Origin of the sequence: Flavobacterium sp. (genome assembly GCF_027484705.1) — a bacterium.
GTDB lineage: Bacteria > Bacteroidota > Bacteroidia > Flavobacteriales > Flavobacteriaceae > Flavobacterium.
This window is the reverse complement of record NZ_JAIXSL010000016.1, coordinates 1-57,671: the sequence shown is the minus strand read 5'-3', so window position 1 is coordinate 57,671 and position 57,671 is coordinate 1. Positions and strand designations below refer to the sequence as shown.

Below are 57,671 nucleotides of genomic sequence, written 5' to 3'. Positions count from 1 at the left end.
CTGGTCCTGAAGAACAGAAAAAGTCGACACGTACATCATTCATATCAATTTGAACGTCGAATTCTTCAGCTTCTGGCAAAACCATTACCGTAGCAGCAGAAGTATGTACTCGCCCTTGTGTTTCGGTTTGTGGCACACGTTGCACACGGTGAACGCCTGCTTCAAATTTGAGCGTTCCGTAGACATCTTCACCGGTCACTTCAAAAATAACTTCTTTAAATCCGCCTGAAGTTCCTTCGTTCATATCCACGACAGAAGTTCTCCAGCCGCGCGCTTCGCAATATTTGGTATACATACGAAACAAATCACCAGCAAAAATCGAGGCTTCGTCTCCACCCGTTCCGGCGCGAATCTCCACCATGACATTTTTAGCATCTTCCGGATCTTTGGGAATCAGCATAAATTTGATTTCTTCTTCCAACTCTGGCAAACGACCTTTGGCTTCATCCAATTGCATTTTGGCCATTTCTACCATTTCAGCATCGGAACCGTCGGCAATGATTTCGTTAGCTTCGGAGATATTGGCCACCAACAAAACATATTCATCGCGTTTTTCCATCAAGCCTTTGAGGCCTTTATATTCTTGATTGAGTTGCACATAACGTTTCTGATCGGCAATGATATCAGGCTGGATAATCAAGTCTGAAATTTCGTCGAAACGCTGTTTTACATATTGTAATCTATCTAACATGGTATTATTTCCTTTTTTTGGTGTGCAAATTTAGAAAAAATAGTTGATAGTTGTGAGTTCTTGGTTGATGGTTTTTTTGAGGAGCTGTTCAGGCTATACGTTCCCAATCTTTTGCGCCGAACAACGCCGCAAAAGGATTTCCACTGCTATCCTGGCTATGGCTTTTTTTCCTAATATTGTATCGGTAAAAACAGTAAACCTTCTTCTCATGAAAAAAACCTTGATCATTCTAGCTGCAATCTCGCTTTGTGTCTCGTGCAAAAAATCCAAAAAGGAAAACAAACTCGAATCGGTGCAATGGCTCATCGGCACTTGGGAAAACAAATCCGACGAAGGCGACATGATCGAAACCTGGAGCAAAACCAACGACAGTTTGTATTTGGGTGTAAGTTATTACATTAAACAAAAAGACACTTTACATTCGGAAAGCATTGAACTCAAGCAAAAAGGAGAAGTTATTTTATATGTACCAACGGTCAAAGGCCAGAACAACAACCAGCCGGTTACATTTCAACTGACAGCCCAAACGCCGAAACAATTGGTCTTTGAAAACCCAAAACACGATTTCCCTCAAAAAATTGTTTACCAGCAGATCACCGCTGACAGTTTGGTAGCTACGATTTCAGGAATGCAACAAGGAAAAGTAAGTTCGGAAAGTTATCCGATGAAGAAAAAATAAAACCACTACCAAAGAAAAATGATAGTGGTTTGATTGTATTTTAAAGTTGCGATTTACTGAACCGCCAACAATGCATTGATATTGCCATAGCCAAATTCAGGGTGTTTATTCGGATAAAAAGCTGCCGATTGACGCATTTTTGTGAGTACCTGATCTCGTGTCCATGTAGGATTTTTGGCCCACACCAAGGCAGCAATTCCAGCTGTGGTTGCTGTAGCGACTGAGGAACCTCCAACATAATCCGATTGGCTGTTATAATAACTATTCACTGGAACGCTGTTCCCACTTCCGAGACGTTCCATAGCTACGGTAAAATCAATTTTATTTCCGGTGTGGCAGACATCACATTTTTGATAGGTGCTTCCTTCTTTGACACCGGTAACAGCAACCACTTCAGGCATCCATGCGGGAAAAATAACCCCTACAAAAGTGGTGAAGCTTGTTGAAGTTCCGCCGGCACAAAAGATCAGTTTTCCTTTACTGTAAGCATATTTAATAGCATCTTCAATTTTTCCAACCGAAAAAACATAACCCATCGACATCGAAATGATTTTGACGTTGGCATTATTTCCTAAAGCGGTAAATGCTTTTTTAACGCCTTCTTGCTCCTGATAACCATCAATGACGACATTAGAAGCGGCTCTGTAGGTTATTAAATTTGCATTATAAGCAACACCAACCGGCAAACCGTTATTGTTTCTTGGCGCCGTGGCTACCGAAGCCATGCTGGTTCCGTGTCCGCATAGGTCGTTAGGTCCGTCGGTAGTCGTACTCCACGGCCAGACGGAATCAACATAAACACCAATTTTTTGTACGGTTCTTCCTGAGGAATCGCCGGTATTAAAATTGGACCCCAATAAGGTTTGATTGGGTGAAATTCCGGTATCGACAATACCGATAGTAATTCCTCTCCCGGTACTATAATTCCAGGCATTGGGAATGTTGTGCTGATAAAACGTCCAGGGTGCTTTGGCATTGGGTGTTACCACTGTATAATCGGAAGTGCTTAAGGTTTCAGATTCGTAACCACAGCCTGAAGATCCTGAACTCGATGCCGAACGCATTTGCGCATTGCTTATCGAAACATATTTATAATCGGCGGGTTCTATATATCGTATGTATTTGTTTTTTCTCAAAGCGATAATCGTTTCTTGTTTGGTAATGATGACGTTGATAATATTCAAATACCGGTCTGAAGAAACTAAGATTTTATCTTCGTCGAAGCCTTCGTACTTTTTAATGATTTGTAATAATTCTTCCTGAATGGCTTGATTGTTTGCTGATTTGGAACGGTCAAAATCATCTTTTGAATTTCCAAAACCGATGGTAATCAAATTATTCCCATGAACTGCAGCACTCCAAATGACATGGTTTGACGCATTTTTCCAATTGAAAGTTCCTTTTGTTTGCATGGTTTCATCAATAGTAGCATTGATTTCATTGGTAGTCAAAGGATTTTTTTGGGCAGGACTGACCGAGATACTTTCCTGTTCCGAATCATCTCTGGAGCAGCCTACAATCAGCAATAAAAAAAAACATAACTTTAATAATTTCGTCATCATAACGTCTTGATTTTTAAGGTTAGTACAACGAATATAATAATAAAAGTTCTTGATTTTAAAAATGTTAATAAAAAGAAAAAAGGTCATTATCAAAAAGATAACAACCTTTAATCTTCGGTCAACGAATCAACCAAATCTAACAATATTAATTAAAACAAAAACTTAACACCTACCTGCAAATCGCCCAACATTCTATCGGCAACAGAGTTCATCGGATTTGCATTGAAATTAAATTTAGTGGTTTTGTCGCCAGTATCCGGAGTAATCGTAGTGCTGCTAACATTAAACACCGTGAAAGAAGTTTCAACCGTCAACCATTTGTTAATCACATAATCAAAACCTGGAGCCAATTCTAACCCTACAGACATTGATTTTGAATCAGAAATTTTCTCTTTACCGGACATGATTGGCAAAGCAGCCTGACCATAGAAAAACAAACCACCTTTGATGTTCCAATATTTTCTGATTAATGGTTTTACTACAAAAGTATTACTGTCTTCTGTAGTCACACCGGCCGCATTATCTTTTTTAGAACCCATCGTTCCGATTCCGACACCCGCAGTTACCGATGGAGCAAAGAAGTATCCTACGATAGGCAAAATCATGGTTGAAGTAGATTTTTCATCTCCAGTTTTTACCGAGCTTGTAGAAAGTTGTCCTGCAACCCACCATGTTCCTTGTAATCCTTTGTCTTGTGAGAAACCTTTGAAGCTCAATAATGCGATTCCGGCAATCAATAAAAGTTTTTTCATTTTGTTTTCAGTTTTAAAATTAATGATAGTTTAAAATTTATACGACAAATTTATTGTGGTACTTTATCATAAAAACTGACTTAAATCATAGTTTAAATATTTTTTTCATCCCTTATTGGGTAAAAAGGCGCACTTTGAATCGACATTTTTATACATTTGCCACGCTATGCTAAAAACAGTCAACATTCTCAATAAAAGGGCGCGTTTCGATTATGAAATCCTCGAAACCTACACGGCAGGTATTGTGTTATCCGGAACAGAAATCAAATCAATCCGTTTGGGCAAAGCCAATATCACTGAAGGGTTTTGTGAATTTAGCAACGGCGAACTCTTCGCCATCAACACTTATATTGAAGAATACGCTTTCGGAAACCAATTCAACCACAAAGCCAGAAGCGAGCGCAAATTGTTGCTCAACAAGCGAGAATTGAAAAGTCTTTTCAAAAATGTTCAGGTTAAAGGATTGACGATCATCCCGATAAAATTACATACTACGGAAAAAGGATTGGCAAAACTTGACATCGCTTTATGCCGCGGAAAGAAAACCTACGACAAACGCGAATCTCTCAAAGAGCAAGATACTAAGCGCGATATTGACCGCATCAAGAAAAGTTTTTAGGGTTGTTTTGTTTCTTATTTTATGACTAGATTTGTCATATAAATAATCTGAATATGAAAGCGCTTCTTAAAAATGCCCGCGAACAAAAAGGGCTCAAAACGCGTGAAGTCTCGAAGCTGTTGTCTATCGACCAAGCATTGATCAGCAAATTTGAAAGTGGCCAACGCCAACCGACCAAAAAACAAATCTTGGAGTTAGCCCAATTGCTGGAAATAGATTTTGAAACTTTGATGGTAGCCTGGCTCAAAGAAAAAATCCTAAATCAGATTTCAGGGGAAGAATACGGTTTTAAGGCGCTCGCAGAAGTGCATCGCGAACTGCAACCCCAAATCACCAAAGATTCGATTGATGATTTATTCTCAGAAATGGATCTTTTAAAAAGCAAAATGGAAGCTTTCAGAAACCGACAAAATCCTTAATTTTTATTCTCCAACAAAGGCACGAAGCGGAATTCCCCAAACTCATGTTTCTCAAATTGCGTTTCATTTTTGCGAATCAGCAAAGTCATAATCTGATGTTCCTCGCCCAACGGAATCACTAGTCTGCCTCCTATTTTGAGTTGTGCCATCAACGGTTTTGGGATGATCGGCGCACCCGCAGTTACAATAATACTATCAAATGGCGCGTGGTTCGGCAATCCTTTGTAGCCGTCACCAAACGACAAATGTTTCGGACGAATCCCTAATTTCGGAAGCAATACGGAAGTCTGTTTGAACAGTTCGTTTTGTCTTTCTACACTGTATACTTTTGCGCCCATCGTACACAATACAGCGGTTTGATAACCCGAACCTGTGCCAATCTCAAGGATTTTTTGGTCTTTCTTCACTTCGAGCAACTGACTTTGGAAAGCTACTGTATAAGGTTGCGAAATCGTCTGGCCCGCACCAATCGGAAACGCTTTGTCCTGATAAGCGTAATCCTCAAAACCCGAATTCAGAAACAAATGTCTTGGGATTTTTTTAATCGCTTCAAGAACGGCTTTATCGGTAATGCCTTTTTCTTTGAGCAAAGCGACGAGCTGGTTGCGAAGGCCTTGGTGTTTCGATGTATCTTTCAAAATATTGGAGGTAAAATTTTCGGTAAAAATAAGAAAGTAATTCTCTATTCTGAATTTTGCATTATAAATTTTGAATGGGCTAAATAATTGTCAATTATCAATTATCCATTATCACCCGAGGCGCAGCCGAGCTGTGCTGAGACATAAAAAACCTTAGCGATAAAATAGATTGTACGAAGCAAATTTATTTCTATTTTTGTTCAAAATACATTTTATGCTAAAAGTGGGTGTTTTAGGTGCTGGCCATCTCGGAAAAATACATTTGAAATTACTGCAACAGTCCGAAAAATATGAGCTCGTGGGCTTCTACGACGAAAATCTCGAGAACGGAAAAAAAATCGCTGAGGAATTCGGATACAAACAATTCAACACCATCGCAACGCTGATTCATGCTGTGGATGTCATCGATATCGTGACGCCGACGCTTTCGCATTACAAATGTGCCAAAGTCGCCATCAAATCGGGCAAGCACGTTTTCATCGAAAAACCGATTTCGAATACCGTCGAAGAAGCTGAAGAAATCATCGCACTGGCTAAGGAATTCAACGTCAAAGGTCAAGTCGGACACGTAGAACGCTTCAATCCGGCTTTCATCGCAACCAAAGATATGATCGACAATCCGATGTTCATCGAAACACATCGTTTAGCGGAATTCAATCCGCGTGGGACTGATGTTCCGGTGGTTTTGGATTTGATGATTCACGATATCGATGCGATTTTGAGTGTCGTCCATTCCAAAGTAAAAAAAATCAATGCGAGCGGCGTTTCCGTAATTTCGGATTCTCCGGATATCGCCAATGCGAGGATTGAGTTTGAAAATGGTTGCATTGCGAATTTGACTTCAAGCCGTATTTCGATGAAGAACATGCGCAAATCGCGTTTCTTCCAGAAGGATGCCTACATCTCTGTTGATTTCCTTGATAAAATCTGTGAAGTCGTCAAAATGAAAGACGCGCCTGAAGTTCCCGGCGATTTCGATATGATCCTTCAAAATGCAGAAGGCGTCAAAAAACAAATCTATTTCGCGAATCCTGAAGTCGCACCGAACAATGCCATTTTAGACGAACTCGAAACTTTCGCCGATGCGATCAACAACAATACTACACCAATCGTAACTTTAGAACAAGGAACAGAAGCACTTCGCGTTGCTTATCAAATTATAGATTGCTTTAAGAACTAATTAATTCACATATATGAAAACTATAGCTGTCATCGGAGCCGGAACCATGGGCAACGGAATTGCACACACTTTTGCACAAAGCGGATTTACCGTAAAACTTATCGACGTTTCAGAAAAATCACTCGATAAAGGCATGGCGACCATCGCCGGAAACCTTGACCGAATGGTTGCAAAGGGAACGATTACCGAAGCCGACAAACTCAAAACCATTGGCAACATCATCACTTACACGGACATCAAAGATGGTGTCGTTGGTGTTGATTTGGTAGTCGAAGCTGCGACTGAAAATGTAGACTTAAAGCTCAATATCTTCAAGCAACTCAATGAAGCTTGTTCGCACAATACGATTCTGGCCACGAATACTTCTTCGATTTCGATTACACAGATTGGTGCAGTCGTGACGCATCCGGAACGCGTGATTGGAATGCACTTTATGAATCCGGTGCCGATTATGAAACTCGTCGAAATCATACGCGGTTACAACACTTCTGATGAAGTCACCAAAACGATCATGGATTTGTCGGTCGCATTAGGAAAAGTGCCAGTGGAAGTCAATGACTATCCGGGATTTGTCGCCAACCGCATTCTGATGCCGATGATCAACGAATCGATTGAAACGTTGTATAATGGCGTGGCTGGCGTTTATGAAATTGACACCGTGATGAAATTAGGCATGGCACATCCAATGGGACCGTTGCAACTGGCTGATTTTATTGGCCTTGATGTTTGTCTGGCGATTCTGCATGTAATGTACGACGGTTTCAAAAATCCTAAATACGCTCCTTGCCCATTGCTCGTGAATATGGTTCGCGCCGGCAAATTGGGCGTGAAATCGGGAGAAGGTTTTTACGATTACAGCGAAAGTAAAAAAGCCGAGAAAGTCGCCAAAATGTTTCAGAAAAATTAACGTCGCAATTCATTGCAAAAATCATCAATTATCACCCGAGGCACAGCCAAATTGTGTGGAGCGTAGCGGAACAAATTATCAATTATCAATTATCAATTATCAATTAAAAAATGGCGACAATAGTTCCTTTTCAGGCAGTCCGGCCGACACGCGACAAAGTGTGTCTGGTGACCTGTCGCTCTTACGATGAATATGTCAATGCGGAACTCGCGGCGCAACTCGATTTCAATCCGTTGTCATTCCTGCATGTGTTGAAACCGGCTTTTGTCAACCAACAATCGATTGCTTATGAGAAACGCTATCGTCAGGTACATCAGAAATACCAGGATTTCAAAAACGAAGTGATATTGGTAAAAGATGATAAACCTGCGATCTACATTCATAAAATCATCACCAAAACTGAATCTTATACAGGCATTATCGTCGGAACTTCCGTCGAAGAATACCGCAACAATATCATTCGCAAACACGAAGACACGATTGCGTTCAGGGTTCGATTGCTCAAGGAATATATGAAATATTCGGAATTCAACACCGAACCCGTTCTGATGTCTTATCCCGATAACAAAACGATCGAAAACTGGATTTTCAACTGCACACAGAAACTGGCTGATTTTGAATTTTCGACGACCAAAAAGGAAACGCATTATTTATGGAAAATCGATGACCAATTAGAAATTAATTGGCTGCAGAATATTTTCAAAAAAACCGATCATCTTTATATCGCTGACGGCCATCACCGTTGTGAAGCCGCTAAATTGCTTGCCGAAGAAAACGACGATCCGAACAACAAAGCTAAAGATTATCTGTTGAGCTATTTAATTTCCGAGAACAATGTCAAAATTTATGAATTCAATCGGCTCATTAAGGATTTGAACGGTTTGTCCAAAGAAGCCTTCATCAAAAAGCTCGCTGACGACTTCATCATCAAAAGTTATGACGACCATCCGTTCAAACCGGCAAATAAGCATGAATTCGGAATGTATCTTGACCATCAGTTCTACAGCCTGACTTTAAAAAACAAACATTTTGACTCGATTCTGAATGCTTTGGATACGCAGATCCTATATGATAAAGTGCTGTTGCCGATTTTAAACATCGTAGATTTACGCAACGACGAACGCATCGAATACGTTTCCGGAAAGCAATCGCTGCAGGATTTGAAACAAAAAATTGACGATGAAGAATTTGAAGTCGGGTTTATCCTTTTCCCTTCAGACATCAATGAAATCAAAGCTTTGGCCGACAACGATTTGATCATGCCGCCGAAAAGCACTTACATCGAACCGAAATTCCGCAGTGGTTTGGTGATTTATGAATTATAGCAAAACCATGTCAATACAAGATAATCTATTACAAATCAAACAATCATTGCCTGCGCAAGTGACACTGGTAGCGGTTTCCAAAACCAAACCAGTAAGTGATCTGATGCAAGCCTATGAGGCCGGACAACGCATTTTCGGGGAAAACAAAATCCAGGAAATGACCGAGAAGTACGAGCAGATGCCGAAAGATATCGAGTGGCATATGATTGGGCATGTGCAGACGAACAAAGTCAAATTCATGGCGCCTTTTGTTTCGTTAATTCATGGCGTTGACAGTTTGAAACTGCTCGAAGAAATTAACAAACAAGCACTCAAAAACAACAGAATCATCGATTGTTTGCTTCAAATACACATCGCTGAAGAAGAAACCAAATTCGGACTCAACGAAGCAGAACTTATCGAATTACTGCAATCCGAAACCTTCAAAAATTTACACAACATCAAAGTAGTTGGCTTGATGGGCATGGCAACGTTTACCGAAAGTCAATCTCAAATCCGAAAGGAATTCCAACATTTGAAAACTATTTTCGATACATTCAAAATTCAAAATTCATCATTCAAAATACTTTCGATGGGTATGTCCGGCGATTACCAATTAGCGATCGAATGTGGCAGTACGATGGTTCGCATCGGAAGTAGTATCTTTGGCGGACGATAATTCCCCTTGACTGCGCTCGGGATGACAATAACTGAACACTAACTTACTGAACACTGATTACACAATTTGTACGCAATACTCGACATAGAAACCACCGGAGGACAATATAATGAAGAAGGCATTACTGAGATCGCCATCTACAAATTCGACGGTCATGAGATCGTAGACCAATTCATCAGCCTGGTCAATCCTGAAATCCCGATCCAGCCTTTCGTGGTCAAGCTCACCGGAATCAACAACGCCATGCTGCGCTCGGCTCCGAAGTTTTTCGAAGTGGCAAAACGAATCATCGAAATCACGCAGGATTGTATCATCGTGGCGCACAACGCTTCGTTCGATTATCGCATTTTACGCACAGAGTTCCGCCGTTTGGGTTACGATTTTGAATGCAAAACGCTCTGTACCGTAGAACTTGCAAAAGTGCTGATGCCTGAACAACCTTCGTACAGTCTTGGTAAATTGGTTCGCGCTTTAGGGATTCCGATGGCCGACCGGCACCGTGCGAGCGGCGACGCATTGGCAACCGTAAAGTTGTTTAAAATGCTGTTGGAGAAAGACGTCGAAAAAACCATCGTCAAAGAATTGGTGCAATCTGAAGTCGTGAAAGGCATTGCTCCGAAATTGCTCGATATTGTGGATCAATTGCCTTCAAGAACCGGCGTTTATTACATCCATCGCGAAGACGGATCAATCATCTATATCGGTAAAAGTAAGAACATCAAAAAACGTGTAAACCAACATTTTACCGGAACGACAAACAAATGCAAAAAGATACAACTCGAAGTGTTTGCCGTGACTTTTGACGAGACTGGAAGCGAACTCATCGCGCTCTTAAAAGAAAGTCAGGAAATCAAAGTCAATCAACCCGTTTACAACCGTTCGCAAAGAAAAAGCATTTTTCAATGGGCTTTGTATGACGAGATAGACGAGAACGGTTACATCAATTTGAAACTCCAGAAAGCCGATGGACGCAAAAAAGAAATCACTTCGTTCACGACTTTTCAGGAAGGCAAAAATGCGCTGTACAGAATTTCGGCGGCTTACCAATTGTGCCAGAAACTCAATGGGATTTACGACACAAAAACGCATTGTTTTCAATACACCATCAAAGAATGTGACGGTGCCTGTATTGGCAATGTTGCTCCTGAAGTTTATAATTTACGAGTGCAGGAATTCATCGACAAAAACTTATTTGACAACAAAACCATCGTACTCACCGATCGCGGACGTACGATTAATGAGCGTTCAGCAGTTTTGATTGAAAACGGAATCTATAAAGGTTACGCCTTTTACGATTTGAATTACCAGATCAGAAACATCGAAATTCTCAGAAACATTTTGGTGCATATGCCGAGCAATCGCGATACGAGAACGATTATTCAGAGCCAAATCAGAAGAAGTAAAAGTTTGAAATTGTTGTATTTTTAGAAGCTGTTTCCCGCTGTCCATTAAATCTTTTGCGCCGAACTCCGGCCCAAAAGGATATCATTGCCATCGGGGCTAAACCTCATCACTGCATGAAATATCTGATTACCATTGTCGGCCCGACTGCTATCGGAAAAACAGCACTGAGCATTCAGTTGGCGAAGCATTTCGGTTGTGAGATTGTTTCGTGTGACAGCCGGCAATTCTATCAGGAAATGACTATTGGCACAGCGGTTCCATCAGCAGAAGAATTGGCAGGCGCGCCGCATCATTTCATCCACAACCAATCGGTATTTAAAAACTATACTGTAGGCGAATTTGAAAAGGAAGCCATTGCTAAACTTGACGAATTATTCTCCAAAAATGATTACGCTATTTTGGTTGGCGGTTCGGGTTTGTATGTGGATGCCGTACTGAAAGGTTTTGATGATTTTCCTGAAATCCCTAATGTAATTCGAGACAGCGTTAATTCACACTATCAAGAATTTAGGATAGATTATCTTCAGCAGGAATTGAAAAAATACGATCTGGATTATTACGAAAAACTATCTGCTGAAAATCCGCAAACCTTGCAGAATCCTCAACGTCTGATGCGCTTTGTAGAAGTTTGTCTGGGAACAGGAAAACCGTATTCTTCGTTTTTAAACCAAAAACAAAATGAACGCAGCTTCACGCCTATTGTGATTGGTTTGGAAGCGGAAAGAAACGTTTTATATAATCGGATCAACCAACGCGTTGATTTGATGATGGAAGCCGGATTGCTTGAAGAAGCCAAAGCATTATTTCAACATAAAGAACTAAATGCGCTGCAAACCGTAGGCTATCGGGAATTGTTTGATCATTTTGAGAACAAAATTTCCTTGCCCGAAGCGATTGAAGAAATTAAAAAAAACACGCGACGTTTTGCCAAACGACAACTGACGTGGTTCAAACGAAAAGAAAACACCAAATGGTTTGATTTCAATGTGAAGACAGAAGAAATCATACAATACATAGAAACCGAAAAAGATGCCCATAGCACCCGATTTTAAGTCGATACATTCTCAGGATTGGGAAATCAATTTTATGCAATGCACACCTAAGGGCGATTTGCGTTATACCGAATTGTGCAATCTGTTGCAATTGACCGCTGCCGCACATTCGGAATCAGGTGGTTTTAGCTTTGTGGACATGCAGGAATTCGATCAGGCTTGGGTACTCAGCAGAATGCGGTTGGAAATTGCAAAACTCCCAAAATGGAAAGATAAAATTACCATCAAAACCTGGATCAACTCGCTTGAGAATTCACGCTCGGTGCGGGCTATGGAAGTATCAGTCAATGGTGAGAAATATATTGGAGCAGAAACCTTCTGGGCGGTTTTCAACACCAGAACTCGCCGACCTGAAGGCATGGCATTAGTACACGACCATTGCGAAAAATATCCGTATGATCGGGCTACTTTGCTTCCGTTCTCTAAGATTACTATTCTGGAAGAAAAAGAAAAGGTATTTGAACGTAAAGTGATGTTGTCAGATTTGGATATTGTAAACCACGTGAATAACGTGAAATATTTAGAATGGTGCCTTGATTTGGTGGATGAGAATTATATATTGGAGCAGAAAATTGTTTCACTCGAAATGAATTTCCTTAAGGAACTTTCGTTGAAAGACAAGGTGGAGATTCACCAATTTCAACTGAAAAACAAAACTACTTTCAGCATTACTAAAGATGCTAAATCGGTATTTGCTTTGGAATTGAATTTTAAATAAGGTTCTGCGATAACGTAATGTCATAGCCCGGATAGAAGGGAAAATCCTTTTGCTTTTTTCTTTAAAAAGCAAAAGATTGGAATGATAGCCGGAATAGCTTCTCATAAAAAAAGCCCCGATTTCTCAGGGCTTTGTGTTTTAACTGGCGATTTTGTTTTTGACTACCAAACGGAAACCTTCGCCATGGATGTTGAGTATTTCTACGTCTTCATCGAGTTTGAGGTATTTTCTGAGTTTGGCAATGTAAACGTCCATACTTCTTGACGTGAAGTAATTATCGTCTCTCCAGATTTTAGTGAGCGCTAATTCTCTTGGCATCAAATCGTTTTCGTATACTGCGAGCATTTTAAGCAATTCGTTTTCTTTTGGCGAGAGTTTGATCGGTTCCTCGTTTTTGAACGTCAGGAAACGCAATTTTGAGTTCAGGTGGAAATTCCCAATCTGGAACTCGAATTTTACGTGATCGGTTTTGACATCGTTGGCTTTTCGTTGGATGATGGCTTTGATTTTCATCAGCAATACTTCCGAATCGAAAGGTTTGTTGAGATAATCGTCTGCGCCTACTTTGTAGCCTTTGAGCACATCTTCTTTCATCGATTTGGCCGTTAAGAAAATAATCGGCACGTCTTTGTTTTTCTCGCGGATTTCTTTAGCTAATGTATAGCCGTCTTTATAAGGCATCATAACATCCAGGATGCAAAGATCGTAAGTGTCTTTTTTGAATTTTTCGAAACCTTCCATGCCGTTCTTGGCGAGCGTGACATCGAAGTCATTGAGCATGAGGTAATCCTTTAGTATGGCGCCAAAGTTCTGGTCGTCTTCTACTAAGAGGATTTTTTTGTTGTCTGTTTCCATAGCTTATAGTTTAGTTGATTAGTGGTAATTTAATAATAAATGTGCTTCCTTTTCCTTTTTCACTTTCTACAAATATCTGACCGTTGTGGTCTTCTACAATTCTTTTGACGTAGGCTAATCCTAGTCCGTGTCCTTTGACGTTGTGCAAATCGCCGGTATGTTCGCGATAGAATTTTTCAAAAATTTTCTTTTGGGCCACTTTGCTCATTCCGACGCCTTGGTCTTTTATTTTAATGATAACGAAATCTTTAATGTTTTCAGTATAAATATCGATTCTTGGCGGTTCGGTTGAGTATTTAATGGCGTTGTCCAGTACGTTTACAATCACGTTGGTAAAATGGACATCGTTGAGCAATACTGTTGTTCTGTTGGCGTCCAAATGCGTTTCTATCGTTCCTTGTCGATCTTCGATGATCAGGTTGACATGTTCTATAGCTTCTTCGATGATATCGTGGATGCTGTAGGATTCTTTGGTGATTTCCAATTCTTTTTTCTCAAGTTTGGAAATCCTTAGAACATTTTCAACTTGCGCGTGCATGCGTTTGTTTTCATCGCGGATCATTTGCAGGTAACGTTGTATCTTTTCCTTATCATCAATGACTTTCGGATTCTTGATCGCATCTAAAGCCAAGTTGATCGTGGCAATCGGCGTTTTGAATTCGTGCGTCATATTGTTGATGAAATCGGTTTTGATTTCCGAAATCTGGCGTTGACGGATCAGCTGATTCAAAGCGCTGGTGTAAGCAATCACGATAACCAACGTGAATATGATCGACAACAATGTAATTCCTACCAATTCTGAGAATAAAAACTTTTCTTTGTGTGGAAAACTTACGAGCAACTGGTATTTGTTGTTGCCTTCATTGTCCGTAAAAACGGGAATCGAATACGTATTGTCTTTATCGAACTTAAAACTCTCCGATTGGATTTTGGTTGCTAAGCCGTTGCTATATACACTGAACTCAAAAGGCGTTTTCACGTCGTATTCATCAAGTTCGATTTTCAACAACTTGTATAGCTTTTCTTTTGAAACGCGATCCTGCAAAGGTTTTGCGGCTGCGATGTCTTTAAAGAAAATTTCAAACTGCGCATTGTCGAGAATTTCAAGTTTACCAGCTTTACGGATTTTGATGTCGGGTGTGATTTTTTGATCCATGCCCGATTTATCGATATTGCCGTTGTTGAAAACTTCCGTAACCCTTTTGGATGAAAAGTTTTTAAGTTTTATACTGTCGGATTTCTTATCAAAGAACGAAGATGAAATATTGTAATCCTCAGAAATAATATTATTGGAATAGATAATGGTTTCATTAGTGCGGGAATCTCTCTGATAGTAACCGAACTCCAGAAAATCGCTTTTCTGAGGTTCTTTTCCGATACTGTCTTTTAGTTTTTTGTATTTGTCAATAAAACTAAAAGCTTCTTCCTTTTGTAGCTTGTCAGCGACATTGCCGATGACTTGCTTGACGTGAAACCTGAACTGTTCTTCATTATTCTTAAACGAAGTGTTGAACCAATAAACCTGAACGAGAATGATGCCTATCAAGGACAAACTCATCAACAATACAAGCAGTCGGAAAAACAATTTATTCATCACATCAAAATTAACATTTTAACATTTAAGCCATTAATACATTAACCAAAGATTAACATCAAAAGTGAATTTTATGGATTTGTCAGTTTTTTTAGAATTTTATCCACTTGCTCTTTCGCATTAGAAAGGTCATTATTTTCAATAACAAAGTCACTTTTGGCGATTCTCATCTCGTCGGTCCATTGGTTTTTGATTCGATTTAAAACAGCTTCTCTGGTCGTTTTATCTCTTGAAAGCACTCTTTGAATTCTTGTCTCCAATGGAGCTACAACGGTAATAATCTTATCACAATCCAAATAACTTCCGCTTTCAAAAAGAATGGCCGCTTCTCTAATAACAATCGGATTATTCGAATGTTGCACAAACCAATCTTTAAAATGTTCCTTTACTGCGGGATGAATGATGCCATTTAAGACCTTCAGTTTTTCAGGGTTTTCAAATACTACCGAAGCTAGTTTTGGTCTGGATATAGCTCCATTTTCAAACACAACTTCTCCGAATGTTTCTTTAATTTCCTTTTGAATCGTCGGAACATCAAGCATTTTTTTGGCTTCATCATCAGCTATATAAACCGGAATACCCAATGATTTGAAATACTGCGCTATGGTAGTTTTCCCACTTCCTATTCCTCCGGTAAGTCCGATAATTTTTGTCATGGCTTAAAAAATAATTCCGGAAAGGCTGCTTCCGGTTTTTGTTTGAGAACGTTGATCTTGATGAAAGATTGCATAAAACCGAGCCCATACCCGTGGAATTGCTTCCATGTTGCTACAATGGCCAGCCATCCGATTTTTATACTTCTGTTCTGAATAGTGGCTACAATAAACAAAACGAAAAAATATAAACAATATAATTTCAATACATAATCCTCTGCAAAAACCAATAAAACTATTGAAGCGTACAATCCCAAAATAAATAATGACGGAAAAAAATAAGTCAGTTTGCCATGCTCAGGATACCAACTGTTCAGAATCGGCCTGGCCTTCCCGAATTTATTGACCTGAAGCGAAAACTTACCCCAATCGATTCTACGTTTATGGAATACATACGCATTGGGGAACAATTTGGTTTCAAAACCTAAATTCCACAAACGGATCGACAAATCAGGATCTTCGCCGGGGTGAATATTTCCAAATCCGCCTGAGGCTTCAAACGCTTTTTTGGAAATGCCCATATTGAAACTTCTGGGCTGGAACTTATTAATCGCTTCCGAACCACCTCGAATACCACCGGTAGTGAGGAAAGAAGTCATGGAGAAATTGATGGCTTTCTGTACGTCTGAAAACGAATCCAGAGCCTTATCAGGTCCACCGAAACAGTCCACATAATTGATTCTGAATGCTTTTTCAACTTCGGTCAAGTAATTTTTGGGGATGATACAATCCGAATCAAAAAGGATGAAGTAATCACCTTTGGCATGCTTCATCCCGAAATTTCTAGAATCCCCCGGGCCGGTGTTGTCCTTAAAGTAATACGAAATGTTTAATTTTTCCGCATACTTTTCTATCACTTTATCTGACTTGATTGCAGATCCATCTTCAACTATGACGATTTCAAAGTCGCTTTCAAATTCTAATTTCGACAAACTGTCCAAGAGCTCGTCAGTTTCGTCCGGTCGATTGTATACAGGAATAATAATTGAAAAAAACATACTGTATAATTTTAACAAAGATAAACTTTATAAAAAACAAAAACCACCGTTTTTGGGTGGCTTTTGATTATTGATTTGTCGTTTATTTATTCTCTAATCACTTTTATCGTTTGCTGCTGCTCATTGGTATAAACCTTTACAAGATAAGAACCAACAGGCAAGCTACTCATATCCATTTTGCTTTCTCTGGATTTTGGTTCTTGAGCAAAAACTTCTTGCCCTAGCATATTGTAAACAATTATCTTAATGATAGGTTGCGTGTAGGAAAGATTCAGATAATCTTTAACTGGATTCGGATAATACTTAAAAGTCGATTGATCGAAACCGGCATTAGCAAGTGTGGCACTCCAAGCTGAAATCTGGAAAGCATCGTGAACATTATTACCATATTCCCATACTCTTGCATAGATTGTCTGGCCAGAAGTCAAACCTGTTAAGTTCAACTTTGAAAACGAACCGATTCCTTCATCATCACTGCAACCGATAGCAATTAAATTATCACAGGTTCCGGTAAACACTGTCATTCCTGAATCTGTAAATAGTGAGCCTTGATTTGCCTGAACTTCTATAGTAATCTTTCCGTCCGCTGGAACAATCGTACTAAACCAAACATCACCTCCAAAGCCCAATGAGGCACAGGTAGGATTCGGTGGTCCGATAGACTTACTAGCCCCAACATTACTACCCACAATAGCATGTTCGCTGAAACTAGTACCGGGAACCAAAGCAATCGCATTGTTGCATTCATCATTAGAGATGGCCGGTGGAAGCGTCATGAAATTATACGGACCGCTCCAATCACTGATTTGATTATCTGCACATAATGATCTTACATAAAACTCATAACCGGTGAGTTCAGTCAAATTTGTTACCAACAAAGGGCTTGTGGCATTTGGATGTGAAGGATTACCAACGGGTAAACCACTGCCAGCCAATCCGACATGAACATCAAAACCAATTGGGTTGCAAGCAGAAGCCCAAGTAATTTCCGCATTGGTGGCATTGACAGATAGTGTTCCTAAACTAAATGGTGCTACACACACAATACCATCTTCAATCGTAATAGTGTAGTCCTCGGTTTCTCCATAGGTATAATTGGTACAAGGTTCTATTCCTGATGAAAGAGTATTCCATACATCGCGAACCCTCATTCTGTGTAATCCGGGAATAGCGTTACAATCTAATACTATTGAAAAAATTCCTGTTCCATTGGCTCCTATTTCTGCACTGCTGCCTACCCTTTCGTTAGCTGCAAAAATTCCATCATCATCGTAATCAATCCAAACAGTAACATTTTGTTGAGCAAAAGTTCCTACTGTTACATTTACCTCATAAGTTTGTCCGATATGTAGTGAAGCGGTATAATTGGGCTGACCTGCAAAATAATTGTAAGCCGAACCAGCTGTTGAAGTTCCTGAATTATTAGCCAAAGTAGTATCCGTAATTACAACATTCGAAATCAAATCTCCTTGCGTTATGCCATTGGTATAAGTTGGGACACAGTAACATAAATTTATATCATTCATAGTGACTTCAACAGGATTACTTGTGACACTCACACCGCTACAGGTTACGATACATTGATATGTTGAAGCAGTATTTTGGAATGTAATATATATTGGATTTGTTGCTCCTCCGATATCTGTGAAACTTATACCATCTGAAGAAATTTGCCATTGGTAACTAACACCAAATCCAGATGTTTGGTTTTGAAGGCTTAAATTTAATGGATAATTATCACAAACACTTGCGAAATTTGAAATTGTGTTACCGGGAACTGGTGTTCCTTCACAGTGACTCCCTGGTGCAAATGTAAATTTCTGACCTAAAAGAAACTGGCTAGTGGTTATACCGTTATTGGCCGTTAGAAATGAGGTTGTTGCGGTTGATGAATCTGGTGAAACACTTAAAAAACTATTCAGATCATTTAATCCTATGGAAGCCGTTAAATTACCAGCCAGATTCATTGTTGGTCCGTAGACGAATTCGATTGCTCCTGTCGTTTCGTGCAACCTCATTTTAAACGATCCGAAAGCAGTAGTACTTTGAGCTCCTCCTCCACCTAAATTGATGTTGTCCCATCCTATTTCTAATACTCTATCAGGCGCCGTTCCTGAAAGTAAGTATTGAATGGATCCGGTACTCCTGTTATGATCGTCCCAAAAAGGAGCAATTAAAGGGCTTTGAGGGGCAGTAATCGCTAATATATTGGTATAAGATTGACCGGCGACTCCATTCCCTAACCGAATAAAACCATTGGTACTAATACTGAATGTGGAATAAGTACCACCGCCATAACTGAAATTAAAACCTATAGAGAGGATATCTTCTGAGCCATCATCCCCAACAGCAGTAGAATTTATTCCAGCAACCGGTGTATATACTTCCGTTGATTGGGTGAATATATATTCAGAAACTGACTGTGCCTTACCAATAAATGCGCATAAAATAAAAAAGACTAATGTAATTTTTCTCATAGCTTATCGTTTTATTAATTTTTTTTCTAAAGTAATAAAAAATACGGTGCGAAAACATTCCACATAAAAAAAGCCACCCGAAGGTGGCTTAAAAATGACTATTTTTTTTAAAATTATTCTTTGATAACCTTAATGGTTTTCAACTGATTGTCAGCGGTAACTTTTACTAAATAAGTTCCTTTAGCCAGATTTGACATATCAATTTGTGATAAGTTGGCGCTAGTAGACTTAGTCATTACTTCTTGTCCTAACAAATTGAATACTGCTACAGATGTAATGTTTTTGTTATAAGACAATGTCAAAACATCTTTCACAGGACTTGGATAGTAATCAAAAGCAGCATTATCAAAAGTGTTCGTGGCCAATGTAGGATCGAATGCTTTCACAATGAACTCGCCATCTACGCCGGTTCCTAAACTGTATCTCCATACTCCGATCAATACGGTATCACCCGCAGTTAATCCTGTCATTTCAACAGTTGAAAAGTTATCTGCAGCATTATCATCGTCACAACCCACTTCTGTGAATGAGCCACATGAACCTGTAAATACGCTTAATACTGAATCGGTCATAGCGGTTCCAGGAGCTGGATTAGTAGTTACCGTTAAAACTCCTGAGGCTGGGACTTGAATGCTGTACCAAACATCATTGGCACGATTTACCTGACATGAAGGTGTTATTCCTAAAGCCGTAGTAGTCGCACCCGCTGTTGTTCCAGTTACCTCAGTATTTAAGGTTAAAGCTTCTGCACTTCCACAATCATCATTTGCTGGAGGTAGAGGCGCATCGGCACAAGTAGCAGATAAGTCAAAAACAACACCCGGATTACCGTTGATGTAGTTTCCGATTTGAACATAATATGTTGTTCCAATAGTCGAAGGGAAAGTTACATTAACTGTGGTTTCTCCTGTTCCTGCGCTAGCAAAACAAGTTCCTGGTGTAAATCCAGCACAAGTTCCATCAGTACTTTCGTAAACCTGAATCTGTGGAAATTCCGAAGAAGCCACAGCAGTCAATGTGATCAATTGTCCATTACCTGGAATACTATACCATATATCATTTCCGATAGTTCCGATACAAGAGGTAGCCGTTCCACCTGTTGCTGATAATGTTGTTTGTCCGCTTAGGGTATCTCCACAAGTTAATGCTACGGCACCATCACATTCATCATTAGCAGGTGTTGGAGGTAATGTTCCTATACAAACATTAAAAGTACTGGTTTGCAAAGGTAAATCAGTATAAGAATAAACTCTTAAATAATAAGTTTGCCCTACTGTTAGTCCTGTTGGAATACTGCTATTAGCATCAGAACAAGAGTTTGGCACTAATGTCAAATTAGCACAATCACCTGTCCATAAAGAGTGGTATAAATCTGTATTTCCGGTTACATCATTAAGGCTGATCGAGTGTACTACTTCTGTGGCTGTGAATGAAAACCAAACGTCATCGTCAGCGGTTCCAAAACAAACACCATCAACAAGCGTTGAGCCTGTTGCGCCAGTTAAATCTCCAGCCGTAACTGAAGTACAAGTCAAATCTGAATTCACAGTCACAGCATAGGCGCCTGTACAGTCATCATTCGCTGGTGGAGTTGAAGGAGTTTGACAAGTTAATGCCAGATCAAAAGTAATGGCCGGATCACCATTAATCCAATTTCCGATATGAGCATAATAAACCGTACCATCTGTAGACGCAAAAGCTACTGATACAACCGCATCTCCTGTTCCGTTGCTTGCAAAACAATTACCCGGAGTAAAACCAGCGCAGCTTCCGTCTGTGCTTGCGTAAACTTCAACTTGTGCACCATCACTAGTACCCAAAGCTGTAGCTGTCAAGGTGTAGATTTTTCCGTCTCCAGTAAAGGTATACCATATATCGTCTCCAATAGTTCCAACACAAGAAGTAGCACTACCACCAGTAGCTCCTTCTGTAGTTTGATTAGTCAATACATCACCGCAATTCAATACAATCGCAGTATCGCAAGTATCATTGGTCGGAGGACATGCATTTACAACTTGAGCCTCACTTACGAGATTACAAATTGAGTTTTGATCATTGGTCGCAGTAAATACTACAGAAGTACCGAAAGCATATGGGCCAAAACTTACCAAACCTGTTGAAGAAACGGTTTGTGAAGGACTTCCCTGATCATCAGTTACTGTAACAGAAGCCGCATCGCCTATACTTGTGATGTTTGCATCAATGCCAAAATTTGAATTTCCACAATCAAAGGTTTTGGTGAATGTTACCATTGGAGCTATACATGGTGGAACACCACATATAAAAGATCTGGTTCTTTCATTCGTATTTCCGCCACAAGCATCACTAACATGCGTATAGAAACGGGCTACACCAGTGAAGTCAGAAACCCACATAAGTGGCGTTGCACCAAAAGTTGCAGCAGTTGCGCCATCATCCGTACTGATGGTGATGTAATCCGTAGCTATTGAACTTTTGAAAGTATAAGTTTCGCCCGCTACAAGTTCCACTGCAGAATATTCGCTCGCATAACCAAATGCTGTTGCAATTGTTGCAGTTAAGCCATCACACGTGGCAGCAGGTACGGGGTCAGTCGGCCACTGTCCGTTGGTTGCCACTAAACATTGGGAATTGGCATACGCGGAGAGCAGTAATGCAAAAACCAGTAAAATTTTAAAGGTAATTTTTTTCATATAAATAATTGTTGATAAGTTAATATTTCATAAAAGTAGAAAAAATAATCTCTAAAAAACAAAAAAACCACCCGAAGGTGGTTAAAAATTACAAACAGTTTAAAAAAGATTACTCTTTAATAACTTTAATCGTTTTTATTTGATTGTCTGCTGTAACTTTTACAAGGTAGGTACCTTTAGCTAAGTTAGACATATCAATTTGTGATAAATTAGCATTTGCTGATTTTGTAATCACCTCTTGTCCTAACAAATTGTATACTGCTACGGCTGTAATGTTTTTGTTGTAAGACAAAGTCAAAACATCTTTCACAGGACTTGGGTAGTAAGCAAAAGTTGTATTATCAAAAGTATTCGTTGCTAGTGTAGGATCAAATGCGTTCACAATGAACCTTCCATCTGCAGTAGTTCCATATGTCCATACTCCAATAAGTACTATATCGCCAGGAGTTAAACCTGTCATTTCTACTGTAGAAAAGTTGTCTGAAGTATTATCATCATCACAACCCACTTCAGTAAATGATCCACAAGAACCAGTAAACACACTTACTACTGAATCAGTCATAGCTGTAACCTGAGCTGGATTTGTTGTTACTGTTAAAGTTCCTGAAGCTGGAACTTCTATACTATACCAAACATCATTCTTACGATTTGTTTGACATGAAGGTGTAATTCCTAAAGTTGTTGTTGAAGCACTAGCTGTTGAACCAGTTACCGGAGTATTCAAAGTCAATGCTTCTGCGCTTGCACAGTCGTCATTCGCTGGTGGTGCTGGTGGTGTTCCAATACAAACATCAAAAGAAGTAGTTTGTCCGGCAGTGGCTGTATAAGAATATACTCTTAAATAATAAGTTTGACCAATGTTTAATCCTGAAGGAGAACTGCTGTTTGGATCAGAACAAGTGTTTGGAACCAATGTTAAACCTGAACAATCACCTTCCCATAATGAATGGAATAAATCTGTAGTAGAACCTGTAACATTAGATAAACTAATTGTTTGAACGGTATCAGTAGCAACGAAAGAAAACCAAACATCGTCATCTTCTGTTCCGAAACAAGAAGTGGCATCAGTGGCTGAAGCTGTGGCTGAAGCAATTGTCCCTGATGTTACAGCTGCACAAGAATCATCTGGGTTTACAGTTAAAGCAATCGCAGCATCACATTCGTCATTGGCTGGTGGTGGTGGTGGTGTTCCGATACATACATTAAAAGTAGTAGTTTGTCCGGCAGTAGCTGTATAAGTATTTACTCTTAAATAATAAGTTTCTCCAGCGGTTAAACCTGAGATAGTACTAGTGTTGGGATCTGAACATGAATTTGGTACTAAAGCTAAACTAGAACAATCAGCTCCAGTCCATAATGAATGGAATAAATCTGTTGCAGAACCCGCTACATTAAGCAAGCTTACAGTGTGAGTTGCACCAGTTGCTACGAATGAAAACCATACGTCATCATCTTCTGTTCCGAAACAAGCAGTAGCATCTGTTGCAGAGGCAGTTGCTCCAGCCACAGTTCCGGCAGTGATATTTGCACAGCTAAAATCAGGATTAACTGTTAATGCAATCGCATTAGTACATTCATCATTTACAGGAGGACAACCTGCCAACAATATAGTTGGACTAACTAAAGCACAACCTGGGCTCTGATCATTGGTTACTGTTAAAACTACAGAAGCTCCAAAGGCATAAGGTCCGAAAGTAACAATTCCTGCCGAGTTGCTTGATTGTGATGGGCTACTTTGATTGTCAGTAACCGTAACGGAGCTAGCAGATGCTAAACTTGTAATATCAACGTTGATTGTGAAGTTGTTGTCAATACAATTCGCAACACTTGCAAAAGTGGCTGCTGGCAAACAGAGTGACGGATCAGATAAACTTAAGGTAAAATCTCCTTGTTCAGCACCATTACTCCATACCTGAACATAATAAGTATCACCTGGAACTAGCGTTGTTAATGATTGCGTAGTTGCTGCTGTCAAATCAATACGGCAGGCTAAACTGGTCAATGCATCACATGCTCCTGAATAAATAGCAAAATTAGCAGATGTCATAGTTCCTTTAGTTACCGTACAATTTACTGTTGCAGATGGGGCTACGAATGAAAACCAAACATCCTGAATGTTACCAAAAGGATCGCAAGTAGTTTGTGTCGGGCTTACATCTCCGTATGAATTATCGGAACTAATGATGGAAGCATCAACATCAACTGCTAAAGCCGACAAACACGTTTGATTGCTGACCGCTGGAGGGTTAACCGCAGAACAAGTTACATCCATTGTGAATGCTCCTGTACTTGTAACATTATACCCTTCGATAGCAATATAATATGTTGTTGAACCATCTGAAGTAAAACTTACTCTTGAACGAGTAGTTGCCGGAAATACACCACAAGTAGCATCATCGTCATTACCCGCTACTAAAGTCAAGCTTCCTGAAGAACCTGTATAAACTAATACAGAGCTGTCATAAGAAGAACCGCATAAATTAAGGGTAATGGTTTCCTCTGCACCTGAACCTGTGTAGGAGTACCATACATTCGGAGCATCCATGTCTGCTCCAAATCCGTCAGGAGCATCGTTCTCGTCGAGCGTTGCCGCAGCGGTAGATCCTGTATAGTTATTTCCGCAGGAAATAGCTTCTGCATTGGCAAAATTGTCATTGGCTTGAGCTATAATTCCCGATGAAGACAATAGCAAAGCAACTCCAAATAAAAGATTAAATGTAATTTTTTTCATTATTTATTTTTTAAGTTAATAACGTCAAAAGTAGTAAAAATAAAATTGTAAAAATAAAAAAACCACCTCTTGATGGCTTTTTAACAGAATGCTTAAATTATTGTTTGACCATTTTTATTGTTTACACTAGATTATCTAATACCTTCTTTACCATCTAAGCAGTTTTATGAACACATGAAAAGGCAATTTGTGAAATGGCGCCCACAGCATTTTATTCTTTTTTCATAAACTATCTATTTATTCGTTCTCTTAGTCTGGTCATAGGCATTTCAAAATACTTATACAGTAAAATGGAAAACACAAACACCAGAATCCAGTATAGGAAATATTGGACAAAGCAAATGGCATATTCGGAATCCAAAAAAAGCGTCCATTTGATTTTATTGACTATGCAGCGCTGAATAATCGAAAAATTCAATAAATACATCGAATAGGAAATTAAACTGGTGTATGTAACGCCGCGGTAAATCCAACCTTTACCTGTTCTGAGTTCTGACAAAAACGGAAGCAGGAAAAGTACCGCCAATGAGACCACTGTAAACGAAAAAACACAGGAGTACATTCCTCCATAACTGATGAATAAGCGTGAAAAAAAATGGGTGGAGCATATTAATAAAATCATGCCTGCAATCAGCAACTGAAACTTATAACGAATCCAACTTTGACGGTAATAAAATTGAAAATAGGAACCCAATACGCCAAACATAATACTGTCAAGTCTCGTGCATACTTGTTTCCTGTAATACATATCCCAATCACCGTAATTAAGAATGATTGTGTTCTCAAACCTTATATATCTAAATAATGTGATGGTTGCAATAATTAATATGACCGTTGATAAAACAGCCTTTTTCGGTTTTACTTTTAGAAAAACAATCAGTAAAAAAATAATGACCGGTATCAGCAGATAGAACCATTCTTCAACACTTAAACTCCAGGCTTCCGGAAAAAAACCTTCAGGTTGTGGTTCGAATAAATTCTGTGAAAAAACAAAATACTTTGCCAGATTGCCAAGCGCAAAACCATCATCAGTATAATAGCTAAAAATACAGAGAACCGTTAGAATCAGAAAGTAATTGGGTAAAGTCCTGAACCATCTTCGCACCCAAAAATTGATTAAGTCCGTTTTGGTAAATGTTGCTTTTTCCAGGTTTTTGATCAGAATTCCGCCGAGCAGAAAACCGCTGAGCACAAAAAAAATAGAAACCCCATCTAAAGAAAAAAAATAACTGGCCATTTTTAACCGTTGCGGAAGCAAAAAACCACCATGCGGAACCAATACAAAAAAAATCGCGGCAGCCCGGAGCACATCAAGTCCGTATATTCTATCGGGATTGAATTCGATTTTTAATATGTTTCTCATGCCTTGTTAAGACTGCATACCGCTGGTAAAAATTTAATATTCAAAAGTTCCGTATTCGCTGACAATAGTGAGTTTTTTATGTTGGCTCGCCTCTACCCGACCGACAATTTGTGCGTCCACACCAAAAGATTTCGAAATGTTGATAATCTCTGACGCGATGCTTTCCGGAACATACAATTCCATGCGATGGCCACAGTTGAAAACCTGATACATTTCTTTCCAATCCGTTTTCGATTGCTGTTGAATCAGTTGAAACAAAGGCGGAACAGGAAATAAGTTATCCTTAATAATATGTAGGTTTTCTATGAAATGTAAAATCTTAGTCTGCGCACCACCGCTGCAGTGCACCATGCCATGAATGTCTTTTGATGAATATTTTTCTAGTATTTTTTTGACAATCGGCGCGTAGGTTCTCGTGGGCGAAAGCACCAATTGACCCGCATCAATCGGAGCATTCTCAACAGCATCCGTCAATTGCATCTGGCCTGAATACACCAAATCATCGGGCACAAGATCATCGAAACTTTCAGGGTATTTTTTAGCCAGATCGTGCGCGAAAACATCATGGCGTGCTGAAGTCAAACCGTTGCTGCCCATACCGCCATTGTATGATTTTTCATAAACGGCCTGACCGAAAGAAGCCAAACCGACAATCACATCGCCCGACTTGATATTGGCATTATCGATCACATCAGAACGTTTCATTCGTGCCGTAACTGTGGAATCAACAATAATCGTTCGCACTAAATCGCCCACGTCAGCTGTTTCTCCACCCGTGGAATGGATCGTGACGCCGTGCTGTTTGAGTTCTTCGATAAGCTCTTCAGTACCGTTGATGATGGCTGAAATCACTTCGCCCGAAATCCTGTTTTTATTTCTACCAATGGTTGAGGAAAGCAAAATATTATCAGTAGCGCCAACACATAATAAATCATCAATATTCATAATGAGTGCATCTTGCGCAATGCCTTTCCAAACTGAAATATCGCCTGTTTCTTTCCAATACAGATAAGCCAATGATGATTTTGTTCCGGCGCCGTCGGCATGCATGATCAAGCAATACTCTTGGTCATTCGTCAGATAATCTGGAACGATTTTACAGAAAGCTTTCGGGAATAATCCTTTGTCGATGTTTTTGATGGCCTGATGCACATCTTCTTTAGATGCGGAAACGCCGCGTTGCGCATAACGTTTGGAAGTAGCTGAACTCATGGATTGTTGTGTTGTTGTCCGGCAAATATAATGAGATTGTTCCGTTTTAACGGATAAGATTTTAGGATTTTAAAATCAGTTCTCAAGCACCAAAATTTCTACACGGCGGTTTTCATCTTCCTCAAATTCCGATTTTTCAGGAATCGGATAAATGGGTTCGCTGGTTCCCAAACCTTTATAAGACAAGCGTTTCCTGTTAATTTTTTGGGTGACTAGATAATTGTAAATCGCCCGCGCCCGCATCACCGAAAGGTCATTGATGTCAAATCCTCTTTGACAACAAATGTGCCCACGGATTTCTATTTTGAGTTTGGGATTGTCTTCCAAAGCGCACAACAATTCAATCAAAACCGGTCTTGATTTTGGAAGAATCCTTGGCGTCATATTATAAAAATAAATATTTTTCAACCGGATTTTATCGCCCGTTTTGGCTTGTTTGAATTGTTCGGCTAAGGGCAAACTGTCTTTGTTCTCCATAGCCGATTTTGAAGTTTCCTCTTTTTTGAATTCATAAACGATGAGGACTTTACGGTTTTCAGACTGCACTTTCGATTGTTCAAAATCTTCGCCAAAGCCTTTAATTTCATAACCTTCTTTAACTTTGATATTCTTTTCTTTGAAGTAATTAAAAACCGTATTGACGCGTTTCAACGAAAGCGAATCGTTGTAGTTATTATTGCCTTTCCAATCGCAGAAACCGTATATTTTAGTCACTTCAATTTTAGGATTGTTGGCGATCCAGGTTTGCAGTTGTTGGAGGGCAGTATCATTGAGGTTGTGTTTGTCAAAATCAAAAAACACCGTCAGTTTTTCCTGCGCAGAAAGTCCGAATGCAGGCAACAGCAGTAATAAAATAAAGGCTAAACTATTTTTCATTGCTATTGAATGGATTTGATTAACGCGATACAATCAGAATTTCTACACGGCGGTTGGCGGCACGTTGCGCTTCGTCTTTTTCGGGAATCGGATAAATCGGCTGGGTGCTTCCGAATCCTTTGTAAGTAAGCCTTTTTTCATTGATGCCATTAGCGACTAGAAAATTATTGATGGCTTTGGCGCGTTGTGTCGATAAATCCAAACGATCATTGGGCATGCAACACAAATGGCCTTGAATTTCAATGACCAATTTCGGATTTTTCTGAAGCACGACGAGCAGTTCATACATTTTTCCTCTAGATTCGGGCACCACTATAAAAGTGTTGATTTTAAAGTTCAGATTCTCGATCTTAAGCTTCTCTCCTACTGCGGCTTCACTCATTTTTTGCATGAAAGCCACATCGAGCTTGTATTCAGATTTGGTTCCGTCAGGGTTATCGAAAACCAATTTTTCGGGATAATGAATGATTTCCTTAAGTTCTTCGATCGGTGCAGCCGCCACTTCCTTAATGCCGAGAATCTCATTTTCTCTTGGAATATCTTTCGCTTCGATATAGAACAATGTCACTTTGCGGTTTTCAGCTTTGATTTTGGAAAGCTTGTGCAGTTCGCCAAAACTTCTGGTCTTGAAATCTTCCCTGATTTTGATTTTGCCTTGAATCGCATTGAAGATAAAATTGATCCTGTTTTTGGCCAGCGTATCATTGAAACCGTTGCTTCCATCTTCATCAGTAAATCCGTGGATACCGACTACTTTTACATCGGCATGTGAAGCCATCCATTGGTTTAAGCTGTTTTTTTCTTTTGGCGTCAATTCGAATTTATTGCTGCCAAAATAAACGGAGAATTGTTCCTGAGCGGAAATGAAAGTGGCAGAAACGACGCAAAATAGAATAAGAAAAACAGCTTTCATGGGGTATTTATTTGGAGTACGAAAGTTAGTGAAAAAAGTTGTAGGTTATAAGTTGCGTTCTTTGCGACGGAATGCCCTAGCCCCGATAGTAGTGAAAATCCTTTTGTGGCGGTGTTCGACACAAAAGATTGTAACGGATAGCGGGAACAGCTCCTGACTTAAAACCTACAACAAAAAAACCCGCTTCAATCGAAACGGGCTTTTCATATGCTATCACGAATTATTTCGTGAACAACAGTTCTCTGTATTTGGTCAGGGTCCAGATTTCGTCATCGACCAAAAGCTCCAATTTATCGCAATGCTCGCGGATGATTTCGAAATAAGGTTTTACTTTTTCGCAGTAAGCGTCAGCCATTTTTGCTCCATCAGTCAGCGCGTTGGCTTTTCTTCTGGCTTCGGTCATTTCCTCTACTTTGGTGTTGATGCCTTCGATATGTGAAGAAATCTCTTTAATCAAAACGATTTGCTCTTTGGCGATTTTCTCGAAGTCTTTTCCGAAGATTTCTTTGAGCCCGCGCACGTTTTCAATCAAAGTATTTTGGTAACGTATTGCCGTTGGAATCACGTGATTTCTGGCAATATCACCTAACACACGACCTTCAATCTGAATTTTCTTGGTGTATTCTTCAAGTTCGATTTCGTAACGCGCTTCCACTTCTACATGGTTCATGATGCCCATTTCTGAGAATAAATCCAACGCTTGTTTTGATGCTCTTGCTTTCAAAGCTTGCGGAGTGGTTTTGAAATTGCTCAACCCTCTTTTTGCTGCTTCTTTTTCCCAAGCATCGCTGTAGCCGTCGCCTTCGAAAAGGATATTTTTAGATTGTTTGATGTATTCGCGCAACACATTGAAAATGGCTTCGTCTTTTTTCAAATCTTTCTTATCAATCAAAGCATCGACTTCTTTTTTGAAATCTTTCAATTGCTTAGCTACGATAGTGTTCAAGGTAGTCATCGCGTTCGAACAGTTTGCAGAGGAACCAACCGCACGGAATTCAAATTTATTTCCTGTGAAAGCAAATGGTGAAGTTCTGTTTCTGTCAGTATTGTCTAACAATACATCCGGAATTTTCCCAACGACATTCAATTTCAAATCTGTCTTTTCTTCCGGTGACAATTTCCCGCTGGTCACGCCTTCAAGTTCTGCCAAAACTTTTGTCAATTGTTCTCCGATGAACACGGAAATGATGGCTGGTGGCGCTTCGTTGGCACCCAAACGGTGGTCGTTGCTAGCCGTTGCAATCGAACCTCTTAACAACGCTTCGTATTCATTGACCGCTTTAATGGTATTAATGAAGAAGGTTAAGAATTGTAAGTTGCTCATTGGTGTTTTGCTCGGGCTCAACAAATTGACTCCTGTATCAGTAGCCAATGACCAGTTGTTGTGTTTTCCGGAACCGTTGACGCCTTTGAATGGTTTTTCGTGCAACAAGACTTTGAAGTCGTGGCGTTCGGCTACTTTCGACATGATATCCATCAATAGGCAGTTGTGGTCTACCGCTAAATTCGTTTCTTCGAAAATCGGTGCCAATTCAAATTGGTTCGGCGCTACTTCGTTGTGACGTGTCTTTACCGGAATTCCGAGCAACATACATTCCTGTTCCAAATCTCTCATATAAGTAAGTGCACGCGTTGGAATCGAACCGAAATAATGGTCGTCCAATTGTTGTCCTTTGGCTGAAGTATGCCCGAGTAAAGTTCTTCCGGTCATCATCAAGTCCGGACGCGATTGCGCTAATGATTTATCAACCAGAAAATATTCTTGTTCCCAACCTAACGTGGCGGTTACTTTCTTGACGTTCTTATCGAAATATTTACAAACTTCTGTAGCAGCATCATCCATCGCAGATAAAGCGCGCAACAATGGGATTTTGTTATCTAAAGCTTCTCCGGTATACGAAATGAAAACCGTCGGAATACACAAAGTAGTTCCGAAGATAAACGCTGGAGAAGTCGGATCCCAAGCGGTGTAACCTCTGGCTTCAAAAGTATTTCTGATACCTCCGTTCGGAAAACTTGACGCATCAGGTTCTTGTTGCACCAATTGTCCGCCACCAAATTTTTCAAGCGGATCGCTGCCATCGTAAGAAGTTTCAAAAAACGCATCATGTTTTTCGGCAGTAGCGCCAGTCAAAGGTTGAAACCAGTGTGTATAATGGGTTACACCTTTAGACAAAGCCCATTCTTTCATGCCCATCGCGATATAATCCGCAAGTTTTCTGTCGATTTTTGTGCCGTGCTGTACTGCATCTCTTACGCCTTTGAAAGCATCTGAAGTCAAAAACTGCTTCATTGCTTTGTCGTTAAAAACGTTCGATCCGAAAATCGCTGATTTTTTTCCGGTTTCTTCAAATTTAACCGGGGTTCTGTTGGACGATTCTTTTAAAGCTTGAAAACGTAATGTAGCCATAAATATTTATTTTTGATTTTATACCCTATTAATTCGAGGCAAATATATAAAAAATTGATACTTAAAATAAATATACCCTATTTTTTTATGGGTCAAATTGATAAATTAGATGAAATGCAAAAAATTATAGACTAAAAACAATATTCGTTAATGTTTCTTGTTGTTGCAGTTGTAAGAATTATATTTGTAACTGCACCTTTAATATATGATATGATAGTCTGGACGTTGTTTTTGGTTTTAATATTAGTGTTTCTGGCTTTGGATTTAGGCGTTTTCAATAAAACACCACACATCATCAGCTCGAAAGAAGCCGGAAAATGGACGGCCATTTGGGTAACTTTGTCTTTTATATTCTCAGGGGTTGTTTATTGGTTGTATCAATGTGGATATATTGCCAATCCGGACCAACTCAAGCCACATACGGCGATGATCAAATATATTACGGGTTATTTGATCGAGTTGTCGTTGAGTATTGATAATATTTTTGTCATCGCTATTATCTTCAGTGCGTTTAAAATTGCTCAAAAATACCAGCACCGCATTCTGTTTTGGGGCATCATTGGCGCCATCGTCTTTAGAGGATTAATGATTTTCTTCGGTGTGATGCTGATCCATAAATTCAGCTGGACGACTTATTTGTTTGGAGCCTTTCTGATTTTCACCGCTATAAAAATGTTGTTCACCAATGAAGAAGACGAATTTGAACCTAAAGAATCACTAGTCTATAAAATCTTAGGAAAGATTGTCCCTATTACTTCCGATACTGAAAAAGGACATTTTTTCATTCAAAAGGGTTCCAAATCTTATGCAACGCCTTTATTCGTTGCTTTGGTGATTATTGAAGTGATGGATGTTTTGTTCGCAGTCGATAGCGTTCCTGCGATATTGGCGATTACTTCCGATCCTTTTTTGGTGTTCAGTTCGAACATTTTTGCGATTTTAGGCTTGCGTTCGATGTATTTCTTTCTGGCGAACATGCTCGAAAAATTCAGTTGTCTGGAATACAGTCTCATTGCCATTTTGACTTTCGTTGGATTGAAGATGTTATTGCATGATTACATCGAATTGCCGGAATGGGCTTCATTGAGTTTTATTGGATTGTCATTACTTGTTGGTATATTAGTTTCTTTGAATCGAGATAATACTAAAAAATAAGTCATAAAAAAACCGCCTAGTGAGACGGTTTTTTATGACTTATTTTTTCTAATTGATTCGTTTGATTTTACTTTCATCAATTTTATAAGCTTTTATGATAGCGTTGTAATCGCTTAAATCGATATTGCTTTTAGTTCCTTTGTTAGCAAATTGACCCGGTATAATAACTACTCTGAAAATTTGCTCCAATCTTAAATTATCATTTAAGCTTTGTAAATCATTTCCTTCTAAATAGATATTCACATCAAATCTTGTGGCGTCATAATTATATCCGAAATCTAGTGTTCCATTTGGAAAGTAACGATACTGTGGAATGAGCTGCCAAACATCTTCTCCTTGATCAACGCCTGACAACCTATATACCAAAACATGATCTGAAGTCTTTGCTTCATTTGGGAATGTAAAAAAAACTCCAAAACTAGGCGCTAAAAAATTAATAGGGTCTGTTTCATAAACAGTTGCTTCCGCGCTATAACCCGTTTCACCACGTGGCCCTTCAGGTCCTTCACAACTGGAGAAAATCATTGAACCGACCACAGCTACAAGTAAAATTATTTTTTTCATGATTACGATGTTTAAAAGGTTTGTCCTCGGCTTGTCAAATACCGAACCAAAAAAAGCAGCGGGTTGTTTTTTATGATTATTTTTGGAGTCGCACGTAACCGACATGACATGGGAAGAAACAACGAACGCAACATCAAAATACACAATGACAAATTGCACAAAGCTCAGGACAAAGCCAAACAGGCTGAAATCCTCAGAAAGGAAAAACTAAAAGCGATTGTGAAAAAGTTTAACGATCAAAACAACACTGACAACAATGGATGATTCAAAATTCACTACATTGAAGAGCGACGTTCAGGAAATCATAGATTTGATGGCGAACAAACAATATATCAACGCGAACTTCAAATTGCTTGATGCAGCGGAATACCTCGACGAGCTTTTAGACCATTCCGATGACGACGAGGATTTGATTGAAATCAGCAAATATCAGGTGTTGTTGAATCAATTGCAGCAGAAAATAAAAACGGGTTTAGCTTAAAACGCCACATTCCATCTAGGCAACTTTCCGTTTTCATCCAAAAATTTCTGCAAAATCAAACCTTCCACATAAGTCGGGATGAATTTGTTTTTGGCATTGAAGGTTTCGTACCAATACACTTCCAAACGATCAATGTTTTCAAGTTTCATTTGCGCCGGCCACGAATATTTACGACCCGTTTTAGCAAATTGATGCCCATTGACAATCTTATCGTAAAGCCCGCCGTTCTTACTTTTGAGCGAACCATCGTTCTGAACCGTTCCTGTAGAACCGACCATAATCAGTTCTTTATCTTCGACGCCAGCAGCGTATACTAAGAACACTCCGCTCCCATTTTCTGAGGCGTTGCAAACTTCTTCGAGGCTATGATCTACAGTAAAATTGAAATGGTTGTTGGTTTTGAACTTCGTTAATTCTTTGTACATATTTTCTATTGTATTAAAAAAAATACCCCACGAAGTCGTGAGGCATCTTCTATATTAAATCGGGAATATTATCCCATTACTTCTTTTACTTTCTTTCCAATTTCAGCGGGAGAATCAACCACGTGAATACCACATTCCTTCATTATTCTTTTCTTAGCTTCCGCGGTATCGTCTGAACCGCCAACAATTGCTCCGGCATGTCCCATCGTTCTTCCTTTTGGAGCTGTTTCACCTGCAATGAACCCAACTACAGGTTTGCGGTTTCCATCCGCTTTGATCCATTTGGCGGCATCAGCTTCCAATTGACCACCGATTTCGCCAATCATCACGATGCATTTGGTTTCGGGGTCGTTCATCAACATTTCTACAGCGGCTTTGGTGGTAGTTCCAATGATTGGATCTCCTCCGATTCCGATGGCTGTGGTGATTCCCATTCCTTGTTTTACAACCTGATCTGCGGCTTCGTAAGTCAATGTTCCTGATTTTGAAACAATACCTACATTTCCTTTTTTGAAAACGAAACCTGGCATGATACCTACTTTAGCTTCACCCGGTGTAATGACTCCAGGACAGTTTGGGCCTATAAGTGTACAATTTCTTTCTTTGATATATTCGTTGGCTTTAATCATATCCGCAACAGGAATTCCTTCAGTGATCGTGATGATTACTTTGATTCCGGCATCGGCGGCTTCCATAATCGCGTCTGCGGCAAAAGCGGGCGGAACGAAAATGATGGTGGTATCGGCTCCTGCTTTTTCAACGGCATCTTGCACCGTGTTGAAAACTGGGCGGTCTAAATGGGTAGTTCCACCTTTTCCTGGAGTAACCCCACCGACTACATTCGTACCGTATTCAATCATTTGGGAAGCGTGAAAAGTTCCTTCGCTACCGGTAAAACCTTGAACAATTATTTTAGAATCCTTATTGACTAAAACACTCATAATATTTATTTTTTGTAATTTTTTAAATGGCTACGCAAAAGTAAGCATTAGATCCTACTTTTATATTTATTTTTCAGAAATTATTTAGGGCAACTGGCTGATTTGAAATCCGCGGTATAATTTGTCATCCTTGAGTTCCCAAATTACCATAAAATGCGCCAATAGCATTTCTTCACGCGGGTTCTCAATGGTTTTGATGTAATGTGAATAACGAACGGTAATCAGGTTTCCTTCTTTCAAGATATGGCTCACCCTCGCTTTTGAACGCACATAAGCTTTGCCCAATTCATTGGTCAACGCAAGCAAATCTTTACGTTTCAATTGTTTAAAACCTGTGCTGCTGTTCCAATCCAAAACAACGTCCGGATGCAGATAAGCATCCATAATTTCACTGTTGATCAAGGCATCGGATTTGTAAAAATCCTGAACTAATTTCTTAGACATTATTATTTTAATTTATTTAAAATTTCGGGGATTCGTTTGACGTTCGCCAATTGCTTGAGCTTTTCACGTGATTCTTCTATAGGTGTGCCGAAGTATGATTTTCCGCCCTCGACGGATTTGGTCACTCCGGTTTGTCCCATTATGACGGCTTTCGTTCCTATAGTTATACCGCTCGTGGTGCCGACTTGACCCCACATCGTGACTTCATCTTCAATAATGACACAACCCGCAATTCCGGTTTGCGATGCAATAAGACATTTTTTTCCGATTACAGTATCGTGGCCGACATGCACTTGGTTGTCGAGTTTGGTTCCTTCACCAATCGTCGTGTCGCCGGTAACGCCTTTATCGATGGTACACAAAGCGCCGATTCCGACATTATCCTGAATCACTACTCTTCCACCTGACAACAACTGGTCAAATCCTTCTGGGCGTTTCTTATAATAAAACGCATCGCCGCCAATCACAGTACCGGCATGAATGATCACATTGTCGCCAATGATTGTATTGTCATAAATCGCAACATTGGAATGAATCAGGCAATTTTTACCAATCACTACATTGTTTCCCACAAACGTATTCGGCTGAATCAAAGTATTTTCACCAATTGTAGCTGAAGGAGCGATTGACAAACTCGAATGTTGAAACGGCTTGAAATGTTTCGTCAAAGTATTGAAATCTCTAAACGGATCGTCAGAAATCAACAATGCTTTTCCGTCAGGGCAATCGACTTTTTTATTGATTAAAACTATAGTCGCAGCGGATTGCAAAGCTTTGTCGTAGTATTTCGGATGGTCAACAAAAACGATATCTCCGGGTTCGACGACATGGATTTCATTCATACCGGAAACCGGGAAACTAGCGTCTCCGACAAATTCGCATTGCAGCAAATTGGCAATTTCTTGTAAGGAATGAACTTTTGGGAATTTCATAGGGTTTACTTAACGCGTTCCATGTAATTTCCTGAAGCCGTATCGATCTTGATTTTGTCGCCTTCATTGATGAACAAAGGAACGTTAATCGTTGCTCCTGTTTCAACTGTCGCAGATTTTGTGGCGTTGGTTGCCGTATTTCCTTTTACTCCTGGCTCTGCGTATGTCACTTCTAAAACTACTGAAGCAGGCATATCTACCGATAAAGGCAAATCTGTTTCCGTGTTGATGCTGACCATCACGCTTTCGCCTTCTTTAAGTAAATCTGGCGAATCAAGGATGTCTTTGTTGAGTGAAATCTGTTCGAAAGTCTCCACATTCATGAAGTGAAACTGGTTGCCTTCAGGATACAAAAACTGGAATTTATGGTTCTCCACGCGCACTTCGTCAATCTTGTGACCCGCTGAAAAAGTGTTGTCGAGGACTTTACCGTTGGTTAGACTTTTCAATTTGGTTCTCACGAAAGCCGGGCCTTTACCTGGTTTCACATGAAGGAATTCGATAATTTTGTAAATATCGTTGTTGTATTTGATGCACAATCCGTTTTTAATATCTGAAGTAGATGCCATTGTATGTTAATTTGGTTATTTGTTAATTTGGTTATTCGAAACCATTTGATTTATATTCAATTTTGTTTCCTATTTTAATAATTTCCGGAATACCCTTTCATGATACCACGCGAAGAATTTCTGATGAAATCCAATATTTCATCGCGTTCCGGAGTGGCTTCCATTTCAGCCTCAATGATACTGACCGCTTGCGAAGTATTGTAATTCTTCTGGTATAAAATTCTGTAAATATCCTGTATTTCCCTGATTTTTTCAGTCGTGAATCCGCGGCGTCTCAAACCTACGGAATTGATACCGACATACGACAACGGCTCTTTCGCAGCCTTCGTGTAAGGCGGAATGTCTTTTCTGACCAACGAACCACCCGAAACCATTGCGTGATCGCCCACATGAATGAACTGATGAATCGCAGCCAAACCACCAATTACCGCATAATTTCCTACGGTTACATGACCCGCCAAAGCAACGCCATTCACAATAATCGCGTTGTCGCCGATATGACAATCATGCGCGATGTGTGCGGTAGCCATAACCAAGCAATTGTTGCCCAGCGTGGTTTGCCCTGAAGCAATAGTACCGCGATTGATTGTAACGCATTCGCGAATCGTGCAGTTGTCACCGATGATGACCAAAGAATCTTCGCCACCAAATTTCAAATCCTGAGGAATCGCAGAAATGACGGCGCCTGGAAAGATATTACAGTTTTTTCCGATTCGGGCGCCTTCCATAATGGTGACATTCGAACCGATCCAGGTGCCATCGCCAATCACTACATTGTTATGAATGGTGGTAAAAGGCTCAATCACCACATTTTTGGCGATTTTCGCTCCGGGATGGACATAAGCTAAAGGTTGATTCATTTGCTGATGGTATTTATTTTTACTCGATCAAAATATTGGCAATTTCAAATGCTTTTTTGACCGCCTTTTTGTTTATTGTTTTTTAGCGATTTGCGCCATCAATTCAGCTTCCGCCACGAGTTTACCATTCGCATAAGCGTTGGCCTGCATGTGACAAATGCCTCTTCGGATAGGACTGATCAGATCGCATTTGAATATTAAAGTGTCGCCGGGAAGTACTTTGTGTTTGAACTTCACATTATCAATTTTCATAAAGAAGGTCAGGTAATTTTCAGGATCTGGAACGGTACTCAAAACTAAAATCCCTCCGGTTTGCGCCATTGCCTCTACAATCAAAACGCCTGGCATTACTGGTGCGTCGGGGAAATGACCTACGAAGAACGGTTCGTTCATCGTCACATTTTTCAACCCGACTACATGCGAATCCGACAATTCGAAAATCTTATCAACCAATAAAAATGGTGGTCTGTGCGGCAACATTGACATGATTTTGTGGATATCCATCAACGGTTCCTGATTGAGGTCGTACGACGGTACAAAATTTCTCTGCTCAATCTTAATGATTTTTGAAAGTTTCTTAGCAAATTGAGTATTTACAAAATGACCCGGTTTGTTTGCTATAATTTTCCCTTGGATTCTGGTTCCAATCAAAGCCAAATCACCAATAACATCAAGCAGTTTGTGACGCGCCGCTTCGTTGGGATAGTGTAATGTGAGGTTGTCCAGAATACCGTTTGGTTTCACGGATATTTTTTCTTTTCCGAACGCGACTTTAAGGTTGTTCATCGTTTTTTCGGAAATGTCTTTGTCTACATAAACGATGGCGTTATTCAAATCGCCGCCTTTGATAAGGCCTTCATCCAAAAGAGTTTCCAATTCGTGAAGGAAACTAAACGTTCGCGCATCGGCAATTTCGGTTTTGAAATCAGCCATATTTTTTAAAGTTGCATTCTGGGTTCCCAATACTTTAGTCCCGAAGTCAACCATTGCGGTGACTTGATATTCATCGCTAGGCATGACCAGAATTTCGCTTCCTGTTGCTTCATCTGTGAAAGAAATAATGTCTTTCACGACGTATACATTTCTTTTGGCTTCTTGTTCTACAATGCCTGCTTTTTCAATGGCTTCCACAAAAAACTTTGAAGAACCGTCCATAATCGGTGGCTCCGAAGCGTCGAGTTCGATAATGACATTGTCTACATCGCAACCGACAAAAGCGGCCAACACATGTTCTGAAGTCTGAATCTTGACACCCAGTTTCTCTAAATTGGTTCCTCTTTGGGTATTGACCACGTAATTCGCGTCGGCTTCAATCATTGGGGCACCTTCTAAATCTACACGTACAAAAGTATAACCGTTATTTTCAGGAGCAGGTTTGAAAGTCATTTTCACTTCTTTCCCTGTGTGCAATCCAACTCCAATAAGAGAAATTTCACTCTTTATGGTTTTTTGTTTCACCATCACTTAATTGTTTTTATTGATTGTTTTTTTTAATTCTTCAAATTCTAAGATAATCTTCGGCAAATTGCGGAAATGTACATACGATTTGCTGTAATCCGTATACGTGAATGACGGGCTTCCCTGCAACACTTCATTGTCCTTCACATTGCGTCCGACACCCGATTGCGCCTGAATGCGTACATTATTGCCTACGACGATATGTCCGGCAAAACCAACCTGACCGCCAATGATACAATTTTTTCCGATTTTGGTCGAACCCGCAACGCCGGTTTGTGCGGCAATGACGGTGTGTTCGCCAATCTCAACATTGTGTGCAATCTGGATTTGGTTGTCGAGCTTCACGCCTTTTCTGATAATCGTCGATCCCATAGTCGCGCGATCGATTGTTGTCGAGGCACCGATATCTACATGATCTTCTATGATCACATTCCCGATTTGTGGAATTTTCGTGTAAGTCCCGTCAGCATTCGGTGCAAAACCAAAACCATCCGCTCCGATAATGGCACCGGAATGAATCGCACAATGGTTTCCAATCACAGTGTCTGAATAAATTTTAGCACCGGCAAAAACAGTAACATTATCGCCAATCACAACATTGTCGCCGATATAACAGTTCGGATAAATTTTCACATTGTTGCCAAGGCGTACATTCAAACCGATATAGCTGAAACTTCCGAGGTATAAATTTTCACCATACTGAACACTTTCGGAAACGACCGAAGGCTGTTCGATACCGACTTTGCTGTCTTTTCTGGCCTGATCGTAAAAGGTCAGCAATTTTGTAAAAGCCAGATAAGCATCGTCGACTTTAATCAATGTAGTGCTGATTTCAGATTCCGGTGTAAAAGAATGGTTTACAATGGTAATCGTCGCTTTGGTAGTATAAATGTAAGATTCATATTTCGGGTTCGACAGAAAAGAAATCGAACCGTTCTCGCCTTCTTCAATTTTAGACAGCGTCCAGACTTCGGCATTGGGATTTCCAACAACCTCGCCTTCTAAGATGTTCGCTATTTGCGCTGCTTTGAATTTCATTTATAGCAAACTATTTTTTGTTGGTACAAAATGAAACCCGCAAATCGTTGCGCTGCATTCCTTATTGTATAATTCTGCTTGTTTCATTTGTTTGAATAGTGCCGACAAAAATATAAAAAATAGATTTTAAAATATTAATTTTCTAGCAGTTGTTTTGGGTAGCAAATATAATATTTCGTGACGGGTTTCGACAAGGCTTTCAAATTCAGCTGATCGGAAGCTTCAACCACGTCTTCAATCGTTTTGTCTTTCTTCAGAATATGGATCGGTTCCGCGTCTTTGCTGTAAGCCTGATTTTTAATTTTTCCTTTAAAAATGAAGTATTCAGTGTCATGAGCAGAGATTCCGTTTGCTTTTGAAAATCTTTCAGTCAGTTCGTGAAGCATCTCTTTCGGGAATTTTTCGCTGCTGAGCTTTATTTTGAGCAAATCGCGGTTGATAATCATTTTGCTTAGCGAACTTAATATAAAATCATCTTCGGTTTGCCATGATTTTAAAGCACTGACAATATCATAATCATCGAGTTGCGCAAATTGGTCTAGCACATCATCGGTAAAATCGGGAAGCTCAATTTTGTTTTTCATGAAAAATGCCAAAGGTTTGCTCGATGGCAATTCAGTTCCTTTAAGTGTAAGTTCTTTAGCGCGTTTAAGTGTTTTGGTAAGAATCAATTCGGCGACGAGGCTTGTTTTGTGAAGGTAAGCCTGCCAATACATCAGCCTTCTGGCCATGAGGAATTTCTCGATGGAATAGATGGCTTTTTCTTCCATCACCAAAACATCGTCCACGACATTGAGCATCTGAATCAAACGGTCGGAATTGATGTTGCCTTCCGCGACGCCCGTGTAAAAACTGTCGCGTTTGAGGTAATCCATACGGTCCATATCAAGCTGGCTCGAAATGAGTTGCAGCATGAACTTGCGATGGTATTCGCCTTTAAAAACTTTAATGGCCAAGGAAAGTTGCCCGTCGAATTCTACATTCAAACGGTTCATAAACAACAAAGAAATCGCTTCGTGGCTCACACCTTCGACAATGCTGTGCTCCATCGCGTGGGAAAATGGTCCGTGTCCGATATCATGCAACAGAATCGCAATCAACAAAGCATTTTCTTCTTCTTTGGAAATCTGTACTTCCTTAAACTTCAACACTTCAATCGCTTTCTGCATCATGTGCATGCAACCCAAAGCATGATGGAACCGTGTATGATGTGCACCCGGATAGACTAAATAAGACATACCCATCTGCGAAATGCGCCGCAAACGCTGGAAATAAGGATGTTGAATGAGATCGTAAAGTAGCGGATTCGGTATCGTGATGAATCCGTAAATCGGGTCGTTGAGGATTTTCAGTTTGTTGATTTGACTCACGTGAATGCTGTTTTAGGCGAACAAATATAAGCAAATTGTGAGTTTATGGATTTGCTTATTGGGTTATTTGTACACGAAGCCCAAATAACCAAATCCACAAATAAACTTATTTAAAAAGATTTAAAAATGCGATGTATCGGAATTCCGACGCCCTGCTTAAGCACAACCAGATTATCCGTAACAGCCCAAACGGTAGTTTCCACCATTTTTTTGGATTGGTTGTCTTCAAAAAAGATCTTAATTTTGGAATGCTCGAGATTGCCTAAAGATTGCGCGCGGTTTAAATCGATGTTTCGCTGAAAAATAGCATCTTTGTCTTCGAGAACTTCATGGTTTGGAAATTTCAAAGCATGAATTTTTTCTTTCGCTATGGTTTCATAGGTAGTTGCCATAATAGTCAAATTTTAATTATTAATAGATTAGGGACTGTGAATGTAATAAAATATATTTACAATTAACAAAAACCATATTATTTTTTCAATATTTTGAAGATATCAATAAAGAATAATCAATTAGAAGTCGTCATCAATTCGCAGGGCGCGGAACTCATTTCGCTGCAAAAAACCAGCACCAAACGCGAATACATCTGGGAAGGAAATCCTACATTCTGGGGCAAACATTCTCCTGTTTTATTTCCAATTGTCGGCACTTTGAAAAACAATCAATTCGAATATAAAAACAAACATTATACTTTGCCAAGGCACGGATTTGCTAGGGATTACGAATTTGAATTGATTTCAAAAACCGAATCATCAGCCATTTTTTCACTGCAATCTTCAACAGAAACCAGAGCTGTTTATCCTTTTGATTTTGAACTACAACTTCATTACGTTTTAAATGAAAACGAACTTGTCGTGGCTTACAAAATCATCAACAAAACAGACGTTATGATGCCTTTTTCGATCGGCGCGCATCCGGCTTTCGCTTTGTCAGAATTCTTTGAACATTACAGTCTAGAGTTTGAATTTCAGGAAGCCTTAAAAAGCTATTCACTTGAAAATGATTTACTTTCGAAGAAGACAACATTGCTTCCGATGCACCAAAAGCAAGTACAGCTCGCCTATTCGCTGTTTGAAAACGACGCTTTGATTTTTAAGGAAATGCAATCGAAAAAAATCACCATCTTGGAAAATGGAAATCCGCTCCTTGGCTTTCATTTCAATGATTTCAAAAATTTCGGAATCTGGACTAAAATCAATGCACCTTTCCTTTGTCTTGAGCCGTGGCTGGGATATTCAGATACTATAAACAGCAACGGAAAACTCGAAGACAAAGAAGCGATACAATTCGTGGCGGCACAACAAGAATTTCTTTGTAGCTTTAAAATCGAAATCTACTAAACCATGCTGACTTTTAATTTCAATAATCCATTTCCCGAAATAGAAACGCCGCGTTTGTTGCTGCGCCGTCTCGATAAGAATGATGCGGAACAGATCATGGTATTGCGTGGCGATGCGGAAAATATGCGCTTTATTCCACGTCCGTTGGTAACCAATACAGAACAGGCTTTAGATCATTTCGCAATGATTGACGCCAAAATCGAAAACAATGAAGGCATCAACTGGGCCATCACGCTTAAGGGAAACCCTAAACTTTTGGGCATTATTGGACACTACCGCATCCAGCCGGAGCATTATCGTTCGGAAATTGGTTATATGTTATCGCGTGAATTTCATGGAAAAGGAATCATAACCGAAGCGATCGAAGCGATTCTCGTTTATGGTTTTGATGTGATGAATCTGCATTCGGTTGAAGCCATCATAGATCCAGACAATATCGCTTCAGAAAGGGTTTTGCAAAAGAATGGTTTTGTCAAAGAAGCACACATTCTTGAAAATGAATTTTTTGATGGAAAGTTTTGGGATACTGTCATTTATTCGTTGCTCAGACGAAACTTCCGCAAATAATCATTTTGGAAATTTAGGCAAAGTCCTAATGTAAAGCTGTTCTACTTTCTGACGCGCCCAATCGGTTTTTCTTAAAAAAGTCAGACTCGACTTCACTGACGGATTTTTCGTAAAGCATTTAATTTTAATGAGTTCGCCCAAAGTATCAAAACCATAGAATGCAACCAATTGCTCCAAAATTTTTTGGAGTGTAATGCCATGAAGCGGGTCTTTTGAGGTTGATGGTTGCACGGCATAAAATTAGTTTTTTATTGTATTGATAAGCCATCAAGTTCAATAAATAATGCTTGAATAGACGAAGCATTCTGTTTATAAAATTTGTTTAAAAAATTTTCCCTCTAAATTACTGAAAGCCATAAAATTAAAATTACTGTTTAAAATTTTATTTATAATAAGTCTAAATAAACTTTTTTATTTCGAAAGTGCATTTTATATTTGCATTATTATTTTTAATTATTCTAAATAAATGTCCAGATACCTACTTATCCAAGCGCTCGTTCTTTCTGCAAACCTTTGTAGTTATGCGCAAGAACACAAAACAAACCAAAGCGAACAAAGGGAATCTATCACAACAACAGACACCGTCAAAACCAAAAAAGGCGAAATACTAGCCGAGGTTATGATTACTGCTAGTGCCCGAAAAGTACCTGTCAACGTTGGTAAGTCGAATATCAAACCACTCGATTTGCCACAAAGTGTTGCCGTAATCAACCAATCGACTTTGCAAAATCAGCAAATAGCCAACATGACGGACATTCTTAAAAACACCAACGGCGTCTACATCATGGGAAATACCGGCGGTTTTCAGGAAGAAATTGCCTCAAGAGGTTATGCCATGGGAAGTTCGAATACTTTTAAGAATGGCGTACGCTACTTCAATGGCATGCCAACCGAAACCAGTGGTATTGAAAAAGTCGAATTCCTCAAAGGAAGTGCCGCCATCTTATTCGGGAATGTCACAGCAGGCGGTGTTCTGAACATCATCACCAAAAAACCAAGATTCGAATTTGGTGCCGATGCCGGAATCACAGCAGGAAGTTTTGACACCTACAAAACCACTTTCGATGTTTATGGCGGAATCGGAAAAGGAAAAACAATGGCATTCCGCATGAACGGTTCCAATACGCAGGCCAACAGTTTCAGGATTGGCGTGAGTTCCGAATCGAAATATGTGAATCCGTCTTTTTTGATCAACTTCAATGACAGGACTTCTCTTTTGATCGAAGCCGATTATCAGAAAGATTTCAGAACTGCCGATTTTGGTGCCGGAATCATCAATTACGAACTCGTTGATTTGCCGAGAAGCCGGTTTGTTGGGGTTTCTTGGGCTTACAATAAAGCTGAACAAGCTTCGCTCACGACTACTTTAAAGCATGATTTTAATGAAAACTGGAATATCAATTTTATCAATTCGTTCCGTTATTACAAGACAGATTTATTTGCGAATACCCGACCAAATGCTGTGTTGAGTTCGCCTGCGAATGCTGCTCCTATCCTATCGGTCGATGCTAATGGAAACTGGAAACGCGGTCTGCAACGCAGCGAAGCCAAAGACAATTATTGGTTGCAGGAAGTCAACGTTAAAGGGAATTTCAAAACTTGGAATGTGAGCCACCAATTGCTTGTGGGTATCGATACAGACACTTATAAAACCACGACCTTGGCTTCAGTCTACAAAAATCCATTGCCATTGAAGAATTACGCCAATGAATACGACACCATCAACATCTTTACAACCGATTTGAGCACTGCCAGAAATGACGTTCCCAACATGGATAAAAACACTTTGACAACGGCTCCTATAAAACGTGTTGGCGCTTATATTCAGGACTTGATTCATTTCAATCAGCATTTCAAAGCTTTATTGGGCGTGCGTTACAGTTATCAGGATACAGAGAATGAAGTCTACACTTTTGCCGCAACCAATCCGACGCCAAGAGCCGAGAAAACTGTCGTGACCAACCAGTATGATGACGCTTTTTCACCCAGAATCGGTTTGATTTTCCAGCCTAATGCCAAACAATCGGTTTTTGCGAGTTATTCAAATTCGTTTGTGCCCAACACAGGTCTGGATTATGAAACTAAAGCAGCATTGAAACCATCTACAATTCACCAATATGAAATCGGTTCTAAAAACGAATTATTCCATGATCGTTTGTATGCGAACCTTACGTTATATCAAATTGAAAACAACAATTTAGCACAAAATTCGCTGATTGATGCCAACTTCAGAGAATTAGCCGGAGGCACCAAAAGTAAAGGCGTTGAGATCGATATCGTAGCTTATCCCGTAAAAGGATTGTCAGTAATGGCTGGTTATAGTTTCACGGAAATCAAGTACACGGCGAGCAACATTTTTATTGTAGGAAGTTCGATTCTTTACATGCCGAAAAACACAGCAAACCTAAATTTCAATTACAACTTCGACAAAGGAAAACTCAAAGGTTTGAATTTAGGCCTGATAAATTCTTATATCGGAGCGAGATACGCAGGACGTTCCACTAATTTAATAACGTCGAACGACCCTAGAAAACCGGTAGCTTTGCCTGATTATTTCCAGAACGATTTCACGTTGGGTTACAAGATCAATCAGATTACCTTGAGAGGAAAGATGAGCAACATCTTCAACGTTTTGAGCTACAATGTTCATGACGACAACAGTGTCAATCCGATTGCGCCTACGAATTATTCCGTTTCATTAAATTATACTTTCTAAACATGAATCCGCTGAAAATCAGAAACCTCCACCGCGATCTAGGTTATTTCTACATCGGACTCATCATCTCTTTTGCTTTTTCTGGCATTTTGATGAACCACCGCGAAGACTGGCATCCGGAAAAGTATACGACCGAAACCAAACTCATTAAAGTGAACCTTCCGAATGAGGATCTGATCAATGACAAATTCGCCGAAAACTTAGCCAAAACCTATGGCATCGACGATAAACTCAGAAGATGCAAAGTCAAAAAAGGGGAAGTCAAGATTTCTTTTGAGAACAATGACATCGAAATCGATATGAAAACTGGCAAAGGTGAAATCATTTCGTTCAGCAAAACACCGATCATCAGCCAAACGATGAAACTGCACAAAAACACCTCAAATTGGTGGATTTATTATGGCGACATTTTTGGGATTTCGTTGATTACGATTGCCATTACAGGCGCGATTATGATCCCGGCGGGTAAATTTTCGTTTAAGCAAAGAGGCTGGAAACTGGCGCTGGCTGGCATTATTTTTCCCTTATTGATTTTATTGTTTGTTTAAATTGAAGAACTCGTTTAGCAATAAGCGAGTTTTTTTCTACATTTGATTCAACAAAAATAAATACCGGCAAGATGAAAATATTGATCATAGCAATCCTAACTTTTTTAGCAAGTTTATTGCCTCAGGAAAATGCTAAACTCAACGGGAAATACCGCATTGTGTTTGAGAAGAAATACGAACAGCAAACGTTTCAGATGGTGTTCACTGACAGTGTTTTCAAGAAAGTGATGCCCGACGCCGTGATGTATAAAGGCAAAATCAAATACGAGAAATACCGTGCTTTTCTTCGCTACGGCAAAGACGACAATCCGATGGAAATCGACAACCGTGAATTCAATAAAGACTCGATGAAATTCACGATGAAAAGCAACATCGACATTTCGAAAACTACCGCGCGTGGCTGGTTGGTCAAGGTAAAATAACTTCAAATAAAAAACCCGTTTAGTAGTAAACGGGTTTTTATTTTTTATTTTGGAATTAGTTTTTCATCGGAATGCTGGCTAAAATCTCCAACACGAATTTCCAGAATTTCTGCGATGATTTGATGCTCGCACGTTCATCGGGTGAATGCGCTCCGTGAATGGTCGGGCCAAAAGAAATCATGTCCATTCCCGGATAATTCGTTCCTAAAATGCCACATTCCAATCCCGCGTGACAAGCGACTACTTTTGGTTTATCGCCGTTTTGCTTTTCATAAATTGAAACCAGAACATCTAAGATTTCAGAGTTTACATTCGGTGTCCAACCCGGATAACTGCCGGTAAAAGTGACTTCGCAGCCGAAGAGTTCGTAAGCCGAGCGCAACGCATTGGCCAAATCCATTTTGGAGGATTCTACTGAAGAACGCGTTAAATTCTGGATTGAAATCTCGCCGTCTTTCACAATGACACGCGCAATATTGTTCGACGTTTCAACCAAATCTTCCATATCGGCAGACATTCTGTAAACGCCGTTGTGCGCCGCGTAAATCGAACGCAACAAACCTTCCTGCACACCAAGTTCCATGATTTTTGAAGGCAAATCAGATTTGGTGATTTCAATAGTTAAATTAGGTTCTGTAGTTTTAAATTCCGCTTTGATCTCGCCAATAACTTCCTGCATATCGAAAACGTAAGCTTCATCATACATCGAAGCGATAATCACTTTAGCTACACTTTCGCGCGGAATTGCATTACGTAAGCTTCCACCATTGATTTCAGCAATCTGCAAACCAAAATTCTCAAAGCCGTCAAATAGCAAACGGTTCATGATTTTATTCGCGTTGCCCAAACCTTTGTGGATATCCATTCCGGAATGCCCGCCATTCAAGCCTTTTACGGTAATTGTATAACCTACGGAACCTTCGGGTGTTTCTTCTTCGTGGTAACTTCTCGTTGCAGTAACATCGATGCCACCGGCACAACCGATATCAATTTCGTCGTCTTCTTCAGTATCCATATTCAAAAGGATTTCGCCTTTTAAAATGTCGCCTTTCAGATTTAAAGCGCCCGTCATTCCTGTTTCTTCATCGATTGTAAACAGCGCATCAATCGCCGGATGCGGAATGTCTTTGCTTTCGAGAATCGCCATGATCGCAGCCACTCCTAGCCCATTATCTGCTCCGAGTGTAGTTCCTTTGGCGCGAACCCAATCGCCATCGACATACATATCGATGCCTTGTTTGTCAAAGTCGAAATTCGTATCGGCATTTTTTTGGTGCACCATATCGAGGTGGCCTTGCAATACGACCGTTTTGCGGTTTTCCATGCCTGGCGTTGCAGGTTTGCGGATGATCACGTTGCGGATGTCGTCTTCAAAAGTTTCCAATCCGAGGCTTTTTCCGAAGTTTTTCATGAATTCGATGACGCGGTCTTCTTTTTTCGACGGACGCGGCACGGCGTTGAGATCGGCAAATTTATTCCAAAGGGCTTTGGGTTCGAGGTTTCTGATTTCCATTTTTTTCTTAAGGTTCTGAGTTAGTAAGGTGCTAAGCTACTGAGGTTTTGAATCGATTCATAGGACGACTCTTTCATTCAGGAAGCCAAAGTTAAAGAATTTATGTCCTTTTCCGTGTATATTTACAGTCAAAATTAAAAGGGTGCGGCGCAAATATATCTTACCGTTTTTTCTGTTAATCCAAGTGATTGTCTTGCAGGTCGTTTCGTTTTTCCCTGAATTTGTCGAGCGGTTTTACAGCAAAGGTTTTTATGTATGGATTTCACATATCTGGCGTATCAGTCTGGGAAGCCTTGCGTTTTCTGTCGGCGATTGCCTTTATGGGATTGTCATTTTTTTATTGTTGCGATGGTTCTGGATCAAGAGAAAAACAGGGAAACTTTATAAAAAAGACAACTTCCTGCAATTGTTAAGTTTCGTTTCGGTGTTTTATTTTTTGTTTTATATCTCGTGGGCGACGAATTATTACCGCGTGCCTTTGTTCGATAAGATGAATATCCAACGGGAATATTCCGACGCCGATTTATTGAAATTCACCACAAAACTGATTGCCAAAACCAACGCCGTCCAACTTCAAATCGCCAAAAGCAAAAACACCAAAATTGACTTTCCTTATTCGCAGGAACAAGTTTTTCAGATGAACCTAAATGGTTATGGTCATTTAGCGCAACAATATCCGTATTTGAAGTACGAACACGAAAGCATCAAGAAATCGCTGATCAGTTTGCCTTTGACTTATATGGGTTTTGCGGGTTATCTGAATCCGTTTACGAATGAAGCTCAGGTCAATTACATGCTTCCGATGTATACTTTCCCGACGACAGCTACGCATGAAATGGCACACCAACTGGGTTATGCGAGTGAAAGTGAATGCAACTTTATTGGTTTTTTAGCTTCAATCAAAAATGACGATCCGTATTTTCAATATTCGGGTTATGCGTTTGCGTTGCGGTATTGCCTGCACAATTGGGAAGTTAGAAATCCTAAAATTTTAAAACAGTTACTCAAAACTGTTAATCCCGGCATCCTCAAAAATTACAAGGAAAGTGAAAATTTCTGGAAGCAATACGAGACTTTCATAGAAACCGGTTTCAAGATTTTTTATGACAACTTACTCAAATTCAACCAACAAAAAGACGGCTTGGACAGTTACAGCAAATTTGTGAATCTGATGGTGAATTATTATCAGGGCAAGCCAATATAGTTAAAACCCAAACAATACTTACTTATAATTGTCGTTGTATTAGGAATTTAAAAACCCAATATAATGAAAATCAACTTCAGACAAACCACGCCTTTTTTAGTTTTGATGGCCCTAACAGCCAGTTCGTGCAGCAGCAATTCCGATTCGGAACCTGAACCTTTACCTGCTTTTTTCAATTTGAATGTGGGAAATGAATGGGTTTATAAAGAATATAAGAATAGTTATGATAATCTGGATGAATATAATTTCACCGGAAAAATCGACAGTGTTGAAGTACTATCGATCGTCAATATTGAGGGAATTGAATTTTCCAAATTACGCCATAAGATTGGAAATGCGACAGAAACCATGAATCCACAGTACAACTACGAATACCTGAGGGTTGATGAATTCGGGCATCTTGTGGGCAGTAACCCTAATGGTTTCTTATATGAGGATCCAACGACAGCGGGTCAGCTCAACATTATGAGACATCCAGGAGATGATACAACCTATCAAAACACTGTCGTTCAAGAATCAGGTACTTATTTCGCCAGCGTATATCCTAATACCAATATCATCGTCGAAGGGAACAATTATACAGTTTCTCCTTTGGTGCTTGAATATACTTCTCCTGAAGGCACTATGCCAATCATCAATAAATCTGTTGAAAGTGACTATCAAAGACAGATTGGACTGGTAAAAAAAACCAATGCTTATGTTTCAAGTCCTGTATACTGGGAGAACCGATTGGTTTCGTACCATATCGTTAATTAAAAAATACCGCACAGATTAATCTGCAATTCGTGTGGTGTTTTTTAATACTTCAATCCGCGTTTGGGCACCATACCGCCTTTGGTATCACGCACGCTGCTGATGATCACAAAAGCGTGCTCATCGACCTTTTCGATTTCAGATTTGAGTCGGTTGAGTTCTAAACGAGTTACGACGGTGTAAACGATTTCAACATTGCCGCTTTCGCCATTTTTGCCGTAACCGCTTTTTCCTTTGTAGGTTGTTACGCCGTGGCCGAGCACTTCAATAATGAGTTTCTTGATTGCTTCACTTTTTGGAGAAACGATCGTGACGCCCATATATTCCTCGATGCCGTCGATGATGAAGTCGAGTGTTTTGGAAGCGGCCAAATAAGTAATCATCGAATAAAGTGCGATTTCAATCGTCAGAAAATAAGCCGCAGCGGAGAAAATCACCACATTGATTACAATAATAATGTCGCCAATCGTAGTTCCGAATTTCCGGCTCAGATAAATCGCTAAAACTTCCGTGCCATCGATGACAGCACCGCCGCGAACCGATAATCCGATGCCGGCGCCCAGGAAGAAACCTCCAAAAACAGCGACCAATAAATTATCGTCGGTAACATTCGGGAACGTGACAGTGCCCACGACCAAAGCCAAACCTATAATGGCCAGTGTGGTTTTGATGGCGAAAGCTTTACCAATGATGTTGTACCCTAAAATGATAAACGGAATATTAATCGCTACAATCAACATATACAAAGGAATGGGCGTGATTACAGAAATCAATAATGAAATTCCTGTGGCGCCTCCATCAATGAAATGATTCGTCAACAGAAAACCTTTAAATCCCAAAGCGGCCGAAAAAATTCCGGATACGATAAGAATAAAGTCTTTGATGTGCCTTTTTATTTTTGTTTTCTGGTGGTGCTTCATGGTTGTTTTTTAGACTTCGTCGGTGGTGAATGTGGTAAAACTTTTTTTCTTGTAGGGTCTGATGATCAATCGGCCTTCACGGTCAAAAATGATGTAATTGTAGACCCAGTTTAAAAACACCACCGCTTTGTTTTTGAAACCAATTAAAGAAAACAAATGCACGAACATCCAGACGAACCAAGCGAAGACGCCGCTGAATTTGTAGTGAGGCAAATCGACTACGGCTTTGTTTCTACCGATTGTGGCCATCGAACCTTTGTCGTGGTATTCGAACGGTTTCATTGGTTGGTTTTTAATTTTTTTGAGGAGGTTTTCGCCTAATAATTTTCCTTGTTGCATCGCGGGCTGCGCGACCATGGGATGTCCGTTTGGGTATTCTTTAGTTTCCATCGAAGCGATATCGCCGAGCGCGAAAATATTGTCGTAACCCAAAACCTGACTGAACGCATTGACACGGATTCTGTTGCCTTTTGCAATAGATTCTGATTTGATTCCCGGAATCATAGCGCCTTGAACACCAGCGGTCCAGATGACTGTAGCTGAATCGAAAGTTAAGTTCGAATTGGTTGTGATGGTTCTTCCGTCATAATTCAATACACGTACGTTTTTGTGCACCTTGACGCCCAGATTGATGAGGAATTTTTCAGCTTCATCAGAGGCGTTTTGGCTCATCGTATTGAGAATTCTATCATCACCTTGAATCAGATTGATTTGCATATTGCCGATGTTGAGATCCGGATAATCTTTCTGCAGGATCGCGTTTTTCATTTCGGCTAAAGCGCCTGCGAGCTCTACGCCTGTTGGGCCGCCACCGACTAAGCAAAAATTCATATAAGCATTGCGTTCGTTCTCATCATTGACCAATAAGGCTTGTTCTAAATTTTCGAGAATCAGGCTGCGGATGTTCAGCGATTGCGGGATCGTCTTCATCGACATGCTGTTGCGCTCGATTTCCTTGTTGCCGAAATAATTGGTTTTGGAACCGTTCGCGAGCACGAGATAATCGTAATGCAGTTCTCCTATATCTGATTTTACAATTTGGTTTTGGGTATCGATTTCGTTGACGCGGCTCAATCGGAAATAGAAATCCGGATATTCCTGAATGATTTTTCGGATGGGATATGCGATGGAACCCGCTTCTAACCCACCGGTAGCAACTTGATATAACAGAGGTTGAAACGTATGGTAGTTGTGTTTATCGATGAGTACGACTTGCACGTTTTTGTTTTTGAGTTTTTTGGCGAGCGAGATTCCGGCGAATCCTCCGCCTATGATGACGATTCTTGGGAGTTGAGTGTTTGGAATGTTCATTTTTTTGTGGTTCTAAGAAAATAAAGTTGTTTGGCTCTAAGATACGACGTTTGGATTCGGCATCAAAACCAGTATTGCAGAATGTGGGAATTTTGAAAATGGTTGACCGTCGCAAATTTTGAAAAAGTGATTCGGAAATGATTGTTCAACCATTAGCCCCGATAGCAGCGGTATCCTTTTGTGCCGGGGTTCGGCATAAAAGATTTAGCGGATAGCGGGTCCAGGCGTGAACCGAAACGGACTGTTGTGCTCCTGACAAAAAATAAGTACCTTGTAACAAAATCCGCGAACGGTTTACTAACGCAGTTATGAGTCAGGAATTAGAGCAGTCTTTTGTCAAGCAATTGAAGGAAAACCAGAATATCATCCACAAGATTTGTCGGTTGTATACTTCTGGTGAAGATGCACATAAAGACTTGTTTCAGGAAATTACGATCCAGCTTTGGAAGGCGTTTCCGAAATTCCGCGGCGAGAGCAAATTCTCAACTTGGGCATACCGTGTAGCGCTCAATACGGCTATTACTTTGTATCGAAAGAGCACGCGATCGATCGCTACTTCGTCTTTCGACACGACCAACCACTTTATCAAACAGGAAGAATACAATTACGAGGAAGAAGAACAAATCAAACTGATGTACGAAGCGGTCTATCAGTTGAACGATATTGAGAAAGCGCTCGTATATATGTACCTCGAAGATAAGGATTACGAAGAAATATCAGAAACATTAGGAATCAGTCAAGTGAATGCCCGGGTGAAGATGAACAGAATTAAAACGAAATTGAAAAAAATATTAAATCCTTAAGGATTATGGAAGAGTTAGATGTACTAAAAAAAGCCTGGAAAAATGAGGAGCGTTCGTACGATCAGGTGACGGAGAAGGATATTTATGGCATGTTGCACCTGAAATCGTCGTCGATTGTTAAATGGATTCTCATCATCAGCATCCTGGAATTTGTGTTCTGGAATATCATTTCGGTCTTATTCAGCGATGAAAAATACCAAAGCAAATTGGAATCTTACGGCATTGATGATATCATGCTGATTGTGAATGTCTTTAATTATGTAGTTGTGGTCGGATTTATTTATGTATTCTATAAAAACTACCGCTCGATCTCAACACTCGATTCTACAAGAAAACTGATGCAAAGTATTTTGAGCACGCGTCGCACGGTGCAGTATTACATCTGGTATAATTTATTCATCGTGACGCTGACGATTGTCATTTCAATCGTGATGATGTTCTACCACAATCCGGATATGATTTCGCTGATGAACCAACAGGTTTCCGAAGGACACAAGTCTGTGTTCCTTTGTTTCTGTGTTGCTATTTCGCTGGTATTTATCGCCGTAATCATTGGCGTTTTCTGGCTCTTCTATAAATTGCTTTACGGAATTTTACTCAAGAAATTATTTGCGAATTATAAGGAATTGAAGAAAATTGAGCTTTAAACAATGGATAATTGATAATTAAAAAGGCGCGGTTTAAGAATTGCGTCTTTTTCTTTTGATGTCTATTTTAAAAAATTATCAATTATCAATTATCAATTATCAATTATCAATTATCAATTATCAATTATCAATTAAATTAAACTTTCCACTGCCTCAATTGATTGAGCTCTTCCTGCGCTTCAATTTCTTCTGTCGGAATGACTTTTAAAAATGACGGATGTTGTTCTATAGCATATTCCACTTTTTCCACAATTTGATCGATCGTGTCGTTTTCATAATCAATGTGTAGCGGTTCCTTGATGATGAAGGATTGCAAAATGCCTTTCTTCTTAAGTCTCAACCCTTTCTTATCAAACGAACGGCGGAAACCGTCAATAACAATCGGAACGACCACAGGTTTGTATTGTTTGATGATGTGCGCCGTACCTTTTCTTACGGGTTTGAACGATTTGGTGGTGCCTTGCGGAAACGTAATCACCCAACCGTCTTCGAGCGCGATACCGATATTTTCAGTATCGTTCGGATTGACTTCGCGTTTCTCTGCGACATCTTTTCCTCCGGCGCGCCAGGTTCTTTCTACGGAGATTGCCCCAACATAAGCTAAAATTCTTGGAAGTAAACCCGATTTCATGGTTTCACTTGCGGCCACATAATAGATATTCATTTTGGGCTGCCATAAATAACCTATGTTTTTGATGTTGTCTTCACGACCGCTCAAACTGGCGTTGAACACGTGAAACATCGCCACGACATCGGCAAAATAAGTCTGATGGTTTGAAATGAAAAGCACGTTTCTGTCTGGTAAAGCCCTGATGATTTCAGAACCGTCAATTTGCAAATCATTAAAACCGCGGTAACGTTTGTGCGTGATGGCGCCGAAAATGCGGATCAGCCATTTTTTGATGAAAAGTATATGTCCGAAAGGATTTCTTTTGAATAACCCCATGTAACTTAAATTTGAAAACAGGAGGCTAATTTACAAATTAGATGGCATTCTAAAGTACGTTTTTTAGGGTTTCTTTCAATTCGCTGAGCATCATCGCCGTAGCGCCCCAAACATAATGGTCGTAGATTTTGAATGACGGAACCGCAATCGATTTTGAATAAGCGGTTTCCATCATACGGTTGACAACAATGGTATCATCGAGAAAATTTTCAATCGGAAACTCAATGATACCGGCAACTTCCGATGGATCAGGTTTAAAAATCAGCGTGTCATTGCTGTAACCCAAAAAAGGCGATACCATAAAATTACTCGGCGGAATATACACCTCACTGAAAGGTCTGATGACGGTAATTTGTTCTGGTGCAATTCCGATTTCTTCGTGCGTTTCTCTGAGCGCCGTGTGCATCAAAGAATCATCGCTTTCTTCTACTTTACCGCCGGGAAATGCGATTTGGGAGGAATGCACGCCTTTATAAGAATTGCGCAAAATCAGGATGATATTCGTTTTTTCATTACGCGGATAAAACAACATCATCACGGCGGCTTTGCGCGGATTGGCTTTTTCAATATCGAGCGTCTTCATAATATCGGCGCGTTCGGGTGGCGTCATCAGTACGTGCGCCGCTTCGCCCAACAATATTTCGCGTTCGAGTTTGGGAATACAATCAAGAAAGGTCTGAAAATCCATAACAAAGCGTATTTTTGCAGCTTGGGAATCGGTTCGGTTGCGTACGAATTTACAAAAATTAAAACGCATCGGGAGCATTCCCTTAAAATTGACCAAAGCAACCAATAAAATTCATGTATTCAAAACAGGAAAACCAACGGCTTAAACAAGAATTCTGGGTCACTTTCGCTGAGAAATATCCGCGCAAATGGGTGTTGTACGATACTAAAATCAAGGATTTTTCCTTTAAGTTTTTTGTCGATAACACCAAAGCGCAAGTCAGCATTGACATTGAGCATCGCAATGAAGACAAACGCCTCGCCTATTTTGACAAGATTGTGGCTCTGAAAAATATTCTGGAAGATGAATTCATTAAGGATTTGGTCTACCAAAAGAACCACACATTGGAAAACGGAAAAACCATCAGTAAAATATGGGTTGAAAAACTAGGAATCTCTGTAAGCAACCGCGTTTATTGGGATGCTATTTACGATTTCTTCTTTGAAAAAATGCACGCGCTAGAGATGTTTTACCTAGAATATGATGAATTTATAAAAGACATTGAGTGATGTTTGGGCGTGCCGGCGCGACGATATTTAATTTTTCAAAAGAGCATTTCGGGCGCCGTCGGGCTTTCGCACTCGCTTTTTTCAGCGCCGTTGCACGTCACTGAAAAAGAGCTCAGACAATAACTCTATCCCTCACGCGAAACAGTTTAATCTTTGATACAACGAACTGAAATTCCAAAACGTTTATCCATGCTTCCTTCGCTTATGGCACTGCTATAGTTGTAGATTACGCAACGAAAAGCCGTAGATGCATCGTACGATGTTGAACTCCACCAATCGGCACTAAATCCTATATTATAAAACGAACCTGTATAAGAATCGCAAAAACCACCAGGTAGAGCCGTAAACCCACTACTATTCGTTGCTCCCGTATTTGGGGTTCTCCACAACGGAGAAATCGCTTTAATTTTTCCTCCTGCAACGTTTCCGCCACCTAAAAAAGCAATCAGCGTATTCCATTCAGCTTCCGTAGGAATATGATAACCAACAGGTGCCAGTCCTCTCGGATCATTAACTGCATACCAATTATAGAGTTTCCCATATATACGCCCATCAGTAATAGTATTACCCGACCGCCAATAACACCAGGCACCTGTCGTAAGGGTTTCCCATTCGATTGCTTCACTTTGCTGCACTTGAGGAATCGGATCACCATTTCTATACTTATTTACGTTTAAGTTTTTAGCCATCCAGATTTGGTTGCCAATTCTTACTTCAGTATCCAAAATCGGTACTGATGGTCTTGCAGCTACTTGGTTTTGGGTTTTGGTTTCTTCGTTAGAACATGAACTCATCCCGATGGTTAAAACTAAAATTGAGGTTATGGTGAAGTAGTATTTTCTCATGGCAGTGTTTGTTATGGATTTATAAAAGTAGTAATTCCATTTTACAAAAAACCCAAAACATTCTTAAAACAAAAAACCCGTTGTTTTCACAACGGGTTTTCTAAAAAAGGCGACGACCCGAGGCGTTAGCCGAACTGCGTCGCACCTATTAAAAACAAAAAACCCGCTGTTTTCACAACGGGTTTTTCTTAAAAAGGCGACGACATACTCTCCCACAAATTGCAGTACCATCTGCGCAGGCGGGCTTAACTACTCTGTTCGGGATGGGAAGAGGTGAGCCCCGCCGCAATAACCACCTTAAGTCG

57 protein-coding genes and 1 rRNA gene (1 of these 58 running past the window's edge) are annotated in these 57,671 nt (G+C 39.9%); 23 read left to right on the top strand and 35 right to left on the bottom strand.

What is annotated here, in order from left to right:
- Positions 1-691 carry the 5' portion of a peptide chain release factor 1 gene (gene prfA / locus Q0058_RS08910; protein ID WP_298223036.1) on the bottom strand. Its footprint begins 383 nt before the window's first position, so only the first 691 of its 1,074 coding nucleotides appear in the window; its start codon is at positions 689-691; its stop codon lies beyond the left edge, outside the window.
- Positions 692-899: 208 nt separating this feature from the next.
- On the opposite strand from prfA, the gene Q0058_RS08905 reads away from it, so the two are divergent.
- A complete protein-coding gene (locus Q0058_RS08905; RefSeq protein ID WP_298223034.1) occupies positions 900-1,370 on the top strand; it encodes a DUF6265 family protein in 471 nt (156 codons plus the stop codon).
- A gap of 53 nt (positions 1,371-1,423) precedes the next feature.
- Here the strand turns inward: Q0058_RS08905 and Q0058_RS08900 are convergent, their stop codons facing one another.
- Together Q0058_RS08900 and Q0058_RS08895 are read right to left on the bottom strand one after the other, a co-directional pair.
- Positions 1,424-2,932 (bottom strand): S8/S53 family peptidase, encoded by a 1,509-nt coding sequence (locus Q0058_RS08900; RefSeq protein WP_298223032.1) that lies wholly within the window; start codon positions 2,930-2,932, stop codon positions 1,424-1,426.
- 149 nt (positions 2,933-3,081) lie between these two features.
- On the bottom strand, positions 3,082-3,684 hold the full coding sequence (locus Q0058_RS08895) for an outer membrane beta-barrel protein (RefSeq protein WP_298223030.1): 603 nt from the start codon (positions 3,682-3,684) through the stop codon (positions 3,082-3,084).
- Between the two features lie 166 nt (positions 3,685-3,850).
- Between Q0058_RS08895 and smpB the strand changes: the two genes are divergently transcribed.
- Both smpB and Q0058_RS08885 read left to right on the top strand, forming a co-directional pair.
- The gene (gene smpB, locus Q0058_RS08890) at positions 3,851-4,303 is read left to right on the top strand and encodes an SsrA-binding protein SmpB (RefSeq protein ID WP_298223028.1); all 453 of its coding nucleotides are present in this window, start codon (positions 3,851-3,853) and stop codon (positions 4,301-4,303) included.
- A gap of 53 nt (positions 4,304-4,356) precedes the next feature.
- Positions 4,357-4,722, top strand: coding sequence for a helix-turn-helix transcriptional regulator (locus Q0058_RS08885; RefSeq protein ID WP_298223026.1), 366 nt, complete (start codon positions 4,357-4,359; stop codon positions 4,720-4,722).
- Here the strand turns inward: Q0058_RS08885 and Q0058_RS08880 are convergent.
- Positions 4,719-5,360 carry a protein-L-isoaspartate(D-aspartate) O-methyltransferase gene (locus tag Q0058_RS08880; protein ID WP_298223024.1) on the bottom strand — a complete coding sequence of 214 codons (642 nt, stop codon included), beginning with the start codon at positions 5,358-5,360 and terminating at the stop codon, positions 4,719-4,721. The two genes, Q0058_RS08885 and Q0058_RS08880, sit on opposite strands and share 4 nt — an antisense overlap.
- Before the next feature lie 214 nt (positions 5,361-5,574).
- Between Q0058_RS08880 and Q0058_RS08875 the strand changes: the two genes are divergently transcribed.
- The 7 genes from Q0058_RS08875 (at position 5,575) to Q0058_RS08845 (ending at position 12,604) form a co-directional block, all read left to right on the top strand.
- Positions 5,575-6,540 carry a Gfo/Idh/MocA family oxidoreductase gene (locus Q0058_RS08875; protein ID WP_298223022.1) on the top strand — a complete coding sequence of 322 codons (966 nt, stop codon included), beginning with the start codon at positions 5,575-5,577 and terminating at the stop codon, positions 6,538-6,540.
- A gap of 13 nt (positions 6,541-6,553) precedes the next feature.
- Positions 6,554-7,447 (top strand): 3-hydroxybutyryl-CoA dehydrogenase, encoded by an 894-nt coding sequence (locus Q0058_RS08870; protein ID WP_298223020.1) that lies wholly within the window; start codon positions 6,554-6,556, stop codon positions 7,445-7,447.
- A gap of 110 nt (positions 7,448-7,557) precedes the next feature.
- A complete protein-coding gene (locus tag Q0058_RS08865) occupies positions 7,558-8,772 on the top strand; it encodes a DUF1015 domain-containing protein (protein ID WP_298223018.1) in 1,215 nt (404 codons plus the stop codon).
- Positions 8,773-8,779: 7 nt separating this feature from the next.
- On the top strand, positions 8,780-9,430 hold the full coding sequence (locus Q0058_RS08860; protein WP_298223016.1) for a YggS family pyridoxal phosphate-dependent enzyme: 651 nt from the start codon (positions 8,780-8,782) through the stop codon (positions 9,428-9,430).
- A gap of 66 nt (positions 9,431-9,496) precedes the next feature.
- Complete coding sequence (locus tag Q0058_RS08855) at positions 9,497-10,858, top strand: exonuclease domain-containing protein (protein ID WP_298223014.1); 1,362 nt, start codon at positions 9,497-9,499, stop codon at positions 10,856-10,858.
- An 89-nt stretch (positions 10,859-10,947) separates the two neighbouring features.
- Positions 10,948-11,886, top strand: a complete 939-nt coding sequence (gene miaA / locus Q0058_RS08850; protein ID WP_298223012.1) for a tRNA (adenosine(37)-N6)-dimethylallyltransferase MiaA — start codon at positions 10,948-10,950, stop codon at positions 11,884-11,886.
- A complete protein-coding gene (locus Q0058_RS08845; protein ID WP_298223010.1) occupies positions 11,864-12,604 on the top strand; it encodes an acyl-ACP thioesterase domain-containing protein in 741 nt (246 codons plus the stop codon). Before miaA ends, Q0058_RS08845 begins: the two co-directional genes overlap by 23 nt.
- Before the next feature lie 138 nt (positions 12,605-12,742).
- On the opposite strand, the gene Q0058_RS08840 is transcribed toward Q0058_RS08845, so the two are convergent.
- From Q0058_RS08840 to Q0058_RS08785, 12 genes are all read right to left on the bottom strand, one after another.
- Positions 12,743-13,459, bottom strand: coding sequence for a response regulator transcription factor (locus tag Q0058_RS08840; RefSeq protein WP_298223007.1), 717 nt, complete (start codon positions 13,457-13,459; stop codon positions 12,743-12,745).
- A gap of 10 nt (positions 13,460-13,469) precedes the next feature.
- Positions 13,470-15,053, bottom strand: a complete 1,584-nt coding sequence (locus tag Q0058_RS08835; protein ID WP_298223006.1) for a HAMP domain-containing sensor histidine kinase — start codon at positions 15,051-15,053, stop codon at positions 13,470-13,472.
- Between the two features lie 71 nt (positions 15,054-15,124).
- Complete coding sequence (coaE, locus tag Q0058_RS08830) at positions 15,125-15,709, bottom strand: dephospho-CoA kinase (protein ID WP_298223004.1); 585 nt, start codon at positions 15,707-15,709, stop codon at positions 15,125-15,127.
- The gene (locus Q0058_RS08825; RefSeq protein ID WP_298223000.1) at positions 15,706-16,704 is read right to left on the bottom strand and encodes a glycosyltransferase; all 999 of its coding nucleotides are present in this window, start codon (positions 16,702-16,704) and stop codon (positions 15,706-15,708) included. The genes coaE and Q0058_RS08825 overlap by 4 nt, the downstream gene beginning before the upstream one ends.
- 86 nt (positions 16,705-16,790) lie before the next feature.
- Complete coding sequence (locus Q0058_RS08820; protein WP_298222998.1) at positions 16,791-19,181, bottom strand: GEVED domain-containing protein; 2,391 nt, start codon at positions 19,179-19,181, stop codon at positions 16,791-16,793.
- A 113-nt stretch (positions 19,182-19,294) separates the two neighbouring features.
- Positions 19,295-21,853 carry a T9SS type A sorting domain-containing protein gene (locus Q0058_RS08815; RefSeq protein ID WP_298222996.1) on the bottom strand — a complete coding sequence of 853 codons (2,559 nt, stop codon included), beginning with the start codon at positions 21,851-21,853 and terminating at the stop codon, positions 19,295-19,297.
- Positions 21,854-21,962: 109 nt separating this feature from the next.
- Positions 21,963-24,584 (bottom strand): T9SS type A sorting domain-containing protein, encoded by a 2,622-nt coding sequence (locus tag Q0058_RS08810; protein ID WP_298222994.1) that lies wholly within the window; start codon positions 24,582-24,584, stop codon positions 21,963-21,965.
- Positions 24,585-24,813: 229 nt separating this feature from the next.
- Positions 24,814-25,947, bottom strand: coding sequence for an acyltransferase (locus tag Q0058_RS08805; protein ID WP_298222992.1), 1,134 nt, complete (start codon positions 25,945-25,947; stop codon positions 24,814-24,816).
- A 33-nt stretch (positions 25,948-25,980) separates the two neighbouring features.
- Positions 25,981-27,159, bottom strand: a complete 1,179-nt coding sequence (locus tag Q0058_RS08800) for an AIR synthase related protein (RefSeq protein WP_298222990.1) — start codon at positions 27,157-27,159, stop codon at positions 25,981-25,983.
- Between the two features lie 75 nt (positions 27,160-27,234).
- Positions 27,235-28,035 (bottom strand): OmpA family protein, encoded by an 801-nt coding sequence (locus tag Q0058_RS08795; RefSeq protein ID WP_298222988.1) that lies wholly within the window; start codon positions 28,033-28,035, stop codon positions 27,235-27,237.
- A gap of 19 nt (positions 28,036-28,054) precedes the next feature.
- Positions 28,055-28,948 carry an OmpA family protein gene (locus tag Q0058_RS08790; RefSeq protein WP_298222986.1) on the bottom strand — a complete coding sequence of 298 codons (894 nt, stop codon included), beginning with the start codon at positions 28,946-28,948 and terminating at the stop codon, positions 28,055-28,057.
- Positions 28,949-29,168: 220 nt separating this feature from the next.
- The gene (locus Q0058_RS08785) at positions 29,169-31,358 is read right to left on the bottom strand and encodes a glutamine synthetase III (RefSeq protein ID WP_298222984.1); all 2,190 of its coding nucleotides are present in this window, start codon (positions 31,356-31,358) and stop codon (positions 29,169-29,171) included.
- 210 nt (positions 31,359-31,568) lie between these two features.
- Here Q0058_RS08785 and Q0058_RS08780 point away from each other — a divergent pair, with 210 nt between their 5' ends.
- On the top strand, positions 31,569-32,513 hold the full coding sequence (locus Q0058_RS08780; protein WP_298222982.1) for a TerC family protein: 945 nt from the start codon (positions 31,569-31,571) through the stop codon (positions 32,511-32,513).
- A 48-nt stretch (positions 32,514-32,561) separates the two neighbouring features.
- On the opposite strand, the gene Q0058_RS08775 is transcribed toward Q0058_RS08780, so the two are convergent.
- Positions 32,562-33,077, bottom strand: a complete 516-nt coding sequence (locus Q0058_RS08775; RefSeq protein ID WP_298222980.1) for a hypothetical protein — start codon at positions 33,075-33,077, stop codon at positions 32,562-32,564.
- A 108-nt stretch (positions 33,078-33,185) separates the two neighbouring features.
- Here Q0058_RS08775 and Q0058_RS08770 point away from each other — a divergent pair, with 108 nt between their 5' ends.
- Positions 33,186-33,341, top strand: coding sequence for a hypothetical protein (locus Q0058_RS08770; RefSeq protein ID WP_298222978.1), 156 nt, complete (start codon positions 33,186-33,188; stop codon positions 33,339-33,341).
- Entirely contained in the window at positions 33,334-33,558 is a 225-nt protein-coding gene (locus Q0058_RS08765; RefSeq protein ID WP_298222976.1) for a hypothetical protein, read from the top strand. The genes Q0058_RS08770 and Q0058_RS08765 overlap by 8 nt, the downstream gene beginning before the upstream one ends.
- Here Q0058_RS08765 and Q0058_RS08760 read toward each other — a convergent pair.
- The 10 genes from Q0058_RS08760 to Q0058_RS08715 all read right to left on the bottom strand — a co-directional run bounded on the left by Q0058_RS08760 (position 33,555) and on the right by Q0058_RS08715 (position 41,987).
- A complete protein-coding gene (locus Q0058_RS08760; RefSeq protein WP_298222974.1) occupies positions 33,555-33,983 on the bottom strand; it encodes a hypothetical protein in 429 nt (142 codons plus the stop codon). The two genes, Q0058_RS08765 and Q0058_RS08760, sit on opposite strands and share 4 nt — an antisense overlap.
- A gap of 68 nt (positions 33,984-34,051) precedes the next feature.
- The gene (sucD, locus tag Q0058_RS08755; protein WP_298222972.1) at positions 34,052-34,924 is read right to left on the bottom strand and encodes a succinate--CoA ligase subunit alpha; all 873 of its coding nucleotides are present in this window, start codon (positions 34,922-34,924) and stop codon (positions 34,052-34,054) included.
- An 84-nt stretch (positions 34,925-35,008) separates the two neighbouring features.
- On the bottom strand, positions 35,009-35,368 hold the full coding sequence (locus Q0058_RS08750; RefSeq protein ID WP_298222970.1) for a nuclear transport factor 2 family protein: 360 nt from the start codon (positions 35,366-35,368) through the stop codon (positions 35,009-35,011).
- Positions 35,369-35,370: 2 nt separating this feature from the next.
- Positions 35,371-36,300, bottom strand: a complete 930-nt coding sequence (locus Q0058_RS08745; protein WP_298222968.1) for a UDP-3-O-(3-hydroxymyristoyl)glucosamine N-acyltransferase — start codon at positions 36,298-36,300, stop codon at positions 35,371-35,373.
- A 5-nt stretch (positions 36,301-36,305) separates the two neighbouring features.
- Positions 36,306-36,869, bottom strand: coding sequence for an elongation factor P (gene efp / locus Q0058_RS08740; RefSeq protein ID WP_298222966.1), 564 nt, complete (start codon positions 36,867-36,869; stop codon positions 36,306-36,308).
- Between the two features lie 74 nt (positions 36,870-36,943).
- Entirely contained in the window at positions 36,944-37,729 is a 786-nt protein-coding gene (lpxA, locus tag Q0058_RS08735) for an acyl-ACP--UDP-N-acetylglucosamine O-acyltransferase (RefSeq protein ID WP_298222964.1), read from the bottom strand.
- A 72-nt stretch (positions 37,730-37,801) separates the two neighbouring features.
- Positions 37,802-39,190: a bifunctional UDP-3-O-[3-hydroxymyristoyl] N-acetylglucosamine deacetylase/3-hydroxyacyl-ACP dehydratase gene (locus Q0058_RS08730; RefSeq protein WP_298222962.1), complete on the bottom strand. Its 1,389-nt coding sequence runs from the start codon at positions 39,188-39,190 to the stop codon at positions 37,802-37,804.
- Between the two features lie 3 nt (positions 39,191-39,193).
- Positions 39,194-40,225: a UDP-3-O-(3-hydroxymyristoyl)glucosamine N-acyltransferase gene (lpxD, locus tag Q0058_RS08725; RefSeq protein ID WP_298222960.1), complete on the bottom strand. Its 1,032-nt coding sequence runs from the start codon at positions 40,223-40,225 to the stop codon at positions 39,194-39,196.
- Between the two features lie 134 nt (positions 40,226-40,359).
- On the bottom strand, positions 40,360-41,595 hold the full coding sequence (locus Q0058_RS08720; protein WP_298222958.1) for an HD domain-containing protein: 1,236 nt from the start codon (positions 41,593-41,595) through the stop codon (positions 40,360-40,362).
- 110 nt (positions 41,596-41,705) lie between these two features.
- A complete protein-coding gene (locus Q0058_RS08715; protein WP_298222956.1) occupies positions 41,706-41,987 on the bottom strand; it encodes a hypothetical protein in 282 nt (93 codons plus the stop codon).
- 93 nt (positions 41,988-42,080) lie between these two features.
- Between Q0058_RS08715 and Q0058_RS08710 the strand changes: the two genes are divergently transcribed.
- On the top strand, positions 42,081-42,935 hold the full coding sequence (locus Q0058_RS08710) for an aldose 1-epimerase family protein (RefSeq protein WP_298222954.1): 855 nt from the start codon (positions 42,081-42,083) through the stop codon (positions 42,933-42,935).
- Between the two features lie 3 nt (positions 42,936-42,938).
- Positions 42,939-43,502, top strand: coding sequence for a GNAT family protein (locus Q0058_RS08705; RefSeq protein ID WP_298222952.1), 564 nt, complete (start codon positions 42,939-42,941; stop codon positions 43,500-43,502).
- Here the strand turns inward: Q0058_RS08705 and Q0058_RS08700 are convergent, their stop codons facing one another.
- On the bottom strand, positions 43,503-43,733 hold the full coding sequence (locus Q0058_RS08700) for a VF530 family protein (protein WP_298222950.1): 231 nt from the start codon (positions 43,731-43,733) through the stop codon (positions 43,503-43,505).
- 235 nt (positions 43,734-43,968) lie between these two features.
- Between Q0058_RS08700 and Q0058_RS08695 the strand changes: the two genes are divergently transcribed.
- The 3 genes from Q0058_RS08695 to Q0058_RS08685 all read left to right on the top strand — a co-directional run bounded on the left by Q0058_RS08695 (position 43,969) and on the right by Q0058_RS08685 (position 47,188).
- Complete coding sequence (locus Q0058_RS08695) at positions 43,969-46,218, top strand: TonB-dependent receptor (protein ID WP_298222948.1); 2,250 nt, start codon at positions 43,969-43,971, stop codon at positions 46,216-46,218.
- Between the two features lie 2 nt (positions 46,219-46,220).
- Entirely contained in the window at positions 46,221-46,766 is a 546-nt protein-coding gene (locus tag Q0058_RS08690; RefSeq protein WP_298222947.1) for a PepSY-associated TM helix domain-containing protein, read from the top strand.
- A gap of 71 nt (positions 46,767-46,837) precedes the next feature.
- Positions 46,838-47,188 carry a hypothetical protein gene (locus tag Q0058_RS08685; protein WP_298222946.1) on the top strand — a complete coding sequence of 117 codons (351 nt, stop codon included), beginning with the start codon at positions 46,838-46,840 and terminating at the stop codon, positions 47,186-47,188.
- Positions 47,189-47,243: 55 nt separating this feature from the next.
- On the opposite strand, the gene Q0058_RS08680 is transcribed toward Q0058_RS08685, so the two are convergent.
- Positions 47,244-48,701 (bottom strand): aminoacyl-histidine dipeptidase, encoded by a 1,458-nt coding sequence (locus Q0058_RS08680; RefSeq protein WP_298222944.1) that lies wholly within the window; start codon positions 48,699-48,701, stop codon positions 47,244-47,246.
- Between the two features lie 142 nt (positions 48,702-48,843).
- Here Q0058_RS08680 and Q0058_RS08675 point away from each other — a divergent pair, with 142 nt between their 5' ends.
- Complete coding sequence (locus Q0058_RS08675; RefSeq protein WP_298222942.1) at positions 48,844-49,905, top strand: DUF3810 domain-containing protein; 1,062 nt, start codon at positions 48,844-48,846, stop codon at positions 49,903-49,905.
- 63 nt (positions 49,906-49,968) lie between these two features.
- Positions 49,969-50,661 (top strand): hypothetical protein, encoded by a 693-nt coding sequence (locus Q0058_RS08670; RefSeq protein ID WP_298222940.1) that lies wholly within the window; start codon positions 49,969-49,971, stop codon positions 50,659-50,661.
- 41 nt (positions 50,662-50,702) lie between these two features.
- Here Q0058_RS08670 and Q0058_RS08665 read toward each other — a convergent pair whose 3' ends face one another.
- Together Q0058_RS08665 and Q0058_RS08660 are read right to left on the bottom strand one after the other, a co-directional pair.
- Positions 50,703-51,578, bottom strand: coding sequence for a YitT family protein (locus Q0058_RS08665; protein WP_298222938.1), 876 nt, complete (start codon positions 51,576-51,578; stop codon positions 50,703-50,705).
- A gap of 9 nt (positions 51,579-51,587) precedes the next feature.
- The gene (locus tag Q0058_RS08660) at positions 51,588-52,889 is read right to left on the bottom strand and encodes an NAD(P)/FAD-dependent oxidoreductase (RefSeq protein ID WP_298222936.1); all 1,302 of its coding nucleotides are present in this window, start codon (positions 52,887-52,889) and stop codon (positions 51,588-51,590) included.
- Positions 52,890-53,197: 308 nt separating this feature from the next.
- On the opposite strand from Q0058_RS08660, the gene Q0058_RS08655 reads away from it, so the two are divergent.
- Both Q0058_RS08655 and Q0058_RS08650 read left to right on the top strand, forming a co-directional pair.
- Positions 53,198-53,692: a sigma-70 family RNA polymerase sigma factor gene (locus Q0058_RS08655; protein WP_298222934.1), complete on the top strand. Its 495-nt coding sequence runs from the start codon at positions 53,198-53,200 to the stop codon at positions 53,690-53,692.
- A 5-nt stretch (positions 53,693-53,697) separates the two neighbouring features.
- Positions 53,698-54,339, top strand: a complete 642-nt coding sequence (locus tag Q0058_RS08650; RefSeq protein WP_298222932.1) for a hypothetical protein — start codon at positions 53,698-53,700, stop codon at positions 54,337-54,339.
- 136 nt (positions 54,340-54,475) lie between these two features.
- Here Q0058_RS08650 and Q0058_RS08645 read toward each other — a convergent pair whose 3' ends face one another.
- Both Q0058_RS08645 and Q0058_RS08640 read right to left on the bottom strand, forming a co-directional pair.
- Complete coding sequence (locus Q0058_RS08645) at positions 54,476-55,285, bottom strand: lysophospholipid acyltransferase family protein (protein WP_298222930.1); 810 nt, start codon at positions 55,283-55,285, stop codon at positions 54,476-54,478.
- Between the two features lie 49 nt (positions 55,286-55,334).
- Complete coding sequence (locus Q0058_RS08640) at positions 55,335-55,973, bottom strand: CoA pyrophosphatase (RefSeq protein ID WP_298222928.1); 639 nt, start codon at positions 55,971-55,973, stop codon at positions 55,335-55,337.
- 113 nt (positions 55,974-56,086) lie between these two features.
- Between Q0058_RS08640 and Q0058_RS08635 the strand changes: the two genes are divergently transcribed.
- Positions 56,087-56,521, top strand: a complete 435-nt coding sequence (locus Q0058_RS08635; RefSeq protein ID WP_298222926.1) for a DUF4268 domain-containing protein — start codon at positions 56,087-56,089, stop codon at positions 56,519-56,521.
- Between the two features lie 146 nt (positions 56,522-56,667).
- Here the strand turns inward: Q0058_RS08635 and Q0058_RS08630 are convergent, their stop codons facing one another.
- Positions 56,668-57,366 (bottom strand): fibrobacter succinogenes major paralogous domain-containing protein, encoded by a 699-nt coding sequence (locus Q0058_RS08630; RefSeq protein WP_298222924.1) that lies wholly within the window; start codon positions 57,364-57,366, stop codon positions 56,668-56,670.
- Positions 57,367-57,557: 191 nt separating this feature from the next.
- A 5S ribosomal RNA gene (gene rrf / locus Q0058_RS08625) occupies positions 57,558-57,666 on the bottom strand.
- Positions 57,667-57,671: the final 5 nt, after the last annotated feature.

Bases quoted from the DNA above. Each gene is read 5' to 3' on its own strand.
- Q0058_RS08905 (WP_298223034.1), top strand. From the start codon at position 900: ATGAAAAAAACCTTGATCATTCTAGCTGCAATCTCGCTTTGTGTCTCG.
- Q0058_RS08900 (WP_298223032.1), bottom strand. From the start codon at position 2,932: ATGATGACGAAATTATTAAAGTTATGTTTTTTTTTATTGCTGATTGTA.
- Q0058_RS08895 (WP_298223030.1), bottom strand. From the start codon at position 3,684: ATGAAAAAACTTTTATTGATTGCCGGAATCGCATTATTGAGCTTCAAA.
- smpB (WP_298223028.1), top strand. From the start codon at position 3,851: ATGCTAAAAACAGTCAACATTCTCAATAAAAGGGCGCGTTTCGATTAT.
- Q0058_RS08885 (WP_298223026.1), top strand. From the start codon at position 4,357: ATGAAAGCGCTTCTTAAAAATGCCCGCGAACAAAAAGGGCTCAAAACG.
- Q0058_RS08875 (WP_298223022.1), top strand. From the start codon at position 5,575: ATGCTAAAAGTGGGTGTTTTAGGTGCTGGCCATCTCGGAAAAATACAT.
- Q0058_RS08870 (WP_298223020.1), top strand. From the start codon at position 6,554: ATGAAAACTATAGCTGTCATCGGAGCCGGAACCATGGGCAACGGAATT.
- Q0058_RS08865 (WP_298223018.1), top strand. From the start codon at position 7,558: ATGGCGACAATAGTTCCTTTTCAGGCAGTCCGGCCGACACGCGACAAA.
- Q0058_RS08860 (WP_298223016.1), top strand. From the start codon at position 8,780: ATGTCAATACAAGATAATCTATTACAAATCAAACAATCATTGCCTGCG.
- miaA (WP_298223012.1), top strand. From the start codon at position 10,948: ATGAAATATCTGATTACCATTGTCGGCCCGACTGCTATCGGAAAAACA.
- Q0058_RS08845 (WP_298223010.1), top strand. From the start codon at position 11,864: ATGCCCATAGCACCCGATTTTAAGTCGATACATTCTCAGGATTGGGAA.
- Q0058_RS08840 (WP_298223007.1), bottom strand. From the start codon at position 13,459: ATGGAAACAGACAACAAAAAAATCCTCTTAGTAGAAGACGACCAGAAC.
- Q0058_RS08835 (WP_298223006.1), bottom strand. From the start codon at position 15,053: ATGAATAAATTGTTTTTCCGACTGCTTGTATTGTTGATGAGTTTGTCC.
- coaE (WP_298223004.1), bottom strand. From the start codon at position 15,709: ATGACAAAAATTATCGGACTTACCGGAGGAATAGGAAGTGGGAAAACT.
- Q0058_RS08825 (WP_298223000.1), bottom strand. From the start codon at position 16,704: ATGTTTTTTTCAATTATTATTCCTGTATACAATCGACCGGACGAAACT.
- Q0058_RS08820 (WP_298222998.1), bottom strand. From the start codon at position 19,181: ATGAGAAAAATTACATTAGTCTTTTTTATTTTATGCGCATTTATTGGT.
- Q0058_RS08815 (WP_298222996.1), bottom strand. From the start codon at position 21,853: ATGAAAAAAATTACCTTTAAAATTTTACTGGTTTTTGCATTACTGCTC.
- Q0058_RS08810 (WP_298222994.1), bottom strand. From the start codon at position 24,584: ATGAAAAAAATTACATTTAATCTTTTATTTGGAGTTGCTTTGCTATTG.
- Q0058_RS08805 (WP_298222992.1), bottom strand. From the start codon at position 25,947: ATGAGAAACATATTAAAAATCGAATTCAATCCCGATAGAATATACGGA.
- Q0058_RS08800 (WP_298222990.1), bottom strand. From the start codon at position 27,159: ATGAGTTCAGCTACTTCCAAACGTTATGCGCAACGCGGCGTTTCCGCA.
- Q0058_RS08795 (WP_298222988.1), bottom strand. From the start codon at position 28,035: ATGAAAAATAGTTTAGCCTTTATTTTATTACTGCTGTTGCCTGCATTC.
- Q0058_RS08790 (WP_298222986.1), bottom strand. From the start codon at position 28,948: ATGAAAGCTGTTTTTCTTATTCTATTTTGCGTCGTTTCTGCCACTTTC.
- Q0058_RS08785 (WP_298222984.1), bottom strand. From the start codon at position 31,358: ATGGCTACATTACGTTTTCAAGCTTTAAAAGAATCGTCCAACAGAACC.
- Q0058_RS08780 (WP_298222982.1), top strand. From the start codon at position 31,569: ATGATAGTCTGGACGTTGTTTTTGGTTTTAATATTAGTGTTTCTGGCT.
- Q0058_RS08775 (WP_298222980.1), bottom strand. From the start codon at position 33,077: ATGAAAAAAATAATTTTACTTGTAGCTGTGGTCGGTTCAATGATTTTC.
- Q0058_RS08770 (WP_298222978.1), top strand. From the start codon at position 33,186: ATGGGAAGAAACAACGAACGCAACATCAAAATACACAATGACAAATTG.
- Q0058_RS08765 (WP_298222976.1), top strand. From the start codon at position 33,334: ATGGATGATTCAAAATTCACTACATTGAAGAGCGACGTTCAGGAAATC.
- Q0058_RS08760 (WP_298222974.1), bottom strand. From the start codon at position 33,983: ATGTACAAAGAATTAACGAAGTTCAAAACCAACAACCATTTCAATTTT.
- sucD (WP_298222972.1), bottom strand. From the start codon at position 34,924: ATGAGTGTTTTAGTCAATAAGGATTCTAAAATAATTGTTCAAGGTTTT.
- Q0058_RS08750 (WP_298222970.1), bottom strand. From the start codon at position 35,368: ATGTCTAAGAAATTAGTTCAGGATTTTTACAAATCCGATGCCTTGATC.
- Q0058_RS08745 (WP_298222968.1), bottom strand. From the start codon at position 36,300: ATGAAATTCCCAAAAGTTCATTCCTTACAAGAAATTGCCAATTTGCTG.
- efp (WP_298222966.1), bottom strand. From the start codon at position 36,869: ATGGCATCTACTTCAGATATTAAAAACGGATTGTGCATCAAATACAAC.
- lpxA (WP_298222964.1), bottom strand. From the start codon at position 37,729: ATGAATCAACCTTTAGCTTATGTCCATCCCGGAGCGAAAATCGCCAAA.
- Q0058_RS08730 (WP_298222962.1), bottom strand. From the start codon at position 39,190: ATGGTGAAACAAAAAACCATAAAGAGTGAAATTTCTCTTATTGGAGTT.
- lpxD (WP_298222960.1), bottom strand. From the start codon at position 40,225: ATGAAATTCAAAGCAGCGCAAATAGCGAACATCTTAGAAGGCGAGGTT.
- Q0058_RS08715 (WP_298222956.1), bottom strand. From the start codon at position 41,987: ATGGCAACTACCTATGAAACCATAGCGAAAGAAAAAATTCATGCTTTG.
- Q0058_RS08705 (WP_298222952.1), top strand. From the start codon at position 42,939: ATGCTGACTTTTAATTTCAATAATCCATTTCCCGAAATAGAAACGCCG.
- Q0058_RS08695 (WP_298222948.1), top strand. From the start codon at position 43,969: ATGTCCAGATACCTACTTATCCAAGCGCTCGTTCTTTCTGCAAACCTT.
- Q0058_RS08690 (WP_298222947.1), top strand. From the start codon at position 46,221: ATGAATCCGCTGAAAATCAGAAACCTCCACCGCGATCTAGGTTATTTC.
- Q0058_RS08685 (WP_298222946.1), top strand. From the start codon at position 46,838: ATGAAAATATTGATCATAGCAATCCTAACTTTTTTAGCAAGTTTATTG.
- Q0058_RS08680 (WP_298222944.1), bottom strand. From the start codon at position 48,701: ATGGAAATCAGAAACCTCGAACCCAAAGCCCTTTGGAATAAATTTGCC.
- Q0058_RS08670 (WP_298222940.1), top strand. From the start codon at position 49,969: ATGAAAATCAACTTCAGACAAACCACGCCTTTTTTAGTTTTGATGGCC.
- Q0058_RS08665 (WP_298222938.1), bottom strand. From the start codon at position 51,578: ATGAAGCACCACCAGAAAACAAAAATAAAAAGGCACATCAAAGACTTT.
- Q0058_RS08660 (WP_298222936.1), bottom strand. From the start codon at position 52,889: ATGAACATTCCAAACACTCAACTCCCAAGAATCGTCATCATAGGCGGA.
- Q0058_RS08655 (WP_298222934.1), top strand. From the start codon at position 53,198: ATGAGTCAGGAATTAGAGCAGTCTTTTGTCAAGCAATTGAAGGAAAAC.
- Q0058_RS08650 (WP_298222932.1), top strand. From the start codon at position 53,698: ATGGAAGAGTTAGATGTACTAAAAAAAGCCTGGAAAAATGAGGAGCGT.
- Q0058_RS08645 (WP_298222930.1), bottom strand. From the start codon at position 55,285: ATGGGGTTATTCAAAAGAAATCCTTTCGGACATATACTTTTCATCAAA.
- Q0058_RS08640 (WP_298222928.1), bottom strand. From the start codon at position 55,973: ATGGATTTTCAGACCTTTCTTGATTGTATTCCCAAACTCGAACGCGAA.
- Q0058_RS08635 (WP_298222926.1), top strand. From the start codon at position 56,087: ATGTATTCAAAACAGGAAAACCAACGGCTTAAACAAGAATTCTGGGTC.
- Q0058_RS08630 (WP_298222924.1), bottom strand. From the start codon at position 57,366: ATGAGAAAATACTACTTCACCATAACCTCAATTTTAGTTTTAACCATC.